The sequence below is a fragment of the Litoribacter ruber genome, from assembly GCF_018500185.1.
Taxonomy (GTDB): domain Bacteria; phylum Bacteroidota; class Bacteroidia; order Cytophagales; family Cyclobacteriaceae; genus Litoribacter; species Litoribacter ruber.
This window is the reverse complement of record NZ_JAHBGI010000005.1, coordinates 170,038-227,708: the sequence shown is the minus strand read 5'-3', so window position 1 is coordinate 227,708 and position 57,671 is coordinate 170,038. Positions and strand designations below refer to the sequence as shown.

49 protein-coding genes and 1 tRNA gene (2 of these 50 only partly in view) are annotated in these 57,671 nt (G+C 45.5%); 33 read left to right on the top strand and 17 right to left on the bottom strand.

The genetic code is table 11. The features are described 5' to 3' along the window. The 4 genes from KIH41_RS09475 to KIH41_RS09460 all read right to left on the bottom strand — a co-directional run. A protein-coding gene (locus tag KIH41_RS09475) for an RNA polymerase sigma factor (protein ID WP_213944774.1) crosses the window boundary here: on the bottom strand, positions 1-216 show its beginning. The gene continues 354 nt to the left of window position 1, outside the view; 216 of the gene's 570 nt are visible here — the first part of the coding sequence; it begins with the start codon at positions 214-216; its stop codon lies beyond the left edge, outside the window. A gap of 270 nt (positions 217-486) precedes the next feature. Beyond that, the gene (locus KIH41_RS09470) at positions 487-1,098 is read right to left on the bottom strand and encodes a Uma2 family endonuclease (RefSeq protein ID WP_214162235.1); all 612 of its coding nucleotides are present in this window, start codon (positions 1,096-1,098) and stop codon (positions 487-489) included. A gap of 14 nt (positions 1,099-1,112) precedes the next feature. Beyond that, on the bottom strand, positions 1,113-1,724 hold the full coding sequence (locus KIH41_RS09465; RefSeq protein WP_214162234.1) for a Uma2 family endonuclease: 612 nt from the start codon (positions 1,722-1,724) through the stop codon (positions 1,113-1,115). A gap of 14 nt (positions 1,725-1,738) precedes the next feature. Beyond that, on the bottom strand, positions 1,739-2,353 hold the full coding sequence (locus KIH41_RS09460) for a Uma2 family endonuclease (protein ID WP_214162233.1): 615 nt from the start codon (positions 2,351-2,353) through the stop codon (positions 1,739-1,741). A gap of 476 nt (positions 2,354-2,829) precedes the next feature. Here KIH41_RS09460 and KIH41_RS09455 point away from each other — a divergent pair, with 476 nt between their 5' ends. Further along, positions 2,830-4,710, top strand: coding sequence for a CocE/NonD family hydrolase (locus KIH41_RS09455; protein WP_214162232.1), 1,881 nt, complete (start codon positions 2,830-2,832; stop codon positions 4,708-4,710). Between the two features lie 129 nt (positions 4,711-4,839). Here KIH41_RS09455 and KIH41_RS09450 read toward each other — a convergent pair whose 3' ends face one another. Beyond that, on the bottom strand, positions 4,840-5,022 hold the full coding sequence (locus tag KIH41_RS09450; protein ID WP_214162231.1) for a hypothetical protein: 183 nt from the start codon (positions 5,020-5,022) through the stop codon (positions 4,840-4,842). A 98-nt stretch (positions 5,023-5,120) separates the two neighbouring features. On the opposite strand from KIH41_RS09450, the gene KIH41_RS09445 reads away from it, so the two are divergent. Together KIH41_RS09445 and KIH41_RS09440 are read left to right on the top strand one after the other, a co-directional pair. Next, positions 5,121-6,566, top strand: coding sequence for a TlpA family protein disulfide reductase (locus tag KIH41_RS09445; protein WP_214162230.1), 1,446 nt, complete (start codon positions 5,121-5,123; stop codon positions 6,564-6,566). A 33-nt stretch (positions 6,567-6,599) separates the two neighbouring features. Next, positions 6,600-6,785 (top strand): hypothetical protein, encoded by a 186-nt coding sequence (locus tag KIH41_RS09440; RefSeq protein WP_214162229.1) that lies wholly within the window; start codon positions 6,600-6,602, stop codon positions 6,783-6,785. Positions 6,786-6,881: 96 nt separating this feature from the next. On the opposite strand, the gene KIH41_RS09435 is transcribed toward KIH41_RS09440, so the two are convergent. Together KIH41_RS09435 and KIH41_RS09430 are read right to left on the bottom strand one after the other, a co-directional pair. Continuing rightward, the gene (locus KIH41_RS09435; protein WP_214162228.1) at positions 6,882-8,819 is read right to left on the bottom strand and encodes a PspC domain-containing protein; all 1,938 of its coding nucleotides are present in this window, start codon (positions 8,817-8,819) and stop codon (positions 6,882-6,884) included. Between the two features lie 4 nt (positions 8,820-8,823). Then, entirely contained in the window at positions 8,824-9,153 is a 330-nt protein-coding gene (locus KIH41_RS09430) for a PadR family transcriptional regulator (RefSeq protein ID WP_214162227.1), read from the bottom strand. A 483-nt stretch (positions 9,154-9,636) separates the two neighbouring features. Between KIH41_RS09430 and KIH41_RS09425 the strand changes: the two genes are divergently transcribed. The 7 genes from KIH41_RS09425 to KIH41_RS09395 all read left to right on the top strand — a co-directional run bounded on the left by KIH41_RS09425 (position 9,637) and on the right by KIH41_RS09395 (position 21,574). Next, complete coding sequence (locus KIH41_RS09425) at positions 9,637-10,773, top strand: putative type IX sorting system protein PorV2 (protein ID WP_394369804.1); 1,137 nt, start codon at positions 9,637-9,639, stop codon at positions 10,771-10,773. A gap of 32 nt (positions 10,774-10,805) precedes the next feature. Further along, entirely contained in the window at positions 10,806-15,803 is a 4,998-nt protein-coding gene (gene porU2, locus KIH41_RS09420) for a putative type IX secretion system sortase PorU2 (protein WP_246539040.1), read from the top strand. A gap of 228 nt (positions 15,804-16,031) precedes the next feature. Next, entirely contained in the window at positions 16,032-16,490 is a 459-nt protein-coding gene (locus KIH41_RS09415) for a TlpA family protein disulfide reductase (protein WP_213944783.1), read from the top strand. 11 nt (positions 16,491-16,501) lie between these two features. Beyond that, positions 16,502-17,104: a thioredoxin family protein gene (locus KIH41_RS09410; RefSeq protein ID WP_394369803.1), complete on the top strand. Its 603-nt coding sequence runs from the start codon at positions 16,502-16,504 to the stop codon at positions 17,102-17,104. Positions 17,105-17,469: 365 nt separating this feature from the next. Continuing rightward, the gene (locus tag KIH41_RS09405) at positions 17,470-17,766 is read left to right on the top strand and encodes a hypothetical protein (RefSeq protein ID WP_213944785.1); all 297 of its coding nucleotides are present in this window, start codon (positions 17,470-17,472) and stop codon (positions 17,764-17,766) included. 354 nt (positions 17,767-18,120) lie between these two features. Further along, the gene (locus tag KIH41_RS09400) at positions 18,121-20,826 is read left to right on the top strand and encodes an MSCRAMM family protein (protein ID WP_214162224.1); all 2,706 of its coding nucleotides are present in this window, start codon (positions 18,121-18,123) and stop codon (positions 20,824-20,826) included. A gap of 247 nt (positions 20,827-21,073) precedes the next feature. Next, on the top strand, positions 21,074-21,574 hold the full coding sequence (locus KIH41_RS09395; protein WP_214162223.1) for a hypothetical protein: 501 nt from the start codon (positions 21,074-21,076) through the stop codon (positions 21,572-21,574). Between the two features lie 183 nt (positions 21,575-21,757). Here KIH41_RS09395 and KIH41_RS09390 read toward each other — a convergent pair whose 3' ends face one another. Beyond that, positions 21,758-22,579, bottom strand: a complete 822-nt coding sequence (locus tag KIH41_RS09390; RefSeq protein WP_214162222.1) for a hypothetical protein — start codon at positions 22,577-22,579, stop codon at positions 21,758-21,760. 223 nt (positions 22,580-22,802) lie between these two features. Between KIH41_RS09390 and KIH41_RS09385 the strand changes: the two genes are divergently transcribed. From KIH41_RS09385 to KIH41_RS09365, 5 genes are all read left to right on the top strand, one after another. Further along, positions 22,803-23,564: a hypothetical protein gene (locus KIH41_RS09385; protein WP_214162221.1), complete on the top strand. Its 762-nt coding sequence runs from the start codon at positions 22,803-22,805 to the stop codon at positions 23,562-23,564. Positions 23,565-23,900: 336 nt separating this feature from the next. Beyond that, positions 23,901-24,359, top strand: a complete 459-nt coding sequence (locus KIH41_RS09380) for a hypothetical protein (protein ID WP_214162220.1) — start codon at positions 23,901-23,903, stop codon at positions 24,357-24,359. Between the two features lie 693 nt (positions 24,360-25,052). Then, entirely contained in the window at positions 25,053-25,568 is a 516-nt protein-coding gene (locus KIH41_RS09375; RefSeq protein ID WP_214162219.1) for a hypothetical protein, read from the top strand. Positions 25,569-25,831: 263 nt separating this feature from the next. After that, the gene (locus KIH41_RS09370) at positions 25,832-26,053 is read left to right on the top strand and encodes a type II toxin-antitoxin system HicB family antitoxin (protein WP_213944792.1); all 222 of its coding nucleotides are present in this window, start codon (positions 25,832-25,834) and stop codon (positions 26,051-26,053) included. Positions 26,054-26,117: 64 nt separating this feature from the next. Further along, a complete protein-coding gene (locus KIH41_RS09365) occupies positions 26,118-26,294 on the top strand; it encodes a type II toxin-antitoxin system HicA family toxin (protein ID WP_214162326.1) in 177 nt (58 codons plus the stop codon). Between the two features lie 359 nt (positions 26,295-26,653). On the opposite strand, the gene KIH41_RS09360 is transcribed toward KIH41_RS09365, so the two are convergent. From KIH41_RS09360 to KIH41_RS09350, 3 genes are all read right to left on the bottom strand, one after another. Continuing rightward, positions 26,654-26,735 (bottom strand) — tRNA-Leu (locus KIH41_RS09360). Positions 26,736-26,967: 232 nt separating this feature from the next. After that, the gene (locus KIH41_RS09355; RefSeq protein ID WP_214162218.1) at positions 26,968-27,267 is read right to left on the bottom strand and encodes a putative quinol monooxygenase; all 300 of its coding nucleotides are present in this window, start codon (positions 27,265-27,267) and stop codon (positions 26,968-26,970) included. 20 nt (positions 27,268-27,287) lie between these two features. Continuing rightward, positions 27,288-28,061 carry an SAM hydrolase/SAM-dependent halogenase family protein gene (locus KIH41_RS09350; protein ID WP_213944794.1) on the bottom strand — a complete coding sequence of 258 codons (774 nt, stop codon included), beginning with the start codon at positions 28,059-28,061 and terminating at the stop codon, positions 27,288-27,290. 107 nt (positions 28,062-28,168) lie between these two features. Between KIH41_RS09350 and KIH41_RS09345 the strand changes: the two genes are divergently transcribed. The 11 genes from KIH41_RS09345 to KIH41_RS09295 all read left to right on the top strand — a co-directional run bounded on the left by KIH41_RS09345 (position 28,169) and on the right by KIH41_RS09295 (position 38,682). Beyond that, positions 28,169-29,158, top strand: a complete 990-nt coding sequence (locus KIH41_RS09345; protein WP_214162217.1) for a PhoH family protein — start codon at positions 28,169-28,171, stop codon at positions 29,156-29,158. Continuing rightward, positions 29,127-29,564 (top strand): GNAT family N-acetyltransferase, encoded by a 438-nt coding sequence (locus tag KIH41_RS09340; RefSeq protein WP_214162216.1) that lies wholly within the window; start codon positions 29,127-29,129, stop codon positions 29,562-29,564. The genes KIH41_RS09345 and KIH41_RS09340 overlap by 32 nt, the downstream gene beginning before the upstream one ends. A 60-nt stretch (positions 29,565-29,624) precedes the next feature. Beyond that, a complete protein-coding gene (locus KIH41_RS09335) occupies positions 29,625-31,292 on the top strand; it encodes a ComEC/Rec2 family competence protein (protein ID WP_214162215.1) in 1,668 nt (555 codons plus the stop codon). Between the two features lie 56 nt (positions 31,293-31,348). After that, the gene (locus KIH41_RS09330) at positions 31,349-32,125 is read left to right on the top strand and encodes an enoyl-CoA hydratase/isomerase family protein (RefSeq protein WP_214162214.1); all 777 of its coding nucleotides are present in this window, start codon (positions 31,349-31,351) and stop codon (positions 32,123-32,125) included. 1 nt (position 32,126) lies between these two features. Then, positions 32,127-34,040, top strand: a complete 1,914-nt coding sequence (locus KIH41_RS09325; protein ID WP_213944799.1) for a RecQ family ATP-dependent DNA helicase — start codon at positions 32,127-32,129, stop codon at positions 34,038-34,040. A 2-nt stretch (positions 34,041-34,042) separates the two neighbouring features. After that, positions 34,043-34,633, top strand: a complete 591-nt coding sequence (locus KIH41_RS09320) for a hypothetical protein (RefSeq protein ID WP_214162213.1) — start codon at positions 34,043-34,045, stop codon at positions 34,631-34,633. Further along, complete coding sequence (locus KIH41_RS09315) at positions 34,626-35,177, top strand: NUDIX domain-containing protein (RefSeq protein ID WP_213944801.1); 552 nt, start codon at positions 34,626-34,628, stop codon at positions 35,175-35,177. Before KIH41_RS09320 ends, KIH41_RS09315 begins: the two co-directional genes overlap by 8 nt. A 14-nt stretch (positions 35,178-35,191) precedes the next feature. Next, positions 35,192-35,641: an acyl-CoA thioesterase gene (locus tag KIH41_RS09310; protein WP_213944802.1), complete on the top strand. Its 450-nt coding sequence runs from the start codon at positions 35,192-35,194 to the stop codon at positions 35,639-35,641. Between the two features lie 106 nt (positions 35,642-35,747). Continuing rightward, on the top strand, positions 35,748-36,461 hold the full coding sequence (locus KIH41_RS09305; protein WP_317194934.1) for a tetratricopeptide repeat protein: 714 nt from the start codon (positions 35,748-35,750) through the stop codon (positions 36,459-36,461). After that, the gene (locus KIH41_RS09300; RefSeq protein WP_214162212.1) at positions 36,461-37,423 is read left to right on the top strand and encodes an L-threonylcarbamoyladenylate synthase; all 963 of its coding nucleotides are present in this window, start codon (positions 36,461-36,463) and stop codon (positions 37,421-37,423) included. The genes KIH41_RS09305 and KIH41_RS09300 overlap by 1 nt, the downstream gene beginning before the upstream one ends. Positions 37,424-37,482: 59 nt before the next feature. Next, a complete protein-coding gene (locus tag KIH41_RS09295; protein WP_214162211.1) occupies positions 37,483-38,682 on the top strand; it encodes a phosphoglycerate kinase in 1,200 nt (399 codons plus the stop codon). A gap of 80 nt (positions 38,683-38,762) precedes the next feature. On the opposite strand, the gene KIH41_RS09290 is transcribed toward KIH41_RS09295, so the two are convergent. The 4 genes from KIH41_RS09290 to KIH41_RS09275 form a co-directional block, all read right to left on the bottom strand. Continuing rightward, positions 38,763-39,221 carry a septal ring lytic transglycosylase RlpA family protein gene (locus KIH41_RS09290; RefSeq protein ID WP_246535331.1) on the bottom strand — a complete coding sequence of 153 codons (459 nt, stop codon included), beginning with the start codon at positions 39,219-39,221 and terminating at the stop codon, positions 38,763-38,765. After that, positions 39,208-41,847: a hypothetical protein gene (locus tag KIH41_RS09285; protein WP_214162210.1), complete on the bottom strand. Its 2,640-nt coding sequence runs from the start codon at positions 41,845-41,847 to the stop codon at positions 39,208-39,210. The genes KIH41_RS09290 and KIH41_RS09285 overlap by 14 nt, the downstream gene beginning before the upstream one ends. Before the next feature lie 94 nt (positions 41,848-41,941). Continuing rightward, entirely contained in the window at positions 41,942-42,691 is a 750-nt protein-coding gene (yaaA, locus tag KIH41_RS09280; protein ID WP_214162209.1) for a peroxide stress protein YaaA, read from the bottom strand. 82 nt (positions 42,692-42,773) lie between these two features. Beyond that, positions 42,774-47,741: a T9SS type B sorting domain-containing protein gene (locus KIH41_RS09275; protein ID WP_214162208.1), complete on the bottom strand. Its 4,968-nt coding sequence runs from the start codon at positions 47,739-47,741 to the stop codon at positions 42,774-42,776. A gap of 80 nt (positions 47,742-47,821) precedes the next feature. Between KIH41_RS09275 and KIH41_RS09270 the strand changes: the two genes are divergently transcribed. Further along, positions 47,822-48,865 (top strand): PorP/SprF family type IX secretion system membrane protein, encoded by a 1,044-nt coding sequence (locus tag KIH41_RS09270; RefSeq protein ID WP_214162207.1) that lies wholly within the window; start codon positions 47,822-47,824, stop codon positions 48,863-48,865. 12 nt (positions 48,866-48,877) lie between these two features. Next, positions 48,878-50,110 carry a M48 family metallopeptidase gene (locus KIH41_RS09265; RefSeq protein ID WP_214162206.1) on the top strand — a complete coding sequence of 411 codons (1,233 nt, stop codon included), beginning with the start codon at positions 48,878-48,880 and terminating at the stop codon, positions 50,108-50,110. On the opposite strand, the gene KIH41_RS09260 is transcribed toward KIH41_RS09265, so the two are convergent. Continuing rightward, positions 50,107-51,168: an NAD(P)H-dependent glycerol-3-phosphate dehydrogenase gene (locus KIH41_RS09260; RefSeq protein ID WP_213944810.1), complete on the bottom strand. Its 1,062-nt coding sequence runs from the start codon at positions 51,166-51,168 to the stop codon at positions 50,107-50,109. The genes KIH41_RS09265 and KIH41_RS09260 overlap by 4 nt on opposite strands. Beyond that, on the bottom strand, positions 51,146-52,843 hold the full coding sequence (locus KIH41_RS09255) for a 1-acyl-sn-glycerol-3-phosphate acyltransferase (RefSeq protein ID WP_213944811.1): 1,698 nt from the start codon (positions 52,841-52,843) through the stop codon (positions 51,146-51,148). The genes KIH41_RS09260 and KIH41_RS09255 overlap by 23 nt, the downstream gene beginning before the upstream one ends. A 172-nt stretch (positions 52,844-53,015) precedes the next feature. Between KIH41_RS09255 and KIH41_RS09250 the strand changes: the two genes are divergently transcribed. The 5 genes from KIH41_RS09250 to KIH41_RS09230 all read left to right on the top strand — a co-directional run. Then, positions 53,016-53,990, top strand: coding sequence for a polyprenyl synthetase family protein (locus tag KIH41_RS09250; protein ID WP_214162205.1), 975 nt, complete (start codon positions 53,016-53,018; stop codon positions 53,988-53,990). Positions 53,991-54,353: 363 nt separating this feature from the next. Continuing rightward, positions 54,354-54,803, top strand: a complete 450-nt coding sequence (locus tag KIH41_RS09245; protein ID WP_214162204.1) for a division/cell wall cluster transcriptional repressor MraZ — start codon at positions 54,354-54,356, stop codon at positions 54,801-54,803. Next, the gene (rsmH, locus tag KIH41_RS09240; protein WP_214162203.1) at positions 54,800-55,708 is read left to right on the top strand and encodes a 16S rRNA (cytosine(1402)-N(4))-methyltransferase RsmH; all 909 of its coding nucleotides are present in this window, start codon (positions 54,800-54,802) and stop codon (positions 55,706-55,708) included. The genes KIH41_RS09245 and rsmH overlap by 4 nt, the downstream gene beginning before the upstream one ends. Next, the gene (locus KIH41_RS09235) at positions 55,701-56,087 is read left to right on the top strand and encodes an FtsL-like putative cell division protein (RefSeq protein ID WP_213944815.1); all 387 of its coding nucleotides are present in this window, start codon (positions 55,701-55,703) and stop codon (positions 56,085-56,087) included. The genes rsmH and KIH41_RS09235 overlap by 8 nt, the downstream gene beginning before the upstream one ends. After that, a protein-coding gene (locus tag KIH41_RS09230) for a penicillin-binding protein (protein ID WP_214162202.1) crosses the window boundary here: on the top strand, positions 56,084-57,671 show its 5' portion. It continues 515 nt past the right edge of the window; only the first 1,588 of its 2,103 coding nucleotides appear in the window; it begins with the start codon at positions 56,084-56,086; the stop codon falls past the right edge of the window. The genes KIH41_RS09235 and KIH41_RS09230 overlap by 4 nt, the downstream gene beginning before the upstream one ends.

The following is a 57,671-nucleotide window of genomic DNA, read 5'->3' as shown; positions in this document are numbered from 1 at the left end:
TCCTTTTCCTTCAAATTGGGCAAGCTTGTCAAAGATCTTCATAAACCCCTCAATCATGATATCCTCGGCCAGGTCACGGTCCTTCACATAGCGGATGGCGATGGCCAAAAACTTGCCCGAATAGGCGTCATAAAGTACCCGCTGGGCTTTTCTATCGCCCCGGAGACAACCCTTGATGATGTCGGCCTCTTCGGTAAAAGTCTTTCGGAATAACATTATTATTGGTTTTCAAATAAGTAGATACAAGTTAGGCAAAAAGGGTTGCACGGGAGAGGGAAAATATTTAATAAATTTTAACGGAAGGGGTAAAATTGGGTACAAAGTACTAGGTACTAGGTACAAAGTATTTCCGCATTAAAGGTTGGGTATTTGCCAATTTACTGTTGTGGAGCCATCGGACGTCCATGTTTACGATGCCCTCCTTCAGAGCTTCGCTCTTCAGATGGGGTGTGGTATTGATGAATTTCGAATAATGAATGACTTCGGTCAATCCATATCCCTAAAAAACTCTTCCAGGTCCAGCTCAAATCCTTGTAGGACGGTGGAACTGACTACATCGCCCGGGCAATATAGTTTGGAGGGGATATACTTGCCGTGGTATAAGGTGTAAATCAACAGAGTTTGGCCGATTGGCTGGAGAACCCAGTATTCCTTGACGCCGCTCTCCAGATAGACTTCATATTTGTTTTTCAGCTCTTTTTTGTTGTTGCTTGGGGAAAGGACCTCTACGATCAGGTCAGGCGCACCGATACAGCCGGCGTCGTCAAGTTTGGACTTATCGCAGACCACGGAAAGGTCAGGTTGTACCACAGTGAAAATATCCTCGTTTTTCTTTGATTTAGTCGGTAAGCGAACATCAAATGGAGCAGGATAAACTTCACATGGTTTCCCTTTTAGGAAAACGTTGATCGCGGTATTTAAATCCGAGATAACCTTTTGATGGATTCTGCTGGGTGCCGCAGTCCACTTGAAAACCTTACCCTTGATAATCTCCACCATCTCGTCCATTTCCCAGTTGAGGTAGTCGGCATAGGAATATTTTCCTCCATAAGAGAAGCTGGGTTCTTTGGCGATGTATTTTTCTTCTTTGGTTTTCATAATGAAGACTGCGGTCAATCCATATTCTTAAAAAACTCCTCCAAATCAAGCTGGAAGCCTTTAAGGACAGAGGACTCAACTATGTCACCCTTTCCGTAAAGCCTGGAAGCAGCATAGGCCCCGTTCTTCAGGGTATAGATCAAAAGGGTATGCTCAAATGGATGAACCAACCAGTATTCCTTCACTCCACTTTCCCGATAAACTTCATATTTGTGATAAAGCTCCTTTCTGTTGTTGCCTGGAGAGAGGATTTCCACGATCAGATCAGGGGCTCCTATGCAGCCGGCGTCATCAAGTTTGGACTTATCGCAAATGACACACAGGTCCGGTTGTACAACAGTGAAAATATCTTCGTTCTTCTTTGATTTAGTCGGTAAGCGGACATCAAAAGGGGCAGGGTAAAGTTCACACTGCTTTCCATTCAGAAATTTGTTCAATTCAAACGACAATTGATTAACCACTTTCTGATGGATTCTGTTGGGTGCCGCAGTCCACTTGAAAACCTTTCCCTTGATAATCTCAACCATCTCGTCCATTTCCCAGCTGAGGTAGTCGGCATAGGAATATTTGCCTCCATAAGAGAAGCTGGGTTCTTTGGCGATGGATTTTTCTTCTTTGGTTTTCATAATGAAGATTGCGATTAATCCAAATCCCTAAAAAACTCCTCCAGATCAAGCTGGAAGTCTTTAAGGACAGAGGACTCAACTATGTCACCCTTTCCGTAAAGCCTGGAAGGAACATAGGCCCCGTTCTTCAGGGTATAGATCAAAAGGGTCTGCTCAAATGGATGAACCAGCCAGTATTCCTTCACTCCACTTTCTCGATAAGCTTCATATTTGTGATAAAGTTCCTTTCTGTTGTTGCTTGGAGAGAGGATTTCCACGATCAGATCAGGAGCTCCTATGCAGCCGGCGTCATCAAGTTTGGACTTATCGCAGATCACGCATAGGTCAGGTTGTACGACAGTGAAAATATCCTCGTTTTTCTTCGATTTGGCGGGTAAGCGAACATCAAATGGGGCTGGGTACATAACACAAGACTTGTCTTTTAGAAATGTATTGATTGTGGTGGTCAAGTCCCTGGCCACTTTTTGATGGATCCTACTGGGTGAGGCCGTCCACTTGAAAACCTTTCCCCTGATGATCTCTACCATCTCGTCCATTTCCCAATTGAGGTAGTCGGCATAGGAATATTTCCCTCCATAAGAGAAACTGGGTTCTTTGGTGAGGGGTGGCTTCTTCTCTCTGGTCTTCATTCCCTTAATTTACGAAATTCCAGCCCTTCTTAGCCATTTGTAATCAGGTTTTTATGTTTTTCCATAGTATAAATTGGGGGAGTATGAAAGAGGGCAAATTGGCTTAGTCCTGGCTAATAGTTTTAAATCGTAAATAGTTTGTATAACTGTTTAGTAAGCATCTAATACAGAATAATCTATTGATTATACAGGTATCAAGAACGTATCAAGAGCGTATAATCAGCGCTATTAAACGTTGATGAACCGAATTTTATTTGTTTTTGAATTTTGTGTGAATAATTATAAATATTACCCTTATTTAGCTTTCAATTATGGCTCTAGGATTTAATGATCCTAGAAATTTACCCCTGTATTTCCCAAGTATCAAGTTGGGGGAATCTTGCATGTTTGATGGAATCTTTTGCCACTGGTGTAACTTCTGATAGGAATTTTTGCCAAATGTTTATATTAGATTTTTAAATGAACTTTTAACCAATATGAACAGACTTAAGATTTCTTTAATTATTCTGCTGCTAGCTTTTGGGCAGGGGGTATGGGCACAGGAACAAGACATCCTCGCTAAGTTGGAGGAAATAGCCATTGTGGATCATAAGGTAATGATGCCGATGCGCGACGGAATAAGGTTGGCTACCGATATATACAGGCCAAAAGGTGATGAGCCCGTTCCGATTATCTTTTCGCGAACGCCCTATAACTTTAACAGCTACAGGGATGGAGAATTGGTTAGCCGGACGATGGAGGCCGCTTACGAAGCCGTGCAGCGCGGGTATGCCTATGTGGTGCAAAATGAGCGGGGGAGGTTTTTTTCCGAAGGGGAATGGGATATTCTCGGCACGCCCTTGACTGACGGTTATGACGCCATGACCTGGATGGCCGAGCAGGAGTGGAGCAACGGCAAAATCGGCACACTGGGCTGTTCATCTACCGCTGAGTGGCAGATGGCCGTTGCGGCTATGAATCACCCCGCACATGCCGCTATGGTGCCACAGGGGTATGGTGCTGGAGTGGGGCGCATAGGTGATTATTATGAGCAGGGTAACTGGTATAGAGGTGGTGCCGGACAAATGCTTTTTACCGCTTGGCTTTATGGCACCCAACATGACCCCATGGCACCAAGATTACCGGAGGGTATTGAACAAGAGGATCTGCAAAGGTTACAGCGGTTTTATGATATGGCTCCCCGATATCCCAAAGTAGATTGGGTGGAGGGCTTGGCGCACCTTCCCGTGCAGGATATCATCAAAAATGTGAATGGTCCAAAAAGCATCTATGAGGAAATGATCACCCGTAAGCCCAATGACCCGGCCTGGTATGAGGGAGGCCTCTACCATGATGATATGGATTTTGGTGTCCCAAGCTTCTGGTTTGTGTCCTGGTATGATGTAGCCAGCAGTCCCAATCTCGCCCTTTACAACCATGTGAGGGAAAATGCTTCAGAGGAAGAAATCCGCAACAACCAGTTTCTGGTCATCGCACCTACCCTGCACTGTGCTTTCAAAAGGGCGACTGAGAATACCATCGTGGGGGAAAGAAGTGTAGGTGATGCCCGCTTGGATTATGATGAGATGATCTATGGCTGGTTTGACTTTTGGCTGAAAGGGGAGGAAAACAATGTGACCTCCGGAATGCCTAAGGTGAAATACTTCACGATGGGGTCTAACAAGTGGCAGACCTCCGATACCTGGCCTCCAAAGGAAGCTGATATGACTACCTACTACCTCAACAGTGGAGGCAAGGCCAATACAAGGTTGGGTGACGGGCAGTTAAGCACTCAAAAAGCCACTGATGACAAGCCTGATTCTTTCGTTTATGACCCCATGGACCCGGTAATGTCCTATGGAGGCAATGTTTGCTGTACAGGCAATGCCGTTAATGGGGGTGCTTTTGATCAGCAGGAGATGGAGTTGAATGAGAACATATTAGTGTACACTTCCGAGCCATTTGGGGAAGGCGTGGAGATAAGTGGTTTTATAGAGTCCAAACTTTACCTTTCCTCAGATGTGAAGGACACCGATTTGACCATCAAGATTATCGATGTTTACCCTGACGGCAGGGCCTACAACCTGGACGAAACCATCCAAAGGGTGAGATACCGGGAAGGCTATGAAAAAGAGGTGTTTATGGAGAAAGGCAAGGTCTACGAGGTTAACATGACGCCAATGTCCACAAGTAACTATTTTGACAAGGGGCACCGGGTAAGGATCGAGGTTTCCAGCTCCAATTTCCCCCGTTTTGACCGCAACCTGAATACCGGCGGCAACAATTATGATGAGACTGAGGGAGTGGTGGCGACCAATAAGATCCACCATTCGGAAGAGTATCCCAGTAGTATATGCTTGCCAATAGTGAGGAGGTGATGAAGGAATAGCCACGGAGACTCGGAGAGTGCTAGGGGGGGTGAAACTTCATTATTCATCATTCGCTATTCATCATTCGGTATTTTTGAATGATGAATTTTGAATAATGAAGTGTGTACTTCCCATGGCCTATCGGCTCTCCTGGCCTTTCAAGGCATAAGGCTGGATCAACACTTCAACTGGTAAGTCCAACAATTCTGAGATTTTGGGGATACTATCAATGGTTAAAGGTTTGTTTCGGTTCAAAATCAGATTTGCCTGCTTTTCTCCAAATGGAGGAATTAGATTCTTAAAGTTTTGTCTATTTATCATTCCCTAATAGCGTCAATGTTTTCATATGGAATGAAAAAACTAACTAGTTTGTTTGTTTTACAGTTTATAAACTATATATTTAAGATAAATATTGGTTTATGAAAAGACATGTTATTGCGCTTGCTGCCTTAATAATTGGATGTAGTGAAGAGCCAAAATACCCTGTGTTTGACCTCGACGGCAAGAGTTTTCTAACTATAGTAAACGAATCCTCCACTCCATTGAAAGTAAGCTTTGAAAAATGGTCCACAATCCCATCATTGGAATTTGAAAAAGTGGACACAGTTATTGCGAGGTCTTCCTCCATAGACCTTAATATGGATAATAAAGCTACCGATTATATTTACCTTTCATTAAATGGTAAGAAATATGATTTTTTTCTTGTGCCCCATGCTGTAGATACCATTTTATATTCTGGAGATGACCTTGAGTTCTCTGGAGATTTTGCGGCCGTCAACAGGTTTTTACTTCAGAAGTCAAATGATGGTTTAGGTTTTTGGAACGAAACCAGAAAACGTGCAGAAGCCAATCACTTAAGCGAAGGTTTTCATGGAGTCATCGAAACAAATGACTCTATCACAGCAGTACTGAAAGATTACCTCTATTCCTACAAGGGTAACTTGCCCAAGTGGTTTGTATCTCGGGAGACCAATAGGTTGGATTATAAAAATGAAGGTTCAAAATTGAATAGCTTTGCCTATCGCAGGACCATGCTGAAGAAAAGTGATACGATACCTGCTGGTTATCACGAGAAAATTTTAGCCACTATTTCCTTAGAAAATGAGGAGTTTATTGGTGAACAAGAGTATATGAGATTTCTTCATGAATATTTGAATTTTTTGGATCATGATAACCCAGAGGGGAAATTTGTAAAAGGAGAAATTCCATTATCCATCTATCGGGCAAAAAAGGTAGAAGCTAATCTTTCGGGAAAAGTAAAGGATGCATTTTTAGCCAATCAGATTACCCAAATAATTAAAGTGGCCAGGGACGAATATGATGTTTCAGTGCTGAAGTATTTTCAGGATGAAGATTTTAAATCCTATGTTGAAAATTACTATGCAAAAGGAAATATTCTTCCTCCAGGTAGCGATATGCCCTATTTTTTCCTATCGGATCTTGAGGGAAAGGAAGTGGAACCCACTGATTTTCGGGGGAATGTTCTACTGATCAATTTTTGGGCGGATTGGTGTGGTCCCTGTATAGTGGAGTTTCCCTACGAGAATAAACTTGTGGAAAAATATCAAGACAGTCCCGTAAAGATCATCAATATTGCAATTGAAAGTAAGGATGAAAAATGGAGGCTTCTAATAGAAAAACATGGTTTGACCACCATCAATCTATTTGCCAATGAAGTCTGGACCAACAAAATCAAGAAGGATTATAAAATTGTCGGAGTTCCACACTCGGTAGTCGTGGATTATCAAGGTAGGATTGTCCAGAACAACTCCCCGACTGCTAGAATGGGAGTTGAAAAAATCATAGATCAGCTGCTGGAAAAAATGGAAGTTGAAGATACAAATATTAATAGTGCTGTAAATTAATCAATCTATAATCAAGTCAATGTATGCAGGATTATGATATTGGTTTCCAATGCTAAATTCAACAATATAGCCGAAACCCTGATTTCCCAGCCTGAGGAGGGGGTTTTTATGGATGCCTGCTTTGTAAATGAAAATGGATTGAACATCCAATATGCAGACCTTCATAATGAGGATAGGTTTTATTTTAAAACTTTCTCTCTTAGGGATAAAACCCGCTAGGTTTAGTTGAATAAGAGATTACATTCTAGCAGATTTGACCTCGTTGCTAAAAAAAAATCCTGGCAGGTTTAAAATTTACCTGCCAGGATTCTTTTTCTAATTCATAAACCACTCCCCCTCAAACATTTTCCTGCTTTCCTTGTCCACCTCGCTTTGCTTGTGGTCGGAGCGGCAGGTTAGGCAGAGCAGGCCGTTTTCGTTGAAGACCCAGTAATTCTGGCTGTGTACGTCCTTAAGCTTGTAGCCGTTTGAGTACAGCGTGCCCCGTAGGACGGAGAGAATGGACTTATCCATCACGAAGGGCTTGTTGTAGGGAATGTAAAGCGTTTGCTCCAATTCCTGGGCGCGAAACTTGTTGAAGGAGGTCAACCTTACATTTTTGTCAAGCGTAAGGACGCTGTCCTGTATGTTGTATTCGTATAGAATCTCCTTGATGTTGTTTTTGGCGTCTTCATAATTTTTGCCCTTAGAGCTAAATGTCTGCTCCAACCGAACCCTTTCATCTGTAGTGCCGGCCAAGGTCAGGCTTATGTCGTTTCTATACAAGGTTTCCGACTGACCTGACTGTTGGGAGCGCACGCTTACCTGTGGCTGGCTTTCTCCCTGGATCACCATTACGCCCTCTGTAGGGAACTCCAGGTATTGGGTTTGCTCATCCTTTGCGCTGGAGCTGAATTGCTGGAAAGACTGCGGCAGGGTGAACCCTATTATCCCGATACTGATCAGCCATAGGAACAATGCGATAAGGCCTACTTTTTCATGGATAAGATTTCTCCTTACCCAGATGCTGATTCCCATCACCGTGATGATCATGGCCGGGATAATCACCACCATGGTAAGTGCCACTGCCAGCCAGAACGGAATCATGTCGGTAATAAATTCCAGCGGAAAATCCCCTGTTTGTATCCCCATACCCCAAAGTTCACCATTGATCAGGTTGAAATAGGTGCCCAGGAAGATCATGGAGGAAAAGATCAACGCTATTCCAATGAGGAAAATAATCGCCCCAAAGAAGATTCTAAACAGGATCAGCAGGAATGCCCCCAATGGTCCCATGGCTGTTCCCACTTCATTCAATCCTTTGCCCACCACGCGAAAGGGAGTCATGAAAGCCCTTCTCGCCCTGGACTCTTCTTTTAATGGCGGAGGATTTTGCCCCTGAAGGATGGTGTTTTCAATATTGGTTAGCGTGATGGCACCACCTTTCATTTCTATCCGCTCGGTAATGGATTTGGCCAATGGCGTGATGATCCAAAGGATAAGATAGATCACGAATCCGGAGCCTCCGGCAAAGATCAGGGCCAAGAATGCCAGCCTTACCCAGATTACCTCAATATTGAAGTAGGAAGCAAGCCCGCTACTTACACCACCAATTACCCTGTCATCGGGATTCCGGTAGAGCTTCTTGATGTTTTTATCCTCTTCGGTCTCGTAGGCTTTAGGCAACATAATCCAAAGTACCACATAGGCCAAAACTGTCCAACCTGCCAAGCTGAATCTAATTCCCGAGAAAGGCAGAAAGTCCCAGGTGCTGAAATTGACCCTTCCGCTGAAAAGGAGCAAGATGGCAATCAGCCTGGTCCACAGCGGATCGATTGTCAAATAGTGGGCAATACCAGCGCATACCCCCCCAAGGATCTTGCGGTTTTCGATGCGGGTCAGCTTTTTATACCCCTTGGTGTTTTCCTGATTGGGAGGTGTGATGTATTTGTAAAAATCATGTTCCTCCTGCTCGGCATGTTCCGTGTGATCTTGGTCGAGCTTTTCCTCACTAGCTTTAAAGTCAGCGATTGTACCCATTTTTTCGATTAGGCTTTCCACATTTTCAGCAGTGATTACCTGTTTGTTGTTTTTCAGGTAGGTAAGGAAGATCTCAGCGATGCGACTCTCGATATCACTGATGATTTCCTGGTTGTCTGGGTAATGGGAAAAATGCCTGTTAATTGCCTCAAGGTAATTTTTGAGGTGGGTGTAGCCGTCGTCCTCGATGTGGAAGAGGATGCCGCTTATGTTTATGCTTATAGTCTTTTTCATGGCCTTATTTTTTTGAGATAATAGTTTGGGTGGATTTGGTCAACGAGTCCCAGGTCTGGTCAAGCTGGCCGAGAAAATCCAGCCCATCGGCTGTGATGGAGTAGTATTTTCTGGGCGGTCCACTTTCGGACTCTACCCATTTATAGGCTACCAATGAGGCGTTTTTGAGCCGGTTGAGCAGAGGGTAGAGGGTGCCCTCCTTTACCAGCAGCTCGGCCTCCTTCAATTCCCCGAGCAGGTCGGAGGCATAGACCTCCCCCCTGGAGATGATATGCAGGATGCAGAATTCGAGAATTCCTTTCCGCATTTGTATTTGGGTGTTAAAAGCTTTCATATCTGTCATGTTATAGCGTATTATGCGCACATTACTGGTACGCCTTCCCCTATATAGATTAAAAAATAATACCAAAGTAAAAGAAGCTACCTTGCATTACCAGTTTCTAGGTGGTAAATTGTAGAAGGTCTTGAGTCTGTTATTTGTAAAACACTGTTTATTAATGTTTTGAAAGTGTATTCTGATAAAAATCCACTAATTCCTTTTCTGAAAAAAATCTTTTATTAATCCAAGCCAAAAGTATTCATACTACATGCAGTGGTATAAAGGCGTACAGAAAAGTGTACGGTTTCGAGCAGTTTTTAAATTATGGGAAGGGGTTTATTTACTAGTGGCTGGGAATGTTTTTAGGGCGGTGAAGGCTTAAGGTGGTTTAAGGGTTTAATGCCCTGCGTGCTGATTAAGGGATTAACGTTAATCCCTTAATCTTTTAATCCCCTAATCTATATTATAAATAATTTTTTTAATTTAATTTGTAGTCTAATGAGCCGTATCCCAGGACTTTTAAGAATTGTTTTCTGCATGCCTATTTTTTTGCTGTACCTAATTGAGGCTCAGGGGCAAAGTCTTGCGCCTAAATATTCCAATGAATTCCTGCAGATCGGAGTAGGAGCCCGGGCTTTGGGCATGGGAGGGGCGCAGGTTTCCAATGTACGTGACGTGACGGCTGCCTACTGGAATCCCGCCGGTATATTGGGCGTGAAGCATGAACATGAATTTTCCATAATGCACGCCGAGTATTTTGCCGGAATCGCCAAATATGACTATGCCGGATACACCACGGCCATTGATGAAGAAAACCAGATCGCCATCTCACTGATCAGGTTTGGGGTAGATGATATCCCCGACACCCGCTTTCTCTACGATGCCAATGGCGCATTAAATTACAACAACATCCAGTTTTTCAACGCCGCTGACTATGCGATGATCCTGTCCTATGCGCGGGATTTCAGCGACATTGTCAAAATCGGGGTCAACACCAAGGTCATCCACCGCAATGTGGGCAAATTTGCCAATGCATGGGGGTTTGGGCTTGACCTGGGGGGCATAGTCCTTTTGGACGAATGGCGTGTAGGGGTGATGTTGCGTGATGTGACAACCACTTTCAACTCCTGGTTTCACAATGCCGAAATGGTGCGGGAAGTGTATGCCCAAACCAACAACGAGGTGCCCATCAACAGCACTGAGCTTACCTTGCCCAGGGCTATATTCAGTTTGACAAGGGATATTTGGCTAACTGAGGAAATTCAGATGCAGGCGATTTTGGATCTGGAGACCACTTTTGACGGGCAGCGGAATACCATTGTAAGAAGCAATTTGCTCAGCGTGGATCCCCGGATGGGTTTGGAGGTGGCGTACAAAAACCTGGTTTACCTGCGTGGGGGTGCCGGAAACGTGCAAATGATCAAAAACTTCGATGCGAGCTATAGCACGGCGTTCCGACCTAGTTTTGGGGTTGGTTTTCTTTTAAATGGCCTGGTGCATATCGACTACGCCATGTCTGACATAGGGAGTATTTCACAAACCCCCTATTCCCATATTTTCAGCGTGAAGGTGGGCTTGAATCAGCACAAGGATAATTACAGGATTTACAAAGGTTGGGATAAAAAGCCGAATTGAGTATGGGGAAATTTTACAGGCTCCTTTTGACGATGACTCTTTTATTTCCACTTTGGGCAACCGCCCAAAGCCAGTGGATAGATTTCCATCGGGACTATTACAAAATAGAAACTGCTGAAGACGGCGTTTACAGAATCAGCTACACCGCCTTTTCCGCTTCCGGCATCAATGTCAACCAGGTGGACCCGCGGGACATAAGGTTGTACCATAGAGGGGAGGAGGTTCCGATTTTGGTGCAGGGGCAGCAGGATGGCCGCTTTGACCCGGGCGACCATATCACTTTTGTGGGCAAAAAGAACGATGCTACCTTGGATTATCGGCTTTACAACAACCCTGCCGATATGCCAAACCCCTACTACAACACCCATAATGACACCACGGCATATTTTCTGACCGTAACACCTGGCGTGAGGGGGCTGCGTATGAATCAAACCCCAGCGGTAAATCTCTCGGCTCCTTCGGTAGATATTTACCAAGCAGAAAGATTGTTGGTTTTTCATGACCAATATAACTTGGGGCCCATTTATCATCCGGGAATATGGATGCCCGAGTACGATAGGGGACAGGGCTGGATGGGACCAATCATCCAGAGAAATAACCATCTGGATTTCAGCTTGACCAATTTGGGGGAGGTCATGGCAGCAGGTGAGCACCGGGTGGAGATGAACCTCATCGGCAGAGCCGGTGCCACCCATCAAACAGCCATCAGCGCTGGACCCAACGCCAATTCTTTACGGGAGGTTCTTCGGGTGACCTATGATGAATATGAGGTCCGAAATGTGGAGTTTAACCTGCTTCCGACCGATTACAACAGTGATGGCAGCATTGTGATCCGTGTTCGATCCCTGGGGGGAGAGTCGGATGTGGATAATGTTTCCCTGAGCTTCCTGAAGCTCAATTATCCAAAAAGGGCTTCGGCGGGGGACTTTGATCAGGCCACCTTTGATATCAACCGGGGAGTGGAAAGGCTGACCTTATCTGGCGTGAGCGCTGATTACGTTGGTTTTGAGATCAACGATAGGGACAATCCGCGGGTTCTGGCTTTTCAAAAGGTTGGCAATGAGCTGCATATTCCCGGTGGGGGTGCTGCCGAGGGGCGCAAAGTCCTTCTCCAGAGGAGCAGCCAGATCAAAAATGTGGACCGCATGAGACGATTTCGCTTCCGGGATGTTGCCAGCCAGCCGGCCAATTATGTCATGATCAGCCACCAGTCGCTGAGACGTCCCGCAGCCTCCTACGGGGACCCCGTGGCCGCCTATGCGGCCTACCGCGCCAGTCCCGCCGGGGGAGGTTTCGATACCCTAACGGTCAATATGGACCAACTTTACAACCAGTTTTCCTTTGGGGAAAAGAGCCCTTTGGCCATTTACGAATTTTTGAGGGCCTATTATCCCAAGAACAAACCCGAATACCTGCTGCTTTTGGGCAGGGCACTGGGGATGTTTAGTACCCGAAGGGTGGACGGGGTGAATTATACCTACAGAAGAAATCCAGGAGCATTTGAATGGCAGGACTTGGTGCCACCGGCTGGGTATCCCTATGCCGACAATAATTTTGTGCAAAACCTGGATCCTGAAAACCCGGAGCTCCAGGCCATCGCATTGGGCAGGGTGCCGGCACGGAATCCCGATGAGGTGGCTTCCTATCTGGATAAGATAAAGGAAAAAGAGGCGCTGGGTGTACAGGAACCCTGGCAAAAAAACATCATCCACCTGAGTGGTGGCCTTTCAGCCCTTGAACTCAACCGCTATTTCAATTTTCTCAATGGCTTCAAAAACATAGCCGAGGATATTTACTTAGGAGGCAGCGTGAAGACCTTTAGGAAGAGGTCCAATGCTACAGTGGAACTTATCAACATCTCCGATGAGGTCAATCAGGGGGCGGCTATGGTGACCTTTTTTGGTCATGCCTCACCGGCTCTCATCGATATCGAAATAGGCTTTGCCAGTGATCCGCAGATGGGTTATGCCAACAAGGGGCGCTACCCAATGCTGCTGCTCAACGGATGTGATGCCGGAAATGCTTATGGTACCCCGTACACCTTTGGGGAAGACTGGGTGCTGGCCAGGGATGCGGGCTCTTCCAATTTTATTGCCCACTCCAATTTGGGTGTGGATATCTATCTGAGGAGGTATTCGGAGTCGATTTACCTGAAAGCCTTTTCTGACTCTTCACTCATCCACCAATCCATAGGTAAAGTGCGGATTGAGGCAGAAAAACACCTTTACAGCCGATATGGGGCAGGACCGCTTTACCGCTCACATGCTACGATGATGGTGATGCTGGGGGATCCGGCGGCAAAACTTTTCCCAGCAAACAAAGCGGATTACGCAATCAAGGCAGAGGAAGTCACTCTTGAAAGCAGAGTAGAGGGTGGTATGAGTGTGCTATCCGATACTTTAAACTTGAAGTTTTTGGCGCGTAATATTGGCCGGGTGGATCTGGATAGTTTCAAGGTGGAAGTGTCGCGGAGGCTGCCCGATGGGACGGTTATCCAATATGAGCCGATGACCTTGCCGCCTGTTTTCCGGGCCGACACGGTCACCTTTCCCATTCCAAACCGGGACCTCAATGCTTTTGGGGAAAACTTTTTCACCATCAACCTCAATTCCGAAAGGACTGTGGATGAGCTGACTTACCAGAACAACTCGGTGACCATTTCCGAATTTATCCAGCTCAACGGGACCACCAACTTGATGCCGTTGGCCTACAGTATTGTGGAAAAGCCTGAGGCGACCCTGATTGCCCAGGTGACGGCTCTTTCATCAGACCCCCGAACGGTCATGTTCCAGATGGATACGGTGCCAAGTTTCAGCAGTGCGGTGCGAAGGGAAACCAGAGTGCTTACTACGGGATTGGCAAAATGGGAGGTGGATTTTGAAGGGTTGGTAGGGCAGAAGGATTCCCTGACTTTATATTGGAGGACCAAATTTATGGAGCCCCGGGAGGGTGAGGATGACGGATGGAATGAATCTTCTTTTTCCTATATCAAGGACAATCCGGAAGGTTGGACCCAGCGCAAGCTCCCCCAGTTCAGAAACAACGGCCTATACCAAATAGAAATCGACGAGCCGCGAAGGGAGTGGAGGTTTGAAGGTGTCAACCTGGACCTTCGAGTGATGACCTTTGGCAGCCAGACGGAGGGTTTGAGCTTTACAAACACCGAGTTTTTGATGGATGGCATTTCCTACATCTTGGAGGCCGGCAACAGAACCTGTCCCAACGGTTCATTGGGCCTACTTTCTTTTCAGGCCAAAGACCTTACTCCGTATCTGGTCTTCCCGCCGGCAGGTTTTGATGTGCTGGATGGGCGCAGCTGTGGCCGGGTGCCGCAAATTATCCAATCCATACGAAACAACAATCTGGTGGGAGGCAACCAAATGTTGCTCGACTATGTGGATGGGGTGGCTGATGGCGATTATGTTTTGATCTTTTCGGTGGGGAATGTGACCTTTTCCGATTGGCCGGATGCGGCCTATATCAAACTGAAGGAATTTGGGGCCAATGAGGCCACGCTTCGAAACCTGCGCACTGGGGATCCTTATATTCTTTTTGGGCGAAAGGGAATGAAACCCGGGGAGGCCATCGAAATAGTGCCGGAGCGAAATGGGGAGCAGGAAACCAATGAGCAGATTTTGACCTTCGAAAAGTCGGTGGAAGGGCATTATACCGCGGGAAGCATCATTTCGCCTAAAGTAGGGCCGGCGAGCGAATGGGGAGCGCTTTTCCAATACATCAAGCGCAATGATCTTTTCAACCAGGAAAATACCAGCATGGATCTGATCGGGGTAACCGAGGATGGAGAGGAAGTGGTGCTGTTTGAAAAACTGCAGGAAAACGAGCTTTCATTGGCTTCCCTCAATGCTGGGCAATATCCTTTTCTCCGCCTAAGGTATGCCATGGATAATCCCGAAGCAGACAAACCCAGCCAACTAAATTATTGGCAGGTCAATTACACCGGGGTGCCGGAGGGTGTGCTGGTTTTCAAAGGTACCCAAAAGCAGATCCAGATGAGGGAAGGCGAGGAGGAAGAACTTCAATTTGAATTCAGTAACATTTCCAGACATGACTTCACCGACTCCCTTACTGTGGAATGGAGTTTCCATAACACGGACTTAAGGAAGTTTGAGCGTTTTTCCACCAAGATACCTCCAGTTCCGGCAGGAGAAAACCATGCTTTTGAGGTGCATTTCGCTTCTGGGGGACGTGCTGGAAAAAACAACTTGAATGTATTTGTAAACCCTCGGGAAGTTTTGGAGCAATCCTACCAAAATAATATCGTAGACCTGCCCGGGTATTTTATGGTAATTCCCGATGACAGCAGGCCCGTTTTGGATGTGAGTTTTGACGGGGTATATATCATGGATGGGGATATTGTGTCGCCCACGGTGCTGGTGGCGGCTTCTTTGAAGGATGTGAACAGCCTCATGCATAAAAAAGATACCGTGGGAATGGAGGTGATGTTGAAAAGACAGTGCGAAACCTGTGTATTTGAGCGGGTGAATTTCAGCAGTTCCAAACTGAAATGGTTTCCGGCTACAGATGAGAGTGATTTCAAGGTCGAGTTAAAACCGGGTCCGCTAGAGGATGGGATGTACACGCTTCGGATCAGCAACAACAGTGAAAACAGCCAAGAGGCTGAAAAGCCTTACGAGATCAATTTTGAGGTGGTAAATGAGGCCCAGATCACGAATTTTTACCCCTATCCGAATCCCTTTAGTACAAATGTACGTTTTGTATTTACAGTCACCGGCACGCAGGTGCCTGACCAGATCAAAATCCAGATCATGACGGTTACCGGCAAGGTGGTTCGTGAGATTTTTCAAGATGAACTTGGCCCGCTGAGGATAGGCAATAATATCACGGAATATGCCTGGAATGGCAAGGATGAATTTGGTGACCAATTGGCAAACGGGGTGTATATCTATAGAGTACTGGTGCTGCAGAACGGACAATTTATGGAGCATCGGGCCACTGCGGGAGACAAGGCCTTTAAGAAGGGTTATGGGAAGATGTATTTGTTGAGGTAAGCTTTAGGAAAAGGTTTCACGCAAAGGCGCAATGGGGAAAAACGCAAAGTGCGCAGAGATTTCACGCAACGACGCAACGGGAAAAAACGCAAAGGGCGCGGCGCGGGGATTTTATAGATAATGAAGAATAAAACCTTTCAGGTCTCGATATATTTTAATAGACCTGGAAGGTGTTGTAATCCGTACTTGGTACTTGGTACCTGGTACTTTGTACCAAAAAATGAATATATGAAAAGCATTATAATAGCCCTCCTTGCTTTCGGGCTTTTCCACAGTGACGGGAAATTGAAGATTGTTTCCTTTGAGGAGTTTGAGGAAATAATAGAAGCTCCGTCGGACGGGATTCGGGTGTATAATTTTTGGGCGACTTGGTGTGCACCTTGCATCAAGGAGATGCCGCACTTTCAGACAGTGAGCAGGTCAGAAGGAGTGGAACTGATGTTTGTGTCCCTGGATGATGGCAGAAAGCCGGATAGGGTGGAAAACTTTATGGAAAAGAGAAACATCACCTCCCCGGTGGTGCTGCTGGATGATATTGATTACAACCGCTGGATTGGCAAGGTGAGTGATGATTGGTCAGGGGCTATCCCGGCCACCTTATTTATAGATGCTAATGGAAAGCGGCATTTTCACGAAGGTGAAATGAGCGAGCAGGAACTGAAGGATTTTATCAATAAACTTAAATAAATATGAGAAACATGAGGTTTTTAATGACAATGCTGCTTGCCCTAGTTTTTACGGGCGCAATGGCGCAGAAAAGCGGTTACCAGGTAGGTGACACCGCGAGGGATTTTGAACTCAAGAATGTGGATGGTGAGACCGTTTCGATGGCCGACCATGAGGACGCCAAGGGTTTTCTGGTGATTTTTTCCTGCAACACCTGCCCCTATGTTGTGGCATATGAAGACAGGATGATGGAGCTGCACGAAAAGTATGCGCCTAAAGGATACCCTGTGATCGCCATCAACCCCAATGACGAGGCGCTTTCTCCGGGAGACAGTTTTGAGAAGATGCAGGAAAGGGCCAGGGATAAAAACTTCCCCTTTGCCTATGTGTACGACGAAAGCCAGGAAATCGTGAATGCCTACGGCGCCACCCGTACGCCTGAGGTGTATCTATTGCAGAAGCAGGATGATGAATTGGTGGTGAAGTATATTGGGGCAATAGATAACAACTATAGGGACGCCAGTGAGGTGACGGAGAGGTATGTGGAAGAAGCAGTGGATGCCCTGCTGAACGACCGACAGATCGCCGAAACCAGCACCAAGGCGATTGGGTGCACGATAAAGTTTAGGAAATAAGACGGAAGACGGAAGACCGGAGACGGGAGAGCCTCTTCGCGGATAAAATGGTCACGAAGAGCACAAAGTTTCAAAGAAGTGGCACAAAGGCTTCTTCGCACATGCATGTTTATATTTTTGTGCCCTTTGTGGCCATTGTGGTCATTAAAACATACCCCATCCGTAGAGCGAAGCTCGGAGGGAGGGTTACGGGGATAGGGGCCGTAAATGACAGGAGGACCTCAAAATGGCCTAAAATCAAGCCCAGTCCTAGAAGTACTTGGTACCTGGTACCTGGTACTTGGTACCCAGACGCCTAGTACAATTTTTCAAGGCATAACAATTGCTATATTACCCAATAACCAACATTTTTAATATTCAAGTTTATGAGAACATTGACCGATAAGGAGAAATCCGTGCTCCTTGAAAACCACCAAAAGACCCAGGATGCTTTTAAAGTTGACCACCCGGATAAGGAAATGAAGCCTTTTATATATTATGTGCCGGAGGATTTTATGCACTTCCTGATGGCCCACAACAAGGGCATCCCCCCAAAGATCAGCGAGGAGTTTTCCTTCATCGACGACCTGCTGCCCTTGCCTGAGGAATACAAGACACACCAATACATCATCGTGGTGAACGGGGAGAAGTATTTTTATGATTTCCCGGTTAAGGGTGTTTAAATGTTGTACTAGGTACTAGGTACAATGTACTAAGAAGGGGTTTTGTTGCCGCAGTTGAAGCTTAGTACATAGTACTTAGTACATAGTACGATATAATTCATATAATAAAAAACGCATAATATATCCACTTTTTCGCTTGTTAATCTAATCGGATCTTATACTTTTGCATACGATTCAGACGAATATTTGGTAGATCAGGAAAGGTGTGAAAGGGTTTGTGTCCTAAATACTTTGTTTTGAGTCGCTTACAAAATAACCTGTGGCAGGTGTAGTCCTGTTGCATTTGAAGCGTATAAAGTATCCATGTTCCGATTAGCACTAAAGGGGATTGTTTCTTGTCTATTGCTATGTTGCTTGAGCCAAATTTCCACGGCCCAGCAGTTCGGAAACTTCGAAAATATTTTGGAATATCATTTTTCGGAGAAAGAAATTAACCTTAACGAGAATGATTTAGGCCTAAACAGGCTGATTATTGCCAACCCTTCCCCCCAGGCGGTAAATATCAAAGTACAGCTTTTGGATACCGATAAGATCAGGATGATCTCTGATCTTGAGCGCACTATCAATATCGGACCGGGTCAGCAAATCATCCTTCCCATCCGTTTTTCTTACCGATATCATCAGGAAAGTGACTTCAGGGCGGATCCGGTAAGCTTTCAGATCCTCATGCAGGATACGCAGGAGCTTCTCGAGCCTTTCGACTTTGTGATCAAAACCCAGGAAACCAGAAATTGGAGAGCGAATTTGACTAATAACCAAGTGCTGGTCCAGTATGAGGACATGGTGGAGTTTGAGCTCAACGTGCAGAACAGGGGGAATCGACGGGAGGAATTCACCCTTAGATCCACGAGCCAGAAAGGTCAAAAGCTGATAGATGAGCGCCTGTTTTTCGCACTGGAGGCCAAAAGGGATACCTTGATCCGGTTGAGTTTTCCTGTAGCGGAAACCTCCCTTGCTGACCTGGAACTTGACCAAATCAGATTTTCCTTGAGAGATGGCTTTGATGGCAAAAAGGAAATGACCGGTAATATTCAGCTGGTCGGCTCCGAAATCAGGCAGCAGCAGAATGCCTATTATGATATCCCCTTGACAATGGAAGTTCAGGGTTTTCGCAGCAGTCTGGGACGTCCCATGATGTTTCTTAACCTTGCAGGATCGATAGAACTCCACAATGATCAAGCCTTGGGCATCAACATGCGTACGGACGGTATGGGACATCTTGGTGGGCCCAACTCTCTATATCAGGCCCATTATAGAAAAGGCGACTTTACCTACACCGCCGGTACTATCATCAAATTTACCGACTTCCTGATCAACGGTTACGGAGCAGGCATGAGCTACCATAAATCTGATAAGGAATTCCATGACCTGACCGTCAGCCAGAGCCGTATGGATCCCCTTTATCAGGTGGATTATTCGGGAGGGTTCAAATATGCCCAGGATGTGGCGGGCACGGTTCATCATTTTGCCAATTATGATTACCAAAGCGGCAGCTACAATTACCTCTTTACCAAAAGCCTGCAGTATCAGATCAACAGAGCCTGGACGGTGGGTGTTTCGGGCGGTTATTCAAATGAATTTGACAACTTCCAAGGCCGATTGACCGAAGGCCACCTATGGGGCTACGAGGTGGCATATCAAAAAAACGGTTTCAGCGCCATTTCCCAGATCAACAACTATTCCGACACCTTTATCGGGATCAACAGGGGTTTTTCTTATCAGCGGCACCAGGTGAGGAAATCCTGGAAGAATTACGAGCTTTCTGCTTTCCACAACCAGACCGCTAGAAGGCCGATGATCTTCACCCCTGACAGCATCTACGTGGTGGACGCGATGCAACTGAAGGAGACGGGGGTGCGAAATAGTTTTGCCTATAAGAAGGCCAGGATGAGCGGAACCTTTTCTTATATGGAGCAGCGCTTTGCCATGCAGGCCGGGCCAATGGCGCAGTACCTTAGAACTGCCTGGACCTATAATTATGGGGGCAATCTTCCTGTGAGATTTTCCCTGAACTCGGCGCTCAGCTATGTGACGCTGGAAGGTCTGGAGGATGTGTACAGCAGGATTGCCGTGACCAACAATTTCAACTTGAGCTATAGGAGTTTTGGGATTAGGGGCCGAGTGGACCGTGGGCCTAATTTTTACAATGAGGTAGTGCGGGACTTTGAGGACAATATCCTTCCCCAGCGGATACAGGCCGGCCCCTATGTGGATTTTACCAAAACCCTTAAAAACGGCGCCCAATTCAGCAACAACACCCAGGCGGAATATTTCAAGGACAACGTGTTCTTTGATCGTGAGATGCTTTTCGTGAGAAATTCCTTCCGCTTTAATCTTCCCAAAGCAGGTTTTTATGGCGGACTATCCGTGTCCCTGAATATGCTAAGCCGAAACAACAGCTTTGTCAATTTCAACTTGGGGAAAAAGCTTAGCGTGCCTACTGTGGGGATCAGAAAATACCATGATGTCAAGCTGAAGTTCTTCAAGGATGAAAACCGCAATGGGGTATGGGATGCCGGTGAAGAAGTGATAGCCAACGAATATGTGATGGTCAATGGCCGAATGGCGATGACTGATGCGGAAGGGGTGATCACCTACAAAAACGTGGAAGATGGCGAGTACACCCTCGAGATGCGCAACATGCGGAATCTGGTGGGCTGGGTGCCTGCCAAGGGAGTGGAGCAGCACTTCACCACTTATAAGGGTGGGGCTTATGGCGTACCGTTTATAAAGAGCAAGTTCATCAAGGGCTCAGTTAGGGTGATCCATGACGACAACCAGACTGACAGGTTCAATCCTCAGGGTATGAAAGTGAATGTGGTGAACGAAAAGGGCGAACAATATGAGACCATTGTGAACAGTAAAGGGGAGTTTCTGCTCAACGTGCCTTCGGGAAGATACATCGTGACCCTAAGTTCGGCGGGCTTATCGGCTGACAAATACCAGATCGAGAACAGCAGCCAATCCGTAGATCTGCTGGATAACGGGCGCTGCGAGGTTCATTTTACCATCCGCCAAAAGGCCAGGGACATGAATATCCGAAGAATAAGCCGAAGATAGTTCTGAAGGTGACTGGTAAAAAGAACTATGTGGATAGCGGATGATTATTTCGTAAATGGCTTAAAACCATATGGTTAAAAGTGAATAAGAAAAATAGGTAAAATCACTTATTTGTATTTTGAATAAAAATTAACGGATTTAGTGTCAAATAAATTGTATTTCGTTTTGAAATATGTGAAACAGAATATACTTTTGTGACACTTGATAAAACACCCGAACAACAAATTCAAACCTTAAAAAAAATACAATGATTAAGAAGATTTTATTATCCGCGTTTTTAGTAGTGAGTGCAGTGCAGTTTTCGATGGGGCAGGGAGGTGTTAATGCTACCGCTAATGATCAACAGTTGGTGACTATCCAAATAATAAGTCTTGCAGAATTAACCTTTAATTCAAGCGAGGGTAATAATGTATTTCAGTTTAATACTTTAGATGAACTTGAAGAAGGGTTGCCGGATAAGGCAGGGGTATTAGAAGTTCGCTCTAACAAAAATTGGACTATAAATGCAAAGGTTGATTTTAAAGAAACTGGCTTAGATACTAAGGACGGATTTATGTTTGAACTTTTTATTGATGATGTTGCTGATTCACGAAAGGTATTAACAAGTGCCCCTCAGAATGTAGCAAGTGGTGATAGGGGAGCTGGTAATGTTAATCACAGAGTTGTTAATTACCATATTACTCCAGGCTTGAATGTAGATCCAGGGAATTATGATGTAGAGGTTCAATATGTTTTGACTCAGCAATAAACTTAAGTATGATTTTTTTAAATTAACATCAAAAAAGGTTGTCAAAATTAAGTTGACAACCTTTTTTGATGTTAATTCTAGTTATATTTATAGATATATTAAGAAAGTAGCTCTTTAAGATTTTGTTTTAGCTAACCACTTGATCATTTGAGCTGATTATTTATAAAATTAAGATTTATACTTTTAAAGTGCTATCACCGTCTCCACCGCTTCCATCGGCATATTCGGATCAAAATCAATCACCGCCATAACCGCATATTCTCCATTTTCCAATCCTTCCGGTTTTTCAAACAACAGCTTTCTTTCTCCCTCCGGAAAAACAGGAAACTCCCTCTTTTCAGTTTTGATTTCCTTACCTGATTCCAGGTGTACCAGTTCCAAATGGGCTTTGCATTGCAGCATATATTCCCCAGTGTTTTTCATTTCCAGTTGGATCTGGCCTTCTTCATTTAAGAATAAATCATAGATTTCTGCGGACTTTTTGGTGAGAGTTGGAGGGGTCTGGTAGATGTGGATACCGAAGCGGAATACTTCCCTGATCTGGGTACGAACCTGTCCGGTGTTTTCTTCCTCTATATCAGCCTTGGGTTCCACTCCCGTAATGAAGAGCATGCTCCAGCGCATGGCTTCGTTGAGTTCTGGCTCGCCTGGCAGGGATAGTGTCAGCTGCACATCCTCGGTCTCTCCCGGTGCTATGCTGGTGAAGTTGCGGTCCATGGTGAGGTGTGGGCCAAGGGAGCGGTCGAGGGTGTCGGATTTGAAATACTGGTGGTTTCCCATAGGATCCCTCAGCCAGTCCCCCAGTTCCGCCTCGATGAAGATCTCCTTGTTGGATACATTGGTCACCGCCACCCGCTGCACCTGGCTGTTGCCCGCCGAAAGGTTGAAGTCCAAGGTAGTGGGGTAGACGCTGATGTTTTGGGCTGATAGAGTGCCTACCACCAGAAGACCCATGACAGTCAAACAGGATAATTTCAATTTAAACTTATGTAAAATGTATTTCATGAAAGGTATTCTGTTATTTATCTTAAAGTTTTCCGCAAATAAGCGATTTTTGTTTTGTGGAGAAAGCTGTAAGACTTAATTTTGGACAAAGATAATTGTTTTGAGATCTCCTAGATTTATTTTATTCATAGTTTTCTTAGTTACTGCCTATAATGCAAATGGGCAGGGGGGGACCAATAGGACTGTTCATTCCATTTCAAATAATTATTCGAATTTGATGTCGATGTCATATGATCCTGAGTCCCTTTCAAATACGATTCAACAAGTGGGGAGTATAGCCGTTCAGCTAAGCGCACACAATACTGGATTTGATGTTCAAGTCAGGTTGGCAACAGGCTTTCAAGGTTGGGCAAGCTATTTCAGGATTAAGAATGAAAATGGAGTTGATCTAGATTTGGGGCCAGATTTCAGGTCAATTTTTAGCAGAGAAAATAATACTGTATCCGGAAACACTAGTTTTCCAAACCGAACCTTCGATATAAGTATGATGCCTCTGGGGTATAATTTACCTGGTGGATTTAATAGTGTTAAATTTGACTTGATTATTATACAAAAAGATAACTCCGCAACTATTTATGATGCGACCTTTGAAGTTGATGTGAGTATAAAAAAACGTTGTACTTGCGATATATTGCCATCTAATACACCTCCATTTCAATTTAATGAAATTGCGAAGTTGATTTCGGAGAATGGCATTACCCATGAAAAATATTCTGAATTTTCTATCAAGAGTAATGTTTCATGGGAGCTATATTTAACTTTAAATCAAAATGGGTCTGATATGGATATAGCTAGGCCTAATATATATGTTGTAAAAGATAATTCTCCAAGTTTAATTACGGAAGCAGATGAAGTAATTGTCGGGTCAGGGGAAAGAGGGGTTAAATCACTATCTCTTGGTATTAGAACAGTTGCGGACTTCATACATCCACCGCAAACTTACACTCCCCTGCTAAATTATCGTATAGCGTGTGGACTTGATTAAAATTTTTATATTTTGTAGAGCATAAATTTCGCTCTTCTCCCCTATAATTCCGCATTTCCTCATGTTAAATATCTCTGTTTTTGCATAAAATCAACAGATAATTTTATCATAAATTTTCCTACCTACCTTGCTTTCAGTGACTTTAATCAGCTAATTTCGTCACATTACTCAAACATTTTAGCAAGCCATTCTCTTTTATCCTTATGAACTTTTTGTCCGTATACTTAGGTATATCACGGACTGATAATTTAACTAGAAGGAGGGAGAATGATGATGAGATTCTTTATGTTCGCTATTTTGTTTGGTGTTTTAAATATAAGGGCAAATAATGATCTTATGGCCCAGAGTAATAATACCACCGCCACTGACCAAGTCCGTATTGTCATCCATGAGGTGATGGGGCTGGATCTGAAAAACAACCTAGGCGGGGAGGCCAGGTTTGAGTTTACCGACCGCCAGCAGGTGGAGCAGGGCATGGAACTCATCGGGGCCAGTAGTATAGGCATTCGGTCTAATAAGGACTGGAACCTGAGCGTAAGGGCCGAAAGCGATTATTTCCTTACCGAAGAAGGGGGTTCTGAGCTGCCCGTGGAGGTGCTGCAAGTCCGTGTGAATGGTAACCAAAATTACCTGCCCATCAGCGGCAGCAGCCAAGTCCTCAACAGCGGGCGCAGAGGCGACAATAGCCGGCCCGGAAACCAGTTTGATATAGACTACCGTGCAGATTTGATGGAAAGGTACTATGCCCCGGGGAACTTCCGGGTGAGTCTGGTGTATACGGTGAGCCAGCAATGAGCATTGAAATGGGTCACTAAGGGCACGAAGTTTAAAAGAAGTCCACAACGGCTTCTGCGCGGAAAGGAAAGGGGCACGGAGTTCCGCAGAGTTTGGCACAGAGTTACACGGAGTTTCTTCTTCGAGGATAATTGAATTATGAATAATGAACGCCGCATGATTCCCCCGAGTCGCGAGATAGTGATTAATGAAGTAATTCTTGTGGCTTTGATACCCCATCCGAGGAGCGAAGCGCCGAGGGAGGGTACCGAGAGTAGGAGCGGTAAATATCAGAAAGGCCTAAAAACAATATCACAAAGCGGTTAGTCTTGCGGTGTACTTTGTACTTGGTACCTAGTACTTTGTACCATTAAGCATTTGCCATGCATATATCAAAGCGTCTATAATTCTTCGACCATGGCCCAGGCTTCAAAAAAGAATTAAGTATAGATGAAAGTAAGAAAATATAAAATATGGGTTGGGCCTCCTTATGCGGAGGTGGGTTTGGAGAAGAAGAGGGAGCTTATGGAGTTAATAAGGAGTCAACTATCTTCTTCAAAGGGTAACAGCAGTCCGGTGTGTTATCGGGTTAGTTGAGCTGCAGATGTCCCGAATTGTTAATAATTTTTTGCGGGGTGATGTGAGACTAAGATGTTGTTTTTTAGTATATTAGATCATCGGATTTTTTGTGTCATCTTTTTCAATTTTTAGCCTATGCATCTATACATTCCTTATTTGCTTCAAGATATTGCCAATGCCCATCGTGCGGAGCCGCAGATGGAAGAGTCGCCCTGGGAGGATCCGCTGGAGGGACACTTTGAGGCTGTAGAGAAGTATCTCAGCCGTGCAGAGCCTGAGCATACATTTGGCCACTACTGTGGCTTACAGTCCGAGGATTTTCCGCCGGCTGAACAGCTTTCCGTAAAGGAAATGAAACTGGTCTGCAAAGCTTTTGAGCGGATGATGAGTTCCTGGAATCTGGATATTTCTTTGCCAAACAAGTTGCCTGCGCATATTGCCTATAGGATGATGGTGGAAACCCTGGATTCCAAGACCGAAATCGTGAACTTTGGATTTATAGGGATAGATTTCTGCACAGGCGATCCTTCGGGATGCGAATTCAAGGAGTACTGTCCATGTTTAGAGAATTATGATAAGCTGAATGAAGGGGAGGGGTTTGAGGATCCCGGAAAATCGGATTTAGGAGGAAAGGAAGATCTTCCATATTAGGTAATGGCTTACGCTGTCTGTAATTTCCTCCGTTCTATATATAAGTCATAATCCATCTGAAGGGATATCCAGAATTCTGCAGCAATCCCCAATTCTTTTTCCAGTTTTAGGGCAATGTTGGCGGTTACGTTACGCTTTCCTTTTACGATTTCCCGATTTTTTCTTTTTTGAGATAATTCTGTGATTTCAAGTAAGGATCATGAAGGGAGACGGGTCTCAGAAACAGGATAAACTCAAAGTTCTACTTTTTCGTTATAGTTACCATGAGCAGAACATTTCGTATCATACTAAAACCAGAACCGGAAGGCGGGTATACAGTAATTGTCCCTTCGCTACCTGGATGTGAAACTTGGGGAGAAAGTATTGAAGAGGCTAAAGCCATGGCCAAAGAGGCGATTGATCTTTACGTAGAAGATCTTGAGGCAGAGGGGGAAGAAGTGCCTAATGACAGTGAAAACCTGGAAATATCCATAACAGTAGCGTGAAATATAAGTTTTTAATACTGCTTTATTTTTTAAGCTAAATGAAAAGCGTTACTCCAAACAACTCATCAAAATTCTGGAAACTCATGGTTTTAGCCTAGAGAGAAGTAAAGGAAGTCATCACTTATTTCGCCATCCCAATGGACTAAGAGTTATAGTGCCAGTCTATTCTTTAGATATGAAAAAAGGTACGCTATTAAGTATTTTAAAACAGGTGGGGTTGAGTAAAGATGACCTCATTTAAGTATGCACTTTCGTTAAAAAAATAAGGACTCCTAAAAGGAGTCCTTGTACCCAGGGCCGGACCTGCGTGCCTTGGCACGCAGGCAGGGTCGAACCGGCACGCCTTGCGGCATTGGTGTTTGAGTGCTCTTATAAAGATTTTAAGTACTTTTTTCCGCTCCCCGCTTTCAGAAACTTTTCTCTTTTTCGTGCTTCCGTTCTAGACGGGAATTCTTCGGTTAGAATGAGGGAGAATGGGGAAGTTTCTGACCAAGCTTTTGATTGCATATACAAAGATCGGCATAAGGAGAAAAATTATGAGTCTAAAAAAAATGGCTTTAAAAAAAGAAAAGCCCTCTTTCGAGAGCTTTTCGGCCAGTGTACCCAGAGCCGGAGTCGAACCGGCACGCCTTGCGGCATTGGTGTTTGAGACCAACGCGTCTACCGATTCCGCCATCTGGGCATTTTACTTTTAATATATAAAATCAGTTTCTTGTAAACTGCGAATATCGTGTTTGAGACCAACGCGTCTACCGATCCTGCCTTTGCCGGCAGGCAGGTCCGCCACCTGGGCATGTCTTTGACATGTAGTCTGTGTTCCTTTCAGCTTTGATGCATGTCCACCACTCTTTCAGTGTTTTCGTTGCTTGCTGATCGGAGTGCAAATATGGGGAAAGAATTTTAATCGTGCAATACTAGGGGGTCACTTCCTGTGATTTTTTTTGACTATGGGCGACCGGTTTTTCCTGGAAAAGTGCCTTGGTTTTCTTCCAGGTCGATCTAAAGAGTTCAGAATCACGGTAATTGTTCAGCGCCTCCTCATCTTCCCAATGGCTGAAGGTGGTGAAAATATTTTTCTGATGATAGTCCTGCCAAAGTTCCAGATGGGTGCAGCCCGGGAAATTTCGGATCATTTTCTTGCTTGAATTGAAGATCTCCAGGAATTCATCTGCCTTGTTTGGCTGAAAGGTCATGCGCACGGTCCTGATCAACATAGGTAAAGGGTGGTTAAGGTTTAATCTTGTTCGAAATGGATAAAAACGGGGCTGTCCAGTCGGAGACCCAGCAATTTGGCCCCCTCCCCGTGGTTGATTCCGATTTCCAGCAGCCCCAGGCTGTTAAAGAAAGCAAAACAGTCGCCCGGCTCCACGGTATCGTAGGAATCATTGAGGCTGTGGAGCACTTCCCGGCTGAATTCTATGGTAAATTTACCCGGATTGAGTTTGTCAAACACATCTTTGGGGATGTTGGTGATAAGGTTTTCATAATTATCCACATGGATGACATAGCCAACAATCTCCTTTTTGGTGGCCTTGAATTGTCGGGACAGCATTCTTTTTATGGAATTTAGCGGTCCTCCAAAATCATGTATGGCCGCGCCGCTGGCGACCTTCGCTGCGATAGGTGCCAAGATGTCTTTGGCAGGAAATGTGCTGTCTTTAATGTGGATGTCAGCAAATTGTACTATAATGCCGGGATCGGTGTCCGACAACATGCTTAACACGCCGTTGTTCGGACCTATAAAAATATGCTCATTGAGTTTGATGCCAATAAAGCCATCTGTCATACTGCTGGTGCTGTTGATGGCTACCAGGTGGATGGTCCCCTTTGGGAAGTTGCGGTACACCGAGCGCAACAAAAAAGCCGCATGGGCAATGTCATAAGGTTTGATTTTATGGGAAATGTCCACGATATTCAACTGAGGATTTATGGAAAGCATTTTGGCTTTCACGGCAGGCACATAAAAGTCGGTATCGCCAAAATCCGAGGTGAATGTTACTAAGGCCATAGAATCAAGTTAATTAATTTTGTATTTTTGTTAGTATCTTAAAAACAAAAATAGAATTTTATTCTTACGTAGAATAATCAAATAACCTTTAAATCGAGAGAAAAGGATTGGTAGAGAAAATAATTACATTAGAGAATATTCCGCTACTGGAGTTTCTGGGTACGGAAAATGAGAATATTCGCCAAATTGCCGCTGCTTTTCCACAGAGCAAGATCGTTTCCAGGGGAAATGAGATCCGCATACAGGGCCGGGCGCCTGAAATCCTACGTATCAACGATATCCTCAACATGCTCCTGCAGCATTTCAACCGTTTCGGTCAGGTGACCCCGGATAATGTCAAGGAGTATATCGAGATGGGAGGGGTGCCATTTGAGGCTTCGCCAAAGAATGATGTGATTGTTTTCGGTAATAAAGGTTTGGTGATCAAGCCCAAGTCTGCCAACCAGCGCAAGCTAGTGGAGGCCAGCTATCAAAACGACCTGGTGTTTGCCCTTGGGCCTGCCGGTACGGGTAAAACCTACATAGCCGTGGCATTGGCGGTGCGGGCGCTGAAAAACAGGGAGGTGAAGCGGATCATCATCACCAGGCCAGCGGTGGAAGCCGGTGAAAACCTCGGTTTTTTGCCAGGCGATCTTCAGGAGAAGCTTGACCCGTATTTGAGGCCGATCTACGATGCGCTCAGCGACATGGTGCCGGCTGAAAAATTGAAGTTTTATCAAGAAACGCGCGTGATCGAAATCGCCCCCCTGGCCTATATGAGGGGACGAACTCTGCACGACGCGTTTGTGTTATTGGATGAAGCTCAAAACACGACCAGTGAACAAATCAAGATGTTTTTGACCCGTATGGGGCCAAATTCAAAAGTAATAGTGACAGGTGATCAGTCCCAAGTCGATCTTCCTACCCGGCAAAAGTCAGGTTTGAGCGTAGCGCTTGGCGTATTGAAGGATGTAAACGGTATAGGTGTGGTCAACCTTAGCGGAAAGGATGTGATCCGTCACAGGTTGGTAAAATCTATAATAGAAGCTTATGATAGAGATGATCAAGAAAAGGAGAGAAGGAAAAATGAATATCGAAATAACCAAAATAAAAACTGAGGAGGCCCTCACGGCCATTTTCAATATAAGGCAGGAGGTTTTTGTCTTTGAGCAAAACGTACATCCCGAAGAGGAATACGATGAGTTTGAGGAGACTTCCACACACTTTCTGGCCCTGCTGGACGGCGTGCCTGCAGGTACGGCCCGCTGGCGGTATACCGACAACGGCGTAAAGCTGGAGCGGTTTGCCGTATTGAAGGAAATGAGAGGCAAAGGAGTGGGGCAGGCTTTGGTCAAGGCAGTCGTTGACGACATCGCCAGGGAAGAGGCCGCCAAAGGGCAATTGCTTTACATGCATGCCCAGCTAGCTGCGGTGCCTTTGTATGAGAAGTTCAATTTTGAAAAAGAGGGGGATATCTTCTCGGAGTGTGAAATCGAACATTACAAAATGAAAAGATACCTTTAAGGTATCTTTTTTCGTTTAAAATGCTTATTTTCAGTTGGATATTTTTCAACTGACTTTTTTATGCTTCATTTTGGGGACTACCCTTTTGTCCGGTATACGGTGTTTTTCACTTTGGGCATTCTGTGCTATGCCGGGATGGGTGAATTGGAAATCTATTGGCTGTATGGAGGATTCCTGTTTTGTTTTGCGGGTTACTATTTTTTGCTGAGTCAAAGTCTATTTCAGAAAGGCTTTTCCCAAAAACTTCCGCTATCTATAGCTGCCTATGCAGTTTGCTTTTCTTTTGGCTTGGTCCTGAGCGGTAAACAGGACGTCTTGAGAAATCCGATACATATCGTAAATTCCGAAGAGGTAAAAGCTTGGATTGGCGTGGCGCAGGATAGGGACGAACCCAAGCCCAAAAGCAATAGAAACCTCGTAAATATTCTGGAGGTGGAAATAGCTGAGGGTTGGGTGAAAAGCGAGGGTAGGGTAATCATCTACCATAAGGACAGCCTCAATCCCGGGGATGTGATTCTGGTAGGACAGCCACTGCAACGGGCAACAGGTTTTGCCAATTCGGAAGGGTTTGATTATCCAAAATTCTTGGCTAGGCAGCAGATCTTTCATTCCATGTTTGTGTCGGACTTGAAGGTAATTGATAAAGTCAGCAACAATCCCTTAAGGTTTTTCTTTGAAGATTGGAGAGGCTATTATGCTGAGCAAATAGAGCTTTATTTGCCAAGCGAAAGCAGCAGGCAGATTGCCAAGGCCCTCCTGCTGGGGCAGAAAAGAAATCTGGATAAGGAAATCACGGAGGCATTCAGTACTGCGGGGGCCATGCATGTGCTGGCGGTTTCCGGCTTGCATGTGGGGATAATTTACGGATTTTTCTTTCTGTTTTTCAAACCCAATGACTTACCCACTTTCAAAAGATTCCTTTTCCTGTCTGGGCTTATTATTCTGATTTGGGGCTATGCCTTCGTCACTGGGCTGTCCCCCTCGGTGCTGAGGTCGGCTACCATGTTTACCCTGATGGCGCTAGCTCAAATGCAGTCAAGGTCTCCTTCCGTTTTCAATGCGGTAGCCATTTCGGCCATGTTGATTCTGGTTTTTGACCCAAACATGGTGTACAATGTGGGGTTTCAGCTTTCCTATGCCGCATTGCTGGGCATATTGCTTTTTCAGCCCCTTATGGTAAAATTGTGGCTGCCTAAAAACAGGGTGCTTGGTTATTTTTGGGTCATCACCTCTGTGGGAATTGCGGCACAGTTGGGGACTTTTCCGATCTCGGGGTATTATTTTCAGCAGTTTCCGGTCTACTTCATGTTCTCCAATTTGGTAGCCATCCCCGGGGCCTTTTTCATTATGGCTATTGGGATTCCATTCCTGCTTTTGTCAGGTTGGACATTTGCAGCCATATGGCTGGGAAAAGGTTTGGGTTTATTAATCGGAGGGTTTAATGCGGCCATGTTTTTCATTCAGGATTTGCCCTACTCCAAAATTGCCAATATCGGTATGGATGGCTTTGAGATCTTTGGGTATTATGTCCTGGTTTCTTTGATGCTGTTGCTTTTCCATGCTCCCAACAGGAAAGTTTTGATTGGCATAATGCTGCTGGTTTTTTTGGGAGGGGTGCATAATTGGGTCAAGGTGATTGGCAGCGGAAAGCCGGGCTTAATAAAGCCTCTGGACAAATCAGTAAGTTTGCTTAAGGATAAAAGCCTTGATAAGTTAACTCTGGACTGATTTATTTTTCTAATTTTGATGAAAGACAAGAATACTTTTTGACCAAAAAAACAGATATGGAAACCCAAATAACCACAGAAATCAAAGACCGGATAGGTTATATCACCCTCAACAAACCCGAAAAGAGAAATGCCCTGAATGCTGATATGGTGGCCGATCTCAAAAAGGCACTCAACAAGATGGCGGCTACAGACAAGGCCAAAGTCATCGTGATCCGCGCAGCGGGCAAAGTGTTTTGTTCGGGAGCTGACTTGGCCTCGCTGCAGGCGCTACAGAGCAATACTTATGAGGAAAACCTGCAGGACAGCAAGAGCCTCAAAGAGCTTTTTCACCTGATCTACACACTTCCCAAGGTGGTGATCGCGGAAATCCAGGGCCATGCTTTGGCTGGTGGCTGTGGTTTGGCGACGGTCTGCGACTTTTCCTTCAGTGTGCCGGAGGCAAAATTTGGCTATACTGAAGTGCGGATAGGCTTTGTGCCAGCGATCGTGAAGGTTTTCCTTTTGAGGAAAATTGGCGAAGGGAAAAGCAAGGAATTGCTGCTGGGTGCTGAACTTATTGAAGCGGAAGTGGCCAAAGATTACGGGTTGATAAACACGGTGGTGGAGGCTGAAAACCTTGCCTCTGAAGTATATGATTTTGCCCAAAAGCTGATTAATCAAAACTCCGGTTTGGCCATGGGGCTTACCAAGCAGATGATTGCCGAAGTGCAGGGCATGGACCTTGCTGATGGTCTCGAGCATGCTGCCAAAATCAACGCCAAGGCAAGGGGTACAGAGGACTGTCAGAAGGGGATTGCCGCATTTTTGAACAAAGAAAAAATCACCTGGTAGATTGAAAACAAAAGCGCTAAGTGTACTCAAGCAAGTTTATGGGTTTGATGATTTCAGGCCCATGCAGGAGGATATTGTCCTTTCGGTAGCGGGTGGGCAAGATACCTTGGCGCTATTGCCCACCGGGGGCGGGAAGTCCATCTGTTTTCAGGTGCCAGCCCTGATGAAGGAAGGGATCTGCATCGTGGTGAGTCCCTTGATCGCGTTGATGAAAGACCAGGTGGATAACCTCCGCAAAAAGGGGGTGTTGGCGGTGGCAGTATATTCTGGGATGCGAAAAAGGGAAATCGATACGGTGCTGGATAATTGTATATACGGCAATTACAGGTTTCTCTATGTATCTCCCGAAAGGCTAAAAACCGAGCTTTTCCGCGAACGGGTAAAGCAGATGAAGGTCAATATGATTGCCGTGGATGAGGCGCATTGTATTTCCCAATGGGGTTATGATTTTCGACCGCCTTACCTAGAAATAGCCGAACTCAGGGAGATCCACCCCAAGGTTCCCGTGATTGCCCTTACCGCTTCTGCTACCGATGTGGTGCAGCAGGATATTTTGGAAAAGCTCAAAATGGTCAAGCCCAAGGTTTTTAAGAAATCATTTGCTAGGGCCAACTTGTCCTATTCTGTCAGGATGGTGGAAAATAAGGAAGAGAAAGCTTTTGAAATCCTGCAGAAAATCCCTGGAAGTGCGATTGTATATTTGAGAAACCGCAAGGCTACCAAGCAGGTCAGCCAGGCCTTGTCATATATGGGGATTTCCGCTACTTTTTATCATGCCGGTTTGGACAATGCCACGCGTGAGGCCAGGCAGCAGGATTGGATCACGGGGAAGGTCAGGGTAATCGTGGCCACCAATGCTTTTGGGATGGGGATCGACAAGCCGGATGTGCGGACGGTGATCCATTTGGACCTGCCGGAAAACCTCGAAAATTATTACCAGGAAGCCGGGCGGGCGGGCAGGGATGAAAAGAAGGCTTATGCCGTGCTGCTTGCCAATGAAAAGGATTTGCAGATTTTGGCCGAAAGGGCAGAAAAAAGCTATCCCCCTATAGAATTTCTCAAGCGGGTTTATCAATGTTTGGCCAATTATTACCGGATAGCGGTGGGCAGCAACATGATGAGTAGCTTTGATTTCGATATTTCAAAATTTACCGACACCTACAATTTAGAAGTTCTTTCCACCTATAATGCCTTGAAAGTGTTGCAGGAGGAAAACCTGATCGAGTTGACCGAAAGCTTCTTTGTGCCGTCCACTTTGCATTTTTTGGTGAATCACGGCAAACTATATGAGTTTCAGGTGTCCTATGGCAAATTGGATCCCTTGATAAAAGTGCTTTTGAGGACCTATGGCGGGGAGCTGTTTGTGGAGTACCTCAGGATCCACGAAAACAAATTGGCCCAGGCGCTAAAAATTCCAGAACAGGAAGTGGTGAGGCAATTGGAGCAGATGGATAATTTGGGAATCCTGGCCTACAACAAGCGCAAGGATCAGCCACAGGTAACTTTCCTGACGGCCAGGATGGATGCGGGGAAATTGCCGCTCAACCAAAAGAGGATTGCCGAGAGACGGGAAAACGCCAGACAGAAGGCCCAGGCCATTACAGCTTATACCAAGCAGGATAGGATTTGTAGGACCGTGCAGCTGCAGAATTATTTTGGGGAGGACACCGAGAAGGAATGCGGGGTGTGTGATGTTTGTGTGCAAAATAAGAAAAGGAGTACTGTGATGGACAGGAGTTTGGGGTTGCGACAGGCGGTTTTGGCAACTTTGTCGGGTGGGCAGGCGTTGTCAATGGACGAGCTGACCGAAAAGGTAGCTGTAAAAAATGATTTGGAAACCGTAGCCCTACTTCGGGAGTTGGAAGATGAGGGGCTGATCGCGAGGGGCGCCGACGGCAGGATAAAAATGAACTGATTATGAGTTTTTGGGATGAAATTGTAGAAAAGCTATTCGGCAACAAGCAGGGCAATGTGGCTTTTAAGGAGAATTTCATCCAAAAAGAGGCCGATGCCGAGCAGGTGAGGGAATGGCTGTACGGTGAGGGGGCCGAGGTGATGGAAATGGTGTATAAAAACTACCACCTGCAGAAAGCTTCCATCAGTGCAAAACCTTTTGTGAAGCTGTACAACACGCCTTACGCCAATGGATTCGCCTTATTTTATCAAACTCCCTTGGAACTCCATTCTTTTTCCAATCTTTTCTTTGCATTTGGCCAGCGAATAGTAGATTTGGGATATCGAAAGGTCAGTCAGGACAGAAAAATCCAGGACATAGGTACGGAAGTAAAAACAATTGAGAAACAATATTTCAAACCGCCCATTCAAGATAAGGATTTTGGCCAGAAAATTGATCAATTATTTGGTAACGTAAGTGTGGAGAAAGTTCTTTTCAATGATAAGCCGAGTTATATCACAGTATTGGTAACCGTTTATTCGGACCGCCTCTACCAAGACGCCAAACCTTTTGATGAATTTGTTGAGCAATTGTTTAATCACCACAATGAATAAGCTGCAATTAAGAAAATTACTCGAAAACTACCGGACCCCCTTTGAGGAGGAGAGTCTGTTCATAAGCGACTTTATCGCTTTGACGCACGATGATCTGGCATTTTCCCGTCAGCGGGTGCAGGGACATTTCACCGCTTCTGCTTGGATAGTAAACCGAAGAAGGACGCACGCCCTGATGACGCACCACCGCAAACTTAACCGTTGGCTTCAATTGGGCGGACATGCGGATGGAAACGAAAACCTTTTGGAAGTGGCCATGAAAGAAGCCAGGGAAGAAAGCGGATTGAATTCACTGCGCATTGTGGATGTTTCCATCTTCGATATTGACAGGCATATCATCCCCGCCAATCAAAAAGATCCCGAGCACTTTCATTATGATGTGAGGTTTCTGATAGAGGCATCTATCGATGAGCCCTTGGTCATCAGTCCTGAAAGCAAGGATCTGGCTTGGGTGCCTTACGAAACCGTGGAGGACCTAGTTGGCAACCAGCCGTCCATTTTGAGGATGCTGGAAAAAACCAGCAAATCACAACTTGCAATTTAACTTTACCTAATTAAATGAATAAATATTCCATGGAAGATGTAAAGTCTTCCTTTTCCTTTTCTATCCCCATCCAAGTCAAATTTTCGGATATCGACGGCTATATGCACGTCAATAACGGGATTTATTTCAACTATTTCGAGCACGCCAGGGCGGTTTACCTTTATAAGGTTTGCGACTGGGACATGATGAGTACAGGGGCTGTAGTGGCCAATGTCAGCTTGGATTTTTTGAGCCCTATCCACCTGATGGACGAGGTACAGTGTTATGTCCGCACCATCAAGATCGGCAAAAGTTCCTTTGTGCTGGAGCAGGTATTGGCAGGCAAAACTTCCAAGGGCGCTGAAAAAGTTTTCGCCTCTGGCAATGTGACCATGGTAACCGTGGATATGAAGACCATCCGACCTACGGAAATCCCTGAAGAATATGTGGCAAAGATGAGGGCTTTGGATAAAGTGGGGGAATAGGGAAGATTAGAGACGGAAGACCGAAGACGGAAGGCCGAAGCCGAAGACGGGAGATTGCGGATATACCTGTAAGTTTTTCTATATTTGTCAAAAAAACACCTTTACCGTGATCAAATATCTAAGTTTATTCATCTGCGTTTTCATATTTGTCAGTTGTTCTCCCTCGGAGCAGGAGCTTTTCGATGCAGGAGTGGAAAACCTGGAATCAGGTAACCATTCCAAAGCTGTGGAATACTTCGACCGCGCTATTGAGAAAAACCCTGAAAACACCTCGGCCCACAATGCCAAAGGGGTGGCCTATTTCAATATGGAGCAATATGATGAAGCTATAGCATCTTTCAACGCCTCCATTGCTGTGGATTCAGCTTCCTACAAGCCTTTTTACAATAGGGGAAATGCCTACTTGGAAAAAGAGGAGTATGTGAAAGCCCTGCAGGATTATAACTATGCCAGCAGCCTCGACCCGGGGGTGATAGATATCTATTACAATAGAGGGGTGACTTTGTTGGCAATGGAAGAATTTGAAGATGCCATTCTAGATTTTGAAATGACGCTACAGGCCAATCCGGAACATGGACAGGCATTTTTCTATAAAGGGAAGGCCGAAATGGAAAACAACCAGCCCTTGGAGGCCATTGAATCCTTAAGTAGAGCCGTGAAAATTGATACTCGAAACGGTGCAGCATTTTACCTATTGGGAATCACCCAGCTGAGTGCTTTGGCTTTGAAGGATGAAGGATGCAGAAACCTACAGAGCGCCTTGCAGTTGGGCTTCACGGAAGCTAAAGAGTGGATTGAAGAGTTTTGCGGTGAGGAATAATGGCTGAGATAGGTCAAAATATCCAAAAGGCTAAAAGTCTTCTCGAGCAGGGAGAACTTGTCGCTATTCCAACCGAAACAGTATACGGTCTTGCAGGAAATGCCCTGGATGCCCAAGCGGTTTCCAAGATTTTTGAGACCAAAAACCGGCCGAGTTTTGATCCCCTGATTATCCATGTGGGAAAAATCGAGCAGGTGTCCAAATATGTAAAATCGCTGCCCGAGGAGCTGAAAAAACTGGCTGAAAAATATTGGCCAGGGCCTCTTACGCTTTTGTTGCCCAAAAAGGACATAGTCCCGGATCTGGTGACCAGCGGACTGGATCAGGTGGCGATAAGAATTCCCAACCATCCCTTAACACAGGGACTTTTGGGTCAACTGGATTTCCCATTGGCCGCTCCCAGCGCCAATCCTTTTGGATACATCAGTCCTACTAAAGCCAAGCATGTCAACGATCAGTTGGGGGATAAACTTGCTTATATCCTTGACGGTGGTGAATGCCAGGTCGGGCTGGAAAGCACGATTATAGGTATGGAGGAAGGCGAGATTGTGATTTACCGATTGGGGGGGATGGATGTGGCTGAGGTGGAATCCGTGGTGGGGCCTGTCAAGGTGCTATCCCATTCATCCAGTAATCCCAAAACTCCTGGCATGCTGAAAAGCCATTATGCGCCTAGGAAGCCTTTTGTACTTGGCAATTTGGACACTTTGGTGGAAGAGTATGAGCAGAAAGGTGAGGATTATGGGGTGTTGAGTTTTGAGAAAAGCTTTCCCGGGCTTTCGGCCGATCGACAGGTGGTATTGAGCCAAAAAGGTGATTTTAAGGAGGCTGCCCAAAAACTTTTTGGCGCACTAAGGGATTTAGATGAGGCAAAGGTTTCGGTGATTTTGGCCGAACTGCTCCCAGAAGAAAGTTTGGGCCGAGCCATAAATGATAGATTGAGAAGGGCTGCTGCCCAATAGCGATAGTCGAAAGACATACCCAGATAACCATTATCAATTTTCTAACTTAATTTTCTAACATGAACAACCAAGTCAAAACAGTCGATCAGGTAAATTTTAAAGGCAAGAAAGCGTTGATCCGTGTGGATTTCAACGTGCCGTTGAATGATAATTTTGAGGTGACCGATGATACCCGTATCCAGGCTGCAATTCCCACGATCAAGAAGATTTTGGGTGATGGCGGTGCGGTGATTTTGATGTCACATTTGGGCCGTCCCAAAGGCGGAAAAGAGGATAAGTTTTCCCTTCGGCATGTGGTCAGCAAACTGGAATCGGCTTTAGGTACAAAGGTTAAATTTGTCGACGACTGTATCGGTGATGAGGTAGAAAAGAAAGCATCAGAGTTGAAGGATGGTGAGGTGTTGTTGTTGGAAAACCTGCGTTTTTATAAGGAAGAGACGGCCGGTGATGAGGGCTTTGCCGAAAAACTTTCCAAGCTGGGAGATATCTATGTAAATGATGCCTTTGGCACTGCCCACAGAGCCCATGCGAGTACGGCCATTATTGCCAAATTCTTTGATGAGAAAGTTGGTGGTTACCTACTCAATGCTGAATTGGATAATGCCGACAAGGTACTTGACAGCGCACAAAAGCCCTATACCGCTATCATGGGTGGGGCGAAAATTTCCGATAAGATCTTGATCATTGAGAAACTTTTGGATAAGGTGGATAACCTGATCATAGGTGGCGGTATGTCCTATACTTTTGCCAAAGCCCAAGGAGGCAAGATCGGCAATTCCCTAGTGGAAGAAGACAAGCTTGAGCTAGCTTTGGAACTTCTCGAAAAAGCCAAAAAGAACGGTGTCAAGCTGCTGTTGCCAAGTGATAGCGTGATTGCAGATAAGTTTGACAATGAGGCAAGGAAGGATACTGCTCCCAACAACGATATACCTGATGGCTGGATGGGCTTGGATATAGGGGAAGAAAGCCGAAAGAGCTTCTCTGAAGTAATCAAAAACTCCAAAACTGTTCTTTGGAATGGCCCTATGGGTGTTTTTGAAATGAGCAGTTTTGAAGGGGGCACCAAGGCCATTGCTGAGGCGGTGGTGGAAGCCACCAAGAATGGGGCTTTCTCTCTAATTGGAGGAGGTGATTCAGCTGCTGCGGTGAACAAGTTTGGCTTTGGTGATGATGTATCTTATGTATCCACCGGTGGAGGTGCGTTGCTTGAGCATATGGAAGGGAAAGTGCTGCCAGGAGTGAAAGCGCTGTCCGAATAAAACATTTTGAATGACATTTTATACCCAAGGGATTTTCTCTTGGGTATTTTTTTTAGGCTTTTAGCTGAATTGGGAATTCCTTAGCGCGGTCGTGGATATGCGATTTCCACATTTACGACGCCGTCCCTGATCATATCTATTTTTCTGGCGGCACTCCGTGAAAGGTCAATTACCCGGCCTTTTACAAATGGGCCCCGGTCGTTGATCCTTACCGTTACGGTTTTGCCGTTTTTGAGGTTGGTGACTTTTACTTGGGTGCCAAATGGGAGTGTTCGGTGCGCAGCTGTCAGTTTGTTGTGGCTGTAGATTTCCCCATTGGCCGTTTTTCTGCCTTGAAACTTGTTGGCGTAATAACTCGCCTTGCCGCTTTGGGTGACCATTCTCGACTTGGAGGCAGTGCTGGTAGCGCGTGGCGCACAGGATGAAATCAGAAGAAAAGAGAACAAAAGCAGGGTTAAGCTTACTCGGGAAAACATGGTAATGATATAATTTTGACCAATTTCAGCAAGTCCAGTGCCATTCTGCTTAATTAACAACAACTAATGAATGTTGAACTTCCTCGTGAATACCCAGTTCCGCATTATGGAATCTGATTACCAGAGGGTAAGTGCCAATTGGGGCATTTTTGCCGTTCATCGTTCCATCCCAAATGCATAATGGGGAAAGTGGGCCATTGTTTGGTGTGGCGCAGTGAAAAACCAGTTCTCCTTGTCGGGTATAAATAAACACCTCAATTTCCTGTACTACCTCATCGGCAAAGATTCTGAAATCCTTCTCCGGATCCAAGGGGTTCAGGGCATTTGGGTATTTCAACAGGCGCTCGCAAAGGTCTCTAACTTCAAAATCAAAAAACGCATTACAACCCAGTTCATCCCAAACTTCCAGCTGGTAATTGCCTTCTTCTACAGGAGCAAAGGTGGGGTCAGTACTTATCACCGAACCGTTTTGGCTCCAAAAGTACATCTCAAATTCTCCAGGGTTTATTCTGGGCAGAATATTTAGCTCGATACAGATGCCTACCTCATCCTGAAGGCTAACTTCAATTTCAGGGCTTTGGATCACCTCGAAGGTGGCAGAGCCAAGGTTGCAGCCGATTTCATTTCGAAGTATGACCTCATATGTGCCATCCATCTCAACATCGATACTCATTTGGTCAAAAAATTCGATCAAGGGAACCCTGTCGCCGTTTTCATAAAAATACCAATCGATGCTATAATCATCCTCAAATGAAAAGTCCGCAGTAAGCGTGGTAAAGGCATCCGTTCCACAGAAAATATCACCATCCAAACTTACTTCAACCTCCTGAATGGGATCCACCACCTCAAATTCCAAAGGCTCTGAAGGACAAGGGCTACTCGAACGAGGCTGTACATCCAGATAATAGGTGCCTGGTCCTGGGGGCAGGAATGCTGGATCAATAGACAGAACAGTGCTGCCATCTGAAGCCAGCCACTGAATATTCACCTCCTCGAATTCCCTATCCAAAGTGGCAGTGTACAATTGGTTACCAAAACAATCCAAAAGCTGTCTATTGATGTCGAACTCAATTTGGGAGCTGATGGTGACATTAAAGGTTCGCGTACGTGGGCATAGTGGTGAATCCGGGTCAGTAGGTACTCCCAATAAGGAATATCTGCCCGATTCCTCGATGTCAAAAATCTCATCAGTGATACTGGTTCCGTCAGGGTAAGTTAAGGTGTATTCCAAATCTTCATCTCCATTTGGTACAAATTCATAAAACTCACAGGCCGCAATAGTGGGCGGAACAGAGAAGTCTACCTGGTCTGGGCCTTCCACTAAATAAGTTTCCGAAGTAGGGCTGATACAATCATCTTCACCGCCCACTTCCACACTGTATTCACCTTTAGGTACTCTTACCTCAACATTTGTTCTGTCCGTAAAGGAACCTGTTCTAGTTACAGGACCTACCACCCTGTAAGTACCTGTCTGTGCTTCTCCTCCAAAATCTATGGTAAGCACCCCATCGCTGAAACCGGTAGGAGAACATGTTTGGGGGGTAGCGCTGACGGTAAAAAGTATGCCATCCTCGGGGTTGTCGTTTTCGATGCTGACTGATCTGGAGACCGGGCAGCCGTTTAAAGCCGCCCTGACGGTGTAAACCATCGGGAAAAGATCTTCAATGATCAGTTCCTCACCTGGCTCCAATGAACCGTACTCCTCGCCATTTACTTCAATATTTTCCAATAAGGTATCGGCTACTATTTGAAAAGATCCGGTTGGATTCTCGCAGCTTTCTGCATCTGACAGCTTTGTAATGTTGAGCTCGGGAGCTGACTCGACCAATAGGGCGAAAGAATCTGAAACCGGGCAGCCAGGTCTATTCGGATCCTCAGCCTCAAAAGAGATAATATACTCACCTATGTCCTCAAGATCATTCGTGTTGAGATTTAGTTCAAATGAGGATTCAATGAAGGTTCTGGCAGGCTGTCCTTCTTTCTGATAATACCAATCTATAGAGATGGGGACGTCCGGTGTGTAATTGACCGTGGCACCTAAGCAGGCAGTGTCGGTGGATGGCGTAACTTCAACCTCAAGAGAAGGTCTTACTATAACTTCTGCCACTGCTTCGCAAAAGCCTGATGAAATGCTTGCAAAATAACGCCCTGGTTCATCGACTTCAATTGTATTGCCCGTACCGATTATATTTTCGCCAGCATCAAGCCATTGTATAGTATATAAAGAGAAATTTGGGTCAGCAGGGTTAAGCGCTTCTAGCGCAAAGCTTTCTCCCGCACAAAGAGTAACCACTCCTGGCAATGCAAAAGAAGGTCCGGGTATTACCGAAAATGGCTGCGATTCCCTATAGAAATCAGGGTTTCCATCCCTTGCCACCCTTACATTAATGGTATAATTCCCCAATACCGTAAAGGGAACTGTGATGCTTTCCACTCCTAAACCGTCTCTGTAATAAACCTCAAATCCCTCGCTGTCCGTCACACTCCAGAAATAAAAATCAGTTTCGGGATTGCCTCCAGCGGAAAAGGTAGCTTCCTTTAGAATATAGGTCAAACATACGCCATCAGGTCCTTCAAGTTCGGGGGTGTTATAGTATGCGTCCTCCGAGATGGATGAGGCAGACTTGGTGACCATTACCAAACCTACAGCCATGAAGGCCAATAGCGTGAAAAAGTAGGAAAAGCGCATCTTAAGTTATACTTTAAAAAAATAATCAATAACAAAAGAAGTGCTATAAAATGAAAAATACTGCTTTTTTTCACATAAAAGCAGTATTTTTTGTCTATCTAACGAAGACCCATTCTTTTTCTGTACTCAACTTTTCATCATACTCGTAGCCCTCATCATTGAAAACCTTCAGTTTTTCAGATTCATTAATCTGGTTTTGGATAATGAAATTGGTCATCATTCCACGGGCCTTTTTGGCGAAAATACCAATGATCTTATACTTCCCATCCCGGTATTCCTTGAAAGTCGGACTGATGATATTGGCCTTAAGGGTTTTCTTATCTACAGCCTTGAAGTATTCCTGGCTGGCCAGGTTGATGATGGTCTCTTTGCCCAGTTTATTTAATTCTTCTGCGATTTTGGCACCCCAAAATTCATAAAGGTCTTTGCCTTTATCATTTTCAAGCTTGGTTCCCATTTCTAATCGATAAGGCTGGATCAGGTCCAAAGGTCTAAGCAAGCCATACAGGCCGGATAGTATGCGCACATGGTCTTGGGCAAACTTCAGTTCTTGATCACCATATTCCTCCACTTTCAGTTGCTGATACACATCGCCTTTAAAGGCGAGTAAGGCCTGCTTGGAGTTGTCAAAGGTGAATTTTTTCTTAAAGTTCTGATACCTTTCTTCATTCAGCTGGGCCAGGTTTTCACTTACGCCCATGAGCTCTTTAATGTCGGAGGCATTTTTGGTTTTCATGATCCCGACAAGCTCCTGTATGTCTTTTTTAAATATAGGCTCGGTAGCCAGGTTTACTTCGGTAGTGCTTAAATCAAGTGTCTTGGCGGGGGAAATTATCGTAATCATAGTTTGTTTTCGGTAAAGTTTCACGCAGCGTCCGCAAAGATTCGCTACGAACGCCACGTGATTTTTGTAATTGTAATAAGTATTATTCCAATACCACTACAGCGGTTTTGATCTCTTTTTCCAGGTTTTGTCTCACACTCTTAAACCTGATAATGACCGGATATGTTCCAATAGGCACGGTTTGGCCCCTTACGGTACCGTCCCATTCCAAAATCGGCACCCTAGGTGGGGTGTCTACCTGCTCAACCACGTGGATCAGCTCACCCCAGCGGTTGTAAATGAGGAGCTGGACCTCGTTGACAAATTCATTGACATAGACTACAAACCATTTATTGGGGTCGCGTAGGTTCATGGCATTTGGAGTGATGACCCTAGGTTCGCAATCCTCTTCGACCATGAAAGTGGTCATGGACATACAGCCCTCTTCGTCCCAAACCCGCAAGGTGTACTCCCCAGGCCTATCTGGCAAGATGGATGGCATATCACTGAATGGCTCATCCTCATCCTCAAACACCCACTCAAATCGTTCGTAGTTGCCAGCAAAAATCTCTGGAGCAAAGTTTTCTATAGCGCAAATGACATACCTGTCATCTAGAGTAGGCGACTGAATATTGGAGTCCAAGATAGTAACCCTGTCTTCACCCACCACACAGCCAAACTCATTTAGAATTTCCACTAAATACACCCCTCCATCTTCTGCTGCAATGGTAGTTTCGGGTCCAGAAGAAAGTGGTACATTGTCTAGGTACCATTCGAAGCTCATTCCTTCCCTGAAGTTTCCTGTAACAGTAATGGTATTTCCTTCATTTCCGCAGAAAGATTCTGGGACAAGTTCAGCTGGTATTGTTCTGAAATCAATAATTATTGGATCAGGGTGAGGTATTGGACAACCATCGGGGGTGATGATCTGGAAAGCATACTGTCCAGAAGGCAGGTTTTCGATGGTATTAGGAAGCCCTTCGCTAAATTCCCCCGTCCAAGTCTCCCCTGATCCTTCTCTTACCAATTCATAAGAAGCGGTAACCGGGATGCTGGAGAAAGTAACGGTGATTGAGCCCAGTTGGTTATCACAGTCTGCTTCAAGATCCAAATCATATTCATAATTGGCAGGAGGGGAAATGTTGTCAATTCTGGCGGTTCTGGTAAACTCACAGCTATTGTTGCTGGCTAGAAAGGTGTAGTTCCTAGGGGCGAGGTTTTCTATTTGCTCTACTTGTCCAGGTTCTAAATTCTCAAAGGAAAGGTCCAGTTCCTCAATGACCAAGCTTTCTATAGGAGAATTAACTGTCAGAACGATAACTCCCTCTGGATTGTCACAGTCTACCTCAATATCCAATACCTCAATTGTGTAGTCAGGCAGTGGGTTTACCAATAAAGGATTTCTTTTTTCAATCATGCAATCCTCCACCAAGGGGTCTTCTGCAACGAAAATGATGTCAAATTGCCCTGCGCCTAGAATTTCAGTGTCCAATTCCAAGGTTTCAGATGTTTGCAGGCGAATCCTATCTTCTTCCCCTTCAAGCTGATAGAACCACTCACCTTCAATTGGAGTATCAGGCTCAAACGTCACAATTTCCCCCACGCAGACTTCCTCATCGGACTGCTCCACTTCAAACTGGAAGGCTGGTCCTACAAATATGGACTGGGTGTTTGGACAGCTTAAAATTTCCGCATCGGGTGTGCCCTCAGGGATACGGTGGCGGACTCTTACGGTATAGATACTTTCCTCATTTACCGTAATCGTGTTTGTAGTACCTAAAATTTCCCCTGCAGCATTCACCCATTCGAAAATGTAATCCTCCTCATTAAAGCCGTCAGCTTCTTCGTCCATTGCGGTAAGTTCGATCTCATCACCTGCACAAAGCACCGCTTCGTCCTCAAGAATCAGTGTGGGAGGGGCAATCACTACGACTTCCATTTCATCTTCAAAGTAAGTTGGGTCGCCACATCTGTCTACTCTTAATTCTACCGTAAAAGTGCCGTCAGTTGGGAATTCATATTCAAGATTTTGGGCTTCCTCACCTCCTTCTTCTTCATGTATGATATCGCCATCTTCATTTCGGATAGTCCAAAAATATGTGTCAATATCCGGCTCACCACCTCCTTCAAAAAGTCCCCAGGCCCCTTCTTCAGGATCCAAGCAGAGTTGCTCAGGGCCATCAAGGGCGGGTTCTGGAATGGCGCTGCCATCCATATTTACAAATGCAGGTAATCCCAAGTTGGAAGTGCCGGGCATTGGATCGTGGGCTTGGGTATTGTAGAAGTGTCTGGTAGTACAGTCCTCATCGGAAATTTCCAGCGTCTGGATTTGCCCGATCACACTCTGGCCTGGCCTCGCCACATATACCTGTCCATCTGGCCCGATTTGCAGGGCCCCAAAGTCACCTTCACTGGTAACTTCCATGCGGGTATCCACGATACAGCTTTCCCGCTCCCCTTTTGTGTTTGCATTGTCCAGACATTCAAAACAACCTTCAATGGGCTCTATGATAAATTCTTCCACACGGCTGTTTCCACCAAGGTAACTCACATAGATCCTAGATCCGTCACCCGAGAATTCCACGCCATACACTTCTCCATCACCACCCAGATCAATGGAGGCATACTCGGAAAGCTCACCCGTTTCGGAATCAAAATCGAAGATTTCCACCCAGTTGTTTGTGCCGTCACTAAAGGTGATGGCCACTTGGGAACCGTCAGGGCTGAATTTCATGGCTCCGATTTCCCCGGAGTTAAAGTTATGGTTTTGTCCCACCGCGCTGAATACAGGCTGTCCGATACCTTGTGGCCCTACGGGATAGGCCCGGAAAGTATTGTTGCCGGCCTCGTGGAAGAGCACCCAGGTCGGGCTGCTGCCAGCGGCGGCCATCTTCTCCGTACTAGTGCTGAACAGGAAATTGTCCTGGGTGGGTACGCTGCCAAAGCCAACCCCTGTTGGCGGACTGCCCTTTAAATCTACTGTTGAGAATTTAGCCTCGCCATTCCCAATAGTAAATAAATAATATAATGTCTCGTCTTGGGGAACGGCAACAGCCAAAATGCTTTGACCAACATTGGGGTCCCCTCCAATGTTTTCTGCTAAGACATCACCAGTCGCATTCCAAACAGTAGAGCCATCAGAGTAAAATAGCACTTCCCCAGCCGCATCGGAAATAGTGGTAACCCCGGCAGGCATATTGGATGGGTGTCGGCTGGGGATTGGGCGGGGAATAGGGCCATCAGGATCGTCAGGGTCGGGGTTAAAATCCAATCCCGCTCCATCACCAAAGTACCAGATGTTATTTTTAGGATCATCTATGTCCCATACATTTACTCGGATACTAGCATATGCAGTACATCCCTCAGGATTCATCGGATCTCTTACCAGCACCCAATAAAGTCCCGGTTTATCGGTAATACAAGGTCGCTCTTTTGGTCCCCAGCCTTCTTCTTTTCTATCTGACCAGAAATACTCTAGATTATCCATGCCCCCACCGCCAGGGCCTCCTATACCCCTGCCACCTTGCTGGTCATCACCCATGCTAGCTTCTAGCCATGTGTCAATATCAAAACATTGACCAGCACAAATGGTGGTGTCCTGAGGAGTAAATTGAGCCTCAATTGGATTTTCGTTTAAAGTAATGGTATTGGTGACATCCATTGTTGATCCATCCGCAAATGTTACTGTCAAAGTAACTGTAACAGATTCCTCCGCAGTGGCGTCCGCCGGGATAAGAAGGTGCTCTTGGTCAAGATCCAGCTCAATCGGTTCTCCATCTGCATCTACAAGCTCTGCAGATAGCTCCCATTCAAAAGAAACAGGCCGGAAATTCCTCGGGGTGATCTCAGAGGTTAGTTGTATGGGGTTGTTTTGACAGGGTTGCTCAGGCTGCCAGGTGAAGTCCACCACAGGGTCGAGCTCGGCATTGGGGGAGAAATTGGGGAAGGTGGTGCTGCAGAAGTCCGCCTGGTCAAATGGGTCTTCGTCCACCGTGACTTCTAGAATATCCTCCTCATTGGGATTTTCTACTACCCCTACGTAAATGGCGTCCAGCCCCGGCTCACTGTATAGGTAATATAGCCGGCCATCGGGACCGACTCTTATGTCATATATTTCTTCGATCTCGGTTTGCAGAGGTATAGTTTGCGCAGGTAGATCAGGGTCCGTAGTGGAAATTCTGATCAGTTCATTGCCTCTTGAGAAATACATGTATTCCCCATCGGGGGAAAATTCCACCCCGTTGATGGGCGTTCCGTTACCGGTGCCTTCAATTGTGATCAGTTCACCCAGACTGCTTCCGTCAGGTTCAATGGTGAGGATATGAATGTCCTCATTTGGATCTTCAGGAATAAGAACCAGCTCCCCCGACTCCTCATCGAAATACATGGATCTGACCGCAAAGGGCAGAGGGGTGGTGATGGGATCCTCAAATTCCCCAGCCACATCGGTAAAACCGCGTGCTACCAGATTGCCCCCTTCTATGGTCAGAAGAAAGGTGGTTTCGGCCGGCCTCACTACGAGGATCGGCCCTGTGACTCCAGTGGTGATCTGAATATCTTTTTCAGTAATGGCTCCCAGGGGAGGTTGGCTGCCCGTGGCTCCTCCTGGATCGTTCATGTCAACTATTGAGTAAAAAAGCGTGCCGGCATCATTAACATAGAAAGTGTAATAAAGTTTGTCCCCGTCCACATCGTAATCTAGAATTCCGATGGCCACGCCCTGCTGGGCATCCCAGTCTCCGGCAAGCTGGGGAGCCATATTTTGCATCGGTCTTTCCAGGTTATTGTAAAGCAGCACCCCGTCTGTATAAAAAATAACGTTTCCGGAGATAGGGTCAATGGCAACGGCTACGTTATCATTACCGAGAATATCGTTTAAATTACGTATCGAGGGGCTGGTTCCTTTACCAAAAGAAATGGCCTTTGCGGGGCTTTCCTCGCCACATCCGAAGATCCATTCGTTGTTATTAAAACCTTGGGCCTGGTTTTTGTTAAAAGAAGAAATGAGCCCGAAAATCAGCAGGCTGCAAAAAATGAATTTTATTTTTAGTAAAGAATACGGAATTTTCATATTAAATAGCTGCCAATAAAACACCCGAATTGGCAAAACGTTTATATAAGCTAGTCATCTTCAAATAAACGAACAAATAATTGTTTAAGTCGCACCTTTATATTGTTTTTTTTACTACCCTGCTCCTCAGCCTTTCCTATCAGGCTTTTGGTCAGGATCCCCAATATAGCCAGTACTATGCTGCCCCGATGTATCTGAATCCCGCCCTTGCCGGGTCGGAACTGACCACCCGCATCGGGCTCAACTACCGCAACCAATGGCCTGGGCTGGACGCTAATTTCAGTACTTTTTCTGCCTATGTGGATACCTATAACGAAAACCTGAACAGTGGTTTTGGCTTCCACATGATGAACGATGTGGAGGGGGCCGCTGGGCTGAGGTCCCTAAGCCTTTCGGGGTTATACTCCTATGAACTCCGTCTTTCTGAAGGGGCTTATTTCCGTCCGGGATTCCAAGCAAGTTATATCCGTAGAGACATAGGTTATTATGAAAATCTGATCTTTGCCAACCAGATAAATCCATCCGATCCATTTGGACCGACCCTTCCGGGGCCCAATGAAGACTTGGGGACACCGGTCAATATGCTTTCCCTTTCTTTTGGGGGGTTGTTTTTTACCGAGAATTTCTGGCTAGGAGGAGCGGCCCATCATGTCAACCAGCCCAACCAATCCTTTTTGGACGGAGTGAGCCCTTTACCTTTAAAATGGTCAGTTCACGGCGGTTATCGCATATCCTTGGGACAGGGGCCCATGAGACAGGATTTCACCCATACTTTTAAGCAACGCTATATCACGCCGACTTTTAATTATAAAAGACAGGGACCGTTTGAACAATTGGACCTCGGGGCGTATTTATATGCAGAACCACTTATTGTGGGTATGTGGTATAGAGGATTGCCTTACAAACCAGTTGAAAGTCAAAGTAACCGTGATGCCATTGTGCTGTTGGTCGGATTTAGTCTGCCAACGGGATTCAATGTAGGTTATAGTTTTGATTACACGGTTTCTCAACTTGGGATCCAGTCGGGAGGAGCACACGAAATTAGTTTGAGCTATATTTTTCCAGATCCAAACCAAGGTAAACCAAGAAGAAGGGACACCATCCTTCCATGCCCCAAGTTTTAATAAAACCTGTGTATGGATCCGGCATTGCTGAAGTACCTTTTGTTAGGTATCATTACGTTGAACCTTATATTTGAAAAGTCCATCAACTGGCTTAATGTCAGGAGGGCCCATTGCTTGGTGCCTAAAACCTTGGAACAGTACCTGAGCCAAGAAAAGGTAACCGAGTCGGAAGAGTACCAAAAGACAAATTACAATTTCGGGCTGATCACGGGCTTATTTACCTACCTTATTACGGCAATCTTCATCCTGTTTGGTTTTTTTGGTGATCTTGACATCTGGCTGCAGGATTTTGTAGGGGAACCGCTCTTGCGGTCTCTTATTTATATCGGCATTCTGTTTATTGGCTCGGATCTGCTCTCTCTTCCTTTTGATTATTACCACACTTTTAAGATTGAGGAAAAGTTTGGCTTCAATAAAACCACCCCCAAAACCTTTTTCTTGGATAAGTTGAAAAGCTACTTGCTTTCCATCACCGTGGGGGGCGTATTGCTCTTAGCCCTCTTTTGGCTGATTCACCAGATAGGAAGTGACTTTTGGTGGATTTTCTGGGCTGTGGCGATGGTGTTTATGCTTGCGGTAAATTTGTTTTACACCGCTTGGGTACTTCCGATTTTCAATAAATTAAGTCCGCTGGAAGAAGGGGAGTTGAAAAACCGTATTCTTGCTTATGCCAATTCCGTGGGGTTTTCACTTGATAATATTTTTGTGGTAGATGGCAGCAAACGGTCCACCAAGGCAAATGCTTTTTTCTCAGGCTTTGGAAGAAGGAAAAAAGTCGTACTGTTTGATACCTTAATCGAGCAACATACGCCGGAGGAGTTGATCGCCGTACTGGCCCACGAAATCGGGCATTACAAAAGAAAGCATATTTGGTACAACCTGCTCACTAGTTCGCTGCAGGTGGGTGTGATGCTTTATATATTGTCTCTGGTGATTTACAACGAAAACATGAGTTTGGCTTTGGGAGGAAACCAACTGGCTATCCATTTGAATCTGATTGGATTTACCATGCTTTTCTCTCCGATTTCCATGCTGTTGGGTGTGGGGTTAAACATGATGAGCCGTAAACATGAATATGAGGCGGATGCTTTTGCCAAAGAAACCTTTGCAGGGCAGCCCCTGGCAGAAGCGCTAAAGACCCTGTCCGTAAAAACCCTCAGCCATTTGAATCCACATCCCTTGTATGTATTTGTCCATTATAGCCACCCGCCTTTATTGAAAAGACTGGCCAAGCTGGAAGGTTAAAGGAAATCAACATCCACGTTGAATGGATATTTCATTAGATACTGCAGGGCTTCTTCCACTTTGAAATTCTCAAAAAGCACCTTATAGAGATTTTCGGTAATCGGCGCCCTCATACCTGTGCTTTCTGCAAAAGTCTTGATTAGCTTCACCGTATTGATCCCCTCTGCCACTTCCTCCATATCGGCTATGATATCCGGCAGTTTTTCTCCATTTGCCAGCCTAAAGCCAACCGTGTAATTTCGGGAAAGTTTAGAGCTACAAGTGGCTACCAAATCCCCGATTCCTGCCAAACCTATGAAAGACTTGGTGCCTCCGCCCAAAGCTTTTCCTAGATAGATCAATTCCACCATGCCTCGGGAAATCAACAATCCTTTGGCATTCTCTCCCAATCCCATGCCGCCAAGTGCACCAGCGGCGATGGCGATGATGTTTTTCAACACCCCACTCAATTCCACGCCGATGATGTCTTGGTTGCCATACACTTGGAAGCGGTCGTTGCGAAGCAGTCGCTGGCCTTCCAAGATTACCTCGTTGTATTTACTGGCAATCACCGTGGCAGCTGGTTGCTTGAGGGATAGTTCTTTGGCAAGGTTGGGCCCGGCAAGACAACCCACCCGCACCACTACGGTTTCGTTGAGGATTACCTCACTCATGGTGGCAATATTGTCCCTTTTGATTCTGTCTACCGTCTCCAAAGTTTTGCCATCGGGCAGGAGTAAGGATAAGCCTTTGGTGCCGTGAATCAAGATATGGTAGGGGTGAAGAAAAGGCGCAAATTGCTGCATCACCTCTCGGAATCCAGATGAGGACACGACAGGAAAGAGGATTTCACATTTTTGGCAAATGTATTCGATATCTGAAGTGGCCTCGATTCTAGGATGCAGGTCTCTTCCTCCTGCCGTATGGCGGGCGTTGATCTCTTCGACCACGTCGGCTTTCCGCGCATATACGATCACCTGGCTTTTTTCGGCCAGCATGTTTGCTATTGCGGTTCCAAAACTTCCAATTCCAATTACTCCAACGGGCTTATTGCTCCTAGAAGAGTTTTTCAAGATCATATCCGTCAAGTCTGTTGTGATAAAAATAAAGGAGGTTCATGTCCTCGGTGATGATGTCGCCATTATCATTCAAGATCAATGGGCGCTTGGAGTGGTAAAGGCCCACATTGCTCAATCCATGTGCGATGATGCCGTCAAGGTCCTGCTTCAAGTGCGGGGCAATATGCACCTTCCCGGCGGCTCTGATTTCCTTGATTCTGTTGAGCACCCGTTCACATTCTGCTCTGAATTGAGCATAAGGGATCACCAAATCCTCTTCCGGCAACCTAAGCAAACTGAACAGGTCAAGTTTCCTGTTTTGGCGTTTGAAGATCTGAAATGCGGTAAAGGCGACCAAATGGCTACTGAACACCCGGTTGATTTTGTGGAATTCCTCAACGATCCGGTTGCCCAGTCTAATTGTATATTGGTCCTCCCGCTGTGTGTCTATGGAGATTTTTCCGTCTGAAACAAAGTAATCACGCGTGTCTATATTTCTACCGTGGCTGTCCAGACTCTTGCCGTCCTTGTCCACATAATTGCCCAAAACATCCATGGCCTTGCCTATGGAGACTGAAATGTCGGAGCCTTTGGTGAAGAACTTTACCAAGAATTTGGCTATTTTGAGCGAGTCAGAGAATTCATCGGTCTCTTGATAGAACCTTTCCTGACCTGTAATCGATAGATGTTCCTGAATCAAACTTGGCGCCTCGAGTACAAAATGGTAATTGATCGTTACCGGGACGATAAATATTTTACCGCTAATGTCATTGAGGTCCTTTTGGTAATTTGCCCGCTGGGCTTCCACGGCAGTGCTGAGTAAGCCAAGTTTTAATTTGGACTCGATTTTCCCACTCCTAGAGCGTGTACCGCCCGGGAAGAACAGGCTATGACAGCCAAACTGTATCGCTTCACTCGAATAGGTTTTGAGCGTTTCGATGTAGGGAAGGTTCTTTTTCCTTCTATCCACCTTGTAGGCACCCAAGGCATTCATGAAATAGCTAAATATCTGGATATTGAACAGGTTGAGGCCTGCTCCATATATATAAGGGGGCATCCCCAAGGTGCTGATGGTCCATCCGATCAGAATGCTGTCCAGATTGGAGAAGTGGGTGGGCACCATAACCACGGTCCCTTTAGAAGCCAGATCCCTTAATTGTTCGGTTTCTCCAATGATCTGGATTTTATCCTGAAGGGTGTATTGGGTACTAAAAAGGGATTTGAAACCTTTTACCCTCGCCGCATTGAGCAATCTCGAAAAACCATAGGTAACCAAGCGCCTGGTCGCTTTGTAATGGCTGTGTTTGAAATTACTGGCAATTTCCTCAGCATATCGGGTGGTGATATCATGAAGAATGTTGTGGTAAGCTGTTTTTTTGTCCTTATTAGAAAGATTGCTTTCGGAGGTCAGGTGTACCATTGCCGATTTCACCTTTGACCAAAACTCATAATCATCCTCCGGATCTACCAACCAGGGGTTCTGTTTGATCCTGAGCTTTTCCCGATACAAAGTCGTTTCCAGTTCCTCCCTCAGTATCTCCATGTTGTTGCCAGTCAGGGCGATAATGCGGTTTCTGGCCGCCAGCGCCACAGCTTTGATAAACTCCTTTCGGTGTTTGCTGAGCTTCACGACGGGCCATTCGTCTTTTTGGGGAAGGATTGGGGCGTACTTATGCTTTATGTAATCGTCAGTCAAGGATCTCTAGTTTAAACGATTCAAAGATAATGAAAAATAGTTTCCTATCTAAGGAGGATCAATCTGAAGAAACTATCAGCGGGTATCTGGGTTTATGATTTTGCCAACATATTACCGAAGGTCATTTTGTCAATGAAGTAATAGGTTGTATTATTGCATCTTCAAACCATCGATGAAGCCGGATTTAAAGCAAATACAAGCCCCGATCGCCACGGAAATGGACGATTTTGAGAAGAAGTTTCGAACCTTTATGAAAAGTAAGGTGAAACTTCTCGATCATATCACCGGCTATATCGTAAAGCGAAAGGGCAAGCAGATGCGGCCCATGTTTGTTTTTTTAACTGCCGGAGTATCAGGTGGGATTACCGAATCATCTTACCGCGGCGCCGCCCTAATCGAGCTTCTCCACACCGCGACCCTCGTCCATGATGATGTGGTGGATGATGCCAATTACCGGAGAGGTTTTTTTTCCGTCAATGCTCTTTGGAAAAACAAGATTGCCGTACTGGTGGGGGACTACCTGCTTTCACGCGGGCTGCTGCTCAGTGTGGACAATGGTGATTTTGGTCTCCTTCAGATCGTGAGCCGCGCGGTAAGGGAGATGAGCGAAGGGGAATTGCTGCAGATTGCCAAAGCCAGAAAGCTTGACATCACCGAAGACGTTTATTATACCATCATCAAACAAAAAACCGCCAGCCTGATTGCCGCTTGTTGTGCAGTGGGTGCTTCTACTGCTGGTGTGGGTGCCGATCAGGTCGAGCAGATGCGGCTGTTTGGGGAAAAAATCGGGATGGCCTTTCAGATCAAGGATGACCTTTTTGATTATGGAAAAGATGAAGTAGGCAAACCTGTGGGTATCGACATCAAGGAAAAGAAAATGACCTTGCCTTTGATCTTTGCTTTGGAAAAGGCCTCCTGGATGGAAAAGAAAAAGATCATTTACCTTATCCGGAATAAAAACGAGGACAAGAAGTCTGTCAACAAAGTAATTGACTTTGTAAAGGCTTCTGGAGGTTTGGAGTATGCCGAAAGTGTGATGAACCGGTACTATGAAGAGGCCCTGGAAATTCTTGCGGCTTTCCCTCCATCAGAATACAAAACTTCACTCGAAGCCCTAGTCGAGTATACCATTCAAAGGAAAAAATAAGTCCGAAGCTGGGATGTTCTCCCACTTTCTCCCCCACTGGAAAAAATATTAATTTTTTTAAGGGAAATTCTCATCCATTCTTTATTTGATAAAAACCACAAATATGGCCTTCAGGCTTTTATTTGGTGGAAAATACAATTTTTTAACCTTATAATTCTAACCATTCTCTGGTGTTTTTGCTCCTGATTCCATTCCTAACTTCATGACCTTCAGAAAATAAGATTAGTAATTATTTGCTGAAAAGTTGTGATAATTCAAACTTTTAGATATTTTTATCAACAAGTGGTAAAAAGTGGGAGAGAGTGGTGGGATGTGTAAATGCTTTTATTACTTTTGTATTTGAAGGAAACTCTAGAAATCTGAATGGCCAATTTTTTATCCACATTCGAATGTAAACTCGACGCCAAGGGACGTCTGGTTTTGCCTGCCAAATTCAAGGCGGCATTGCCAGAGGTGCAAGGGGGTGAGTTGATATTGAATCTGGACAAATCAGGCTGTGTCGAAATCCATGTAGCGAACGATTATCAAAGAAGAATTGGGGCCAAAATCTCCAACCTTGATGAGTTTGACCCTAAGGCAAAAGCCTTGAGAAGAGTCTTGATGGCCAGGGTTTCTGAAGTGGAGCTAGATAGTGCCGGAAGAATGTTGGTGCCGAAAAACGTATTGGTTCATGCAGAGATCGATCGCGAAGCGGTATTGGTAGGAGTAGGCAGATATATTGAAATGTGGAGTCCTGAGCGATTCAAAGAGTCACAAAATAGTCTTTCTGAAGAAGAAGAGGCAGAACTGATAGCAAAATATTTATCACAATGAGTGAGCAAGTGTACCATATTCCCGTGATGTTGCAGCAATGCATCGAAGGCCTGGCCATCGATCCTAATGGGATTTATGTGGACTTGACTTTTGGCGGTGGAGGGCATTCCAAAGAAATATTGAAGCACTTGGACAAAGGACATCTTTACGGGTTTGATCAAGATCCTGATGCTGAGCGGAATGTGCCAAATAGTCCAGATTTCACCTTCGTAGCGGCCAATTTCCGCGATTTGAAGCGTTATTTAAGACTACATGGGGTGAAGCAGGTTGATGGGATATTGGCCGATTTGGGCATTTCATCTTATCAAATCGATGAGCCTACCCGTGGATTTTCCACCAGGTTTGAAGGCACATTGGATATGAGGATGAACAAGTCTTCCGAAGTGTCGGCGGCAACGGTTTTGAACACCTACGATGAGGCCCAATTGCACAAGATATTCGGGATATATGGAGAGGTGAAAAACGCCAAGACATTGGCTCAGGCAGTGGTGTCCGAAAGGGCTCAGCGCACATTTGAAACCATAGAGGGATTCAAGCAGCTGTTGCAGAAATTTGCCCCACGAAACAGGGAGTTCAAATATTTTGCACAGGTATTTCAGGCCTTGAGAATTGAGGTGAATGACGAGATGGGGGCGCTGGAAGATATGCTTGAGCAGGCAGTTGAAGTGTTGAAGCCTGAAGGCAGGCTGGTGGTGATGAGCTACCACAGTCTTGAGGATAGAATGGTGAAGAACTTCATCAATAAAGGTAAAATGCATGGAGAGGTGGAAAAGGATTTCTATGGAAACTTGATCCGCCCCCTAGAACCGGTGAGTCGCAAGGCTATAGTAGCAGATCAAGAGGAAATAGCGCGTAACAATCGGGCTAGAAGTGCCAAACTGAGAATCGCGAAGAAAAATGGCTAAGAACACATTTAGGGCAAAAGAGGAAAAAGGCAAAGCTACCAAACGTATTTCGAGTGGCAGCAGCTTGTTCAGTTTCATCGAAAAGAAGCTTGACATCACGGGGTTGATCGGTTATGGCATCCCGGTAAAGCTGGTTCCTCCATTCCTTTATGCGGCCACTTTGGCCTTGATCTATATCTGGAGCAACCATAAAGCTGAAAACACCATACGCGAGATCAATCGGGTCCAACAGGAGGTGGAGGACCTGAGAGCGGATGTCACCACATTGGAGGCCGACTATATGTTTAGCTCAAAGCAATCGGAAGTAGCCAAGAAAATGCAAGCACTGGGAGTCTACGAAATAGATGAGCCTCCTATGAAAATAAAAGTGAAGAAGTGAATATTAAGAAATCCATACTGCTGAGAATAAGATTTGCCTTCCTGGTGGTGGCGATCTTTGCCGGGGTAATCTTTTATAGGATTACCCAAATTCAGTTTGTGGAGGGTGAAGAATGGCGTAAAAAATCTGATGAAGTAAACCTTCAATACAGAACGGTAAAAGCTACGCGTGGGAATATCTACAGCGGTGATGGAAGCCTTTTGGCCACCAGCCTACCTTTCTATAGAGTGGCGCTCGATCCTTCCATTGCAAAGGACGAGGTGTTCAGAAATGGGATCGACAGCTTATCCATAATGCTTTCCAAGCATTATAATGATAAATCCAGAGACTATTATAAGAGGCTGATCAGTGACGCTAGATCCAATAATAAGAAGTATGTGCTTCTAAACCGCAAGCAAATCGGGTATCAGGAGATGCAGGCGATGATGAAATGGCCGATTTTCCGGAATGGAAGAATGGGCGGTGGGGTCATTTTCGAAAAAGTGGAAAAAAGATTCTATCCTTTCAAGGCTCTTGCCGGACGTACCGTGGGCTTTTTGAATGAAGACAACTACGGGGCAGGACTCGAATATTCTTTCAATGCACAGCTTGGCGGAGAAAATGGTGAGGCCCTTTTCCAAAAAATCGCTGGAGGCACTTGGAAGCCCGTGCACGATGCCAATGACATCAAGCCTGAGGACGGATACGATATCGTCACCACTTTGGACGTCAATCTTCAGGATGTGGCTGAGTCAGCCTTGTTGAAGCAGTTGATGAATAAGGATGCTGAATTCGGAAGCGTGATTGTGATGGAAGTGGCTACAGGCCATATCAAGGCCATTGCCAACCTGCAGAAAAACAAAAACGGATACGGTTATGGTGAGCTATATAATTACGCCATAGGCGAGCAAGGACTTACCGAGCCTGGTTCCACATTTAAATTACTTTCCATTATGGCCTTGCTCGAAGAAGGAAAGATTAATTTGAATGATAAAGTGGAGACCGGAAACGGAACCTTCAAGTTTTATGACCGCACTATGCGGGATGTCAAACATGGAGGGTATGGAGAAATAACGATCAGAGAGGCATTTGAGAAATCCTCAAATGTGGGGATTTCCAGACTAGTAGAACAGCACTTTGGCGTGACACCGTCAAAGTTTTTGGATTATGTGGAAAAAGCGGGTATCAACATGCCGATTGACTTTCAGCTAAAAGGTGAAGGTGTTCCTTATTTCAAAAAGCCCGGTTCCAAAAACTGGTATGGGACTACGCTTCCATGGATGTCCATCGGGTATGAAGTGAAGCTTACTCCTTTGCATACCCTGATGCTTTACAATGCGGTGGCGAACAACGGCCGCATGGTCAAGCCGATGATCGTGCAGCAGATTTCCAGAGCCAATGTAGTGGAGCAGGAATTCAAGACAGAAGTGATGAGAAAGAAAATCGCATCTGACAAAACCATCAAGGAATTGCAGTCTCTGTTGGAGGGTGTGGTAGAAAATGGTACGGCTAAGAATATCCGAAATGCGGATTACAAAATCGCTGGAAAAACGGGTACCGCCCAAAAGTTGATTGACGGGCGCTATACACAAAAGTACTATGCAT

Coding starts and splice junctions, on each gene's coding strand:
- KIH41_RS09470 (WP_214162235.1), bottom strand. CDS start 1,098: ATGAAAACCAAAGAAGAAAAATACATCGCCAAAGAACCCAGCTTCTCT.
- KIH41_RS09465 (WP_214162234.1), bottom strand. CDS start 1,724: ATGAAAACCAAAGAAGAAAAATCCATCGCCAAAGAACCCAGCTTCTCT.
- KIH41_RS09460 (WP_214162233.1), bottom strand. CDS start 2,353: ATGAAGACCAGAGAGAAGAAGCCACCCCTCACCAAAGAACCCAGTTTC.
- KIH41_RS09455 (WP_214162232.1), top strand. CDS start 2,830: ATGAACAGACTTAAGATTTCTTTAATTATTCTGCTGCTAGCTTTTGGG.
- KIH41_RS09450 (WP_214162231.1), bottom strand. CDS start 5,022: ATGATAAATAGACAAAACTTTAAGAATCTAATTCCTCCATTTGGAGAA.
- KIH41_RS09445 (WP_214162230.1), top strand. CDS start 5,121: ATGAAAAGACATGTTATTGCGCTTGCTGCCTTAATAATTGGATGTAGT.
- KIH41_RS09440 (WP_214162229.1), top strand. CDS start 6,600: ATGATATTGGTTTCCAATGCTAAATTCAACAATATAGCCGAAACCCTG.
- KIH41_RS09435 (WP_214162228.1), bottom strand. CDS start 8,819: ATGAAAAAGACTATAAGCATAAACATAAGCGGCATCCTCTTCCACATC.
- KIH41_RS09430 (WP_214162227.1), bottom strand. CDS start 9,153: ATGAAAGCTTTTAACACCCAAATACAAATGCGGAAAGGAATTCTCGAA.
- KIH41_RS09425 (WP_394369804.1), top strand. CDS start 9,637: ATGAGCCGTATCCCAGGACTTTTAAGAATTGTTTTCTGCATGCCTATT.
- porU2 (WP_246539040.1), top strand. CDS start 10,806: ATGACTCTTTTATTTCCACTTTGGGCAACCGCCCAAAGCCAGTGGATA.
- KIH41_RS09415 (WP_213944783.1), top strand. CDS start 16,032: ATGAAAAGCATTATAATAGCCCTCCTTGCTTTCGGGCTTTTCCACAGT.
- KIH41_RS09410 (WP_394369803.1), top strand. CDS start 16,502: ATGAGGTTTTTAATGACAATGCTGCTTGCCCTAGTTTTTACGGGCGCA.
- KIH41_RS09405 (WP_213944785.1), top strand. CDS start 17,470: ATGAGAACATTGACCGATAAGGAGAAATCCGTGCTCCTTGAAAACCAC.
- KIH41_RS09395 (WP_214162223.1), top strand. CDS start 21,074: ATGATTAAGAAGATTTTATTATCCGCGTTTTTAGTAGTGAGTGCAGTG.
- KIH41_RS09390 (WP_214162222.1), bottom strand. CDS start 22,579: ATGAAATACATTTTACATAAGTTTAAATTGAAATTATCCTGTTTGACT.
- KIH41_RS09385 (WP_214162221.1), top strand. CDS start 22,803: ATGTCATATGATCCTGAGTCCCTTTCAAATACGATTCAACAAGTGGGG.
- KIH41_RS09380 (WP_214162220.1), top strand. CDS start 23,901: ATGGCCCAGAGTAATAATACCACCGCCACTGACCAAGTCCGTATTGTC.
- KIH41_RS09375 (WP_214162219.1), top strand. CDS start 25,053: ATGCATCTATACATTCCTTATTTGCTTCAAGATATTGCCAATGCCCAT.
- KIH41_RS09370 (WP_213944792.1), top strand. CDS start 25,832: ATGAGCAGAACATTTCGTATCATACTAAAACCAGAACCGGAAGGCGGG.
- KIH41_RS09355 (WP_214162218.1), bottom strand. CDS start 27,267: ATGTTGATCAGGACCGTGCGCATGACCTTTCAGCCAAACAAGGCAGAT.
- KIH41_RS09350 (WP_213944794.1), bottom strand. CDS start 28,061: ATGGCCTTAGTAACATTCACCTCGGATTTTGGCGATACCGACTTTTAT.
- KIH41_RS09340 (WP_214162216.1), top strand. CDS start 29,127: ATGAATATCGAAATAACCAAAATAAAAACTGAGGAGGCCCTCACGGCC.
- KIH41_RS09335 (WP_214162215.1), top strand. CDS start 29,625: ATGCTTCATTTTGGGGACTACCCTTTTGTCCGGTATACGGTGTTTTTC.
- KIH41_RS09330 (WP_214162214.1), top strand. CDS start 31,349: ATGGAAACCCAAATAACCACAGAAATCAAAGACCGGATAGGTTATATC.
- KIH41_RS09320 (WP_214162213.1), top strand. CDS start 34,043: ATGAGTTTTTGGGATGAAATTGTAGAAAAGCTATTCGGCAACAAGCAG.
- KIH41_RS09315 (WP_213944801.1), top strand. CDS start 34,626: ATGAATAAGCTGCAATTAAGAAAATTACTCGAAAACTACCGGACCCCC.
- KIH41_RS09310 (WP_213944802.1), top strand. CDS start 35,192: ATGAATAAATATTCCATGGAAGATGTAAAGTCTTCCTTTTCCTTTTCT.
- KIH41_RS09300 (WP_214162212.1), top strand. CDS start 36,461: ATGGCTGAGATAGGTCAAAATATCCAAAAGGCTAAAAGTCTTCTCGAG.
- KIH41_RS09295 (WP_214162211.1), top strand. CDS start 37,483: ATGAACAACCAAGTCAAAACAGTCGATCAGGTAAATTTTAAAGGCAAG.
- KIH41_RS09285 (WP_214162210.1), bottom strand. CDS start 41,847: ATGCGCTTTTCCTACTTTTTCACGCTATTGGCCTTCATGGCTGTAGGT.
- yaaA (WP_214162209.1), bottom strand. CDS start 42,691: ATGATTACGATAATTTCCCCCGCCAAGACACTTGATTTAAGCACTACC.
- KIH41_RS09275 (WP_214162208.1), bottom strand. CDS start 47,741: ATGAAAATTCCGTATTCTTTACTAAAAATAAAATTCATTTTTTGCAGC.
- KIH41_RS09265 (WP_214162206.1), top strand. CDS start 48,878: ATGGATCCGGCATTGCTGAAGTACCTTTTGTTAGGTATCATTACGTTG.
- KIH41_RS09260 (WP_213944810.1), bottom strand. CDS start 51,168: ATGATCTTGAAAAACTCTTCTAGGAGCAATAAGCCCGTTGGAGTAATT.
- KIH41_RS09250 (WP_214162205.1), top strand. CDS start 53,016: ATGAAGCCGGATTTAAAGCAAATACAAGCCCCGATCGCCACGGAAATG.
- KIH41_RS09245 (WP_214162204.1), top strand. CDS start 54,354: ATGGCCAATTTTTTATCCACATTCGAATGTAAACTCGACGCCAAGGGA.
- rsmH (WP_214162203.1), top strand. CDS start 54,800: ATGAGTGAGCAAGTGTACCATATTCCCGTGATGTTGCAGCAATGCATC.
- KIH41_RS09235 (WP_213944815.1), top strand. CDS start 55,701: ATGGCTAAGAACACATTTAGGGCAAAAGAGGAAAAAGGCAAAGCTACC.